The sequence below is a fragment of the Sphingobium limneticum genome (assembly GCF_008710155.1).
In the GTDB taxonomy this organism is placed as follows: Bacteria; Pseudomonadota; Alphaproteobacteria; order Sphingomonadales; family Sphingomonadaceae; genus Sphingobium; species Sphingobium limneticum.
Map to the genome: position 1 here is coordinate 1 of NZ_VYPZ01000011.1, position 56,878 is coordinate 56,878.

The window sequence follows — 56,878 nt, forward strand, 5'->3', positions numbered from 1 at the left end:
ACCTGATGGCAGCGCCCCGTCCGGTGAAAAGCCCTCTAAGTGGACCTGATGATTCGGTCAATAACGTTTTTGCATTTTTATTTCATATGCATCCGAACACGCCCTCTCACCCCATGGGAGCAGATGTTCACCGCACCTCACCAACGCAGCAGTCCGATCAGATCCTGCCGCCAGGGCCACAGCAGAATCGCGTTGAGCAGCAATGTCACAATTCCGAACGCGTATTCGACCAGGCCAGGGTCCAGAACGAAATTCCAGTAGCCGATAACGATATTGAGCGGCACGCAGGCGAGTGCCGCCGGAAGCACTGCCCGGTTCGAGAGAATCAGCAGCGCCGCGATCACCTCCATAACCTTGATCCAGGCGAACAGACCCGAATGGATCAGCGCCAGCGTGAATTCCTGCGCCAGCGGCGTGTTACCCAGTGGCTGGAGATCGAAAGGGGTGAAATATTCCACCCCGGAAAAGAGGAACCAGCCGCCGAAAATGATCCTGGCAACGGTGAACGCCCCGCCGGCGCCACGCCCCTGCGCGTCCAGAGCGATCAACGTCAGAAGCCCGCAGGCGCCGCGTCGAGCAGGATCGTTTTCGTTTCCAGATAGGGATGCAGCCCCTCGACCCCGCCTTCTCGACCGATACCAGACTGCTTGAACCCGCCAAAGGGCAGACCGAATTCCAGTTTCATGCCATTCTGGCCGAAGCCACCCGCGCGGATGCGCCGGCCGATGCGGTAGGCGGCATCGGCATCGTTGGTCAGCACCGATCCGTTAAGGCCAAAGGCGCTGTCATTGGCGATGCGGATCGCGTCTTCCTCATCCTCGGCCGGAATCAGGCAGAGCACCGGGCCGAAAATCTCCTCCTGCGCGATGCGGCTGTTGTTATCGACATTGGCGAACAGGGTCGGCTCGATGAAATAGCCCTTGTTCATATGCGCAGGCCGACTGCCGCCGGTCACGAGGTCGGCACTTTCGCGCCCCAGGCCGATATACTCCTCTACCCGTTCCAGCTGGCGCTTCATCGCTACCGGGCCGAGTTGCGTGTCGGCTGCGTCGCTATGGCCGATGCGGATGCCCTGCATCACCCTGGCGATGGCCTCGGCCAGTTCGTCATGCCGATGACGCGGCACGATCGCGCGGCTCAGCATCGCACAAACCTGCCCGCTCATGATGGTGATGGTGTTGCCCAGGATCGCGGCGGCGACCTCGATCGGGAAATCGTCGCGCACGATCGCCGCAGACTTACCGCCCAGTTCCAGCGTGCAGCGCGCCACGCGACCGGCGCAGACCTCGCCGATCCGCTTGCCGGCCAGCGTCGATCCGGTGAACGTCACTTTGTCGATGCCAGGATTGCGCACCAGATGATCCGACGCATCGCGCCCGGCCGCAACCAGATTGACAACGCCCGCAGGCACGCCCGCCGCCGCCACCGCTTCCGCCATGATATAGGCTTCCAGCGGCGTTTCCGGCGAGGGCTTCATGATGACGGTGCAGCCTGCGACCAGCGCATAAGCGACCTTGGCCGACATGATGCCATACGGCGCGTTCCAGGGCGCGATCGCCGCGACCACGCCGGCAGGCTCCTGCACCACGATCGCGGTATCGACCATGTGCGATGGCCGCCGTTCCACAAAGGGATAGTTGTCGGCATAGCCGGCGATGGCCATAAGCGTCGCGGTCGCTCCCCCGGTCATGACAGGCGCGAAACTGGCGAGGCCGCCGACCTGCGCGGTCCAGGCGGCCGCTAGTTCGGGCGCGCGCTTTTCCAGTTCCGCACCCATCCGCCGGACGATCGCTCCGCGCTCGGCCGGCGCCATGGTCGACCACGGCCCTTCATCGAACGCCTTGCGCGCGGCGGTGACGGCGCGGTCCATGTCCGCTTCCGTCCCGTCGGCGACGCGGGCGACGACCTCTTCGCTATTGGGCGACACGATCTCGATCACGCCGTCGCCGGTCGATGCGACCCAGGCGCCGCCGATGAACAGCTTGTCGGGATGGGCGATGCGAACGGCGTCGGGGGTCATGGTCTATCCTCTTCTGCATGTCGCCGCCGCGCCCTTGCTGGGCATGCGACTGGCTTGAATCACCTCAACACCATAACGAACGTTATTATTATTGCAACGGGTCAATCGACGTGAAAGCCCGACACCATCGCCTCCAGTCCCAACGCGAAACTCTCGTCGAAACCGATCATCTCGGCCAGATGATCGTGCATCGCCTCGCTCTGTTCATACACCGCCCAGCCCAGCACCAGCGCATTGATCGACGCGAGGCAACTGAGCGCATGCGCGCGTGACAGCCCCTGCGCCACCAGTGGCGCGGCCAACAGATCGCCCGCAGCCGCCGCCGTATCGGGCGCTGGCCGCGCCGTCGCGCAGAGCAGCGCCGACCCCTGATGACTAAGCAATGCGCGCCGCAGCGCTAAGCCATAATCAATCAGCCAGCGGCGCCAATCCTTCGCCGCCCCCGCGCCCGCCACCGCCAGCGCGCGCGCATGGAAGCTTTGCGCCATCGCCCGCATCAGCGCGGTCTTGGACGGCACATGCCAGTAGAGCGCCGACGCCTGCACGCCCAGACGCGCCGCGATCGCACGCATATTGAGCGCGCCCAGCCCCTGTTCGTCGACCAGCGTCAGCGCCGCCTCGACAATCTCTTCCTGTCTGATCTTCACCCTACCCTCTTGCCGCAAGCCCGCTCGCTTGACAATTGAACAACGTTCATTGAACATTGTTCAATAAACGAGGGAGAGCCGAAATGACCTATGTGCGCAATGCATGGTATGTCGCCGCCTGGGCGCAGGATCTGGAACCGGACAGGCCCATGGCCATATCCATCCTGAATGAACCCATCGTGCTTTGGTCGGCAGAAGACCGGCTGGTCGCGTTCGAGGATCGCTGCCTCCATCGGCTGGCACCCTTGTCTCTTGGCCGATGCGAAGGGGCAAGGCTGCGCTGCATGTATCATGGCCTGCTGTTCGACGCGGACGGCGCGGTGGTCCAGATACCGGGGCAGGACATGATCCCGCCGCAAGCGCGTCTGCGCAGCTATCCGGTCGAACTGCGCCATAGCTGGGTCTGGATCTGGATGGGCGATCCGGCCCTGGCCGACCCGGCGCTGATTCCGCCAGCGGTCGGCTTCGACAATCCCGACTATATTCTCGGCCGCGGCTTCCTCGACTATGCGGCCGAAGCGCGGCTGATCAACGACAATCTGCTCGACTTCAGCCATCTGAGCTATGTCCATGCAGAGAGTTTCGGTGCCGGTCCCGAATTTGCGGACGAACGCCCGCGCCTCACGCCGCTGGAGCGCGGCGTACGGTTCGAGCGCTGGGTCGTGGGCACCCACGGCCCCGGCCGACGCAAGAGCGACGCCCTGATCGACAGCTGGCAAACCTATGATTTCCTGCTGCCCGGCATACTGCTGATGTGGAGCGGCAGCTTCGTCGCCGGAACGGCCGAACGGTGCGGCTTCGCACAGCCCGACTATGCCGAGGCGATCGGCGCCGTCACCTTCACTAGCCAGGCAGTGACCCCGACCGGCGACCGGACGGCGCGCTATTTCTTCTCCTGGGGGCCGCATCGCGACCATGGCGACGAGGCCATACGCGACATGCTGATGACCCTCGCCGACCGCGCCTTTGCCGAAGACAAGGTCATGATCGAGGCGCAGCAGCGCGTGATCGACCGGACGCCATCACCGCGCATCATGCCCACCGTCCATGATCGCGGCGTCACCCTGTTCAACCGGCTGGTCGAACGCCTTGCCCGCGCCGAAGCAGGCGAAGCGGAAGCGGCATAATGAAAAAGGCTCGCCCGCTTATGGCGGACGAGCCTTCCTCCCCTTCCCTACAGGAAATCAGAAGCTCTTCTTGGCCGTGATCGTCCATTCGCGCGGGCGGCCGACGGTGCCGGTCACGACGCCGAAGGTTCCGACATTTTCCGCCACGCCATTATAGTAGAATTTGTCGAAGACATTGGTGACGCCGGCGCTGAGCGACCAATCCTTGTCCGGCGCCTGATAGGTCAGCCGCGCATTCACCAGGCTGGGCGCGTCGATCAGATTATAGGGGTTGTTGACCGAATTATAATAGAAGTTGGAGCGCCAGGACCAATCGATCCGCGGTGTCAGCGTGCCGTTGCCGCCAAGGTCCGCTTCATATTGCACGCCGGCCGACAGCTGCCATTTGCTGATGAAGGGCGCGATCATGTCCTCCGTCACCAGGGTCGCGGGATTGGTGATCTTTTTATAATCGAAGTCGAGATAGCCGATGGACGCATCGAACGACAGGCCCTCTGTCGGCCGCAATTGCGCTTCCAGTTCCCACCCGAACACCTCGGCATCGCCCGCATTGGACGGCACCGAGCAGGACAGGACGATGCTTTCCGGACATTGGTAGCGGACCAGCTGCATATCATTATATTTGTTGAGGAAGACCGCACCGTTCAGGCGCAGCATCCGGCTGAACAAATCAGCCTTGAAGCCGGCCTCATAGGTGGTCAGCTTTTCCGGGCCGAAGCTCTGCACCTGATCGGGCGCAGACGGGCGCGGGTTGATGCCACCGCCCTTGAAGCCGGTCGACAGCTGCGCATAGGTCATCAGTTCGTCCGACCAGCGATAATTGGCGCCGATGCGGTAATCCAACCGATTGCCGCTGAATGTGCCGGTCAAACCGTCCAGCCCGACCAGCAGGAAATTGGGGGTGAAGAAGGCCCCGCTCGGCAATGTCCCATCCACATTGCGCCGGGAATAGCGATAGGTCTTCTTATCGTCCGTGTAGCGCAGGCCGCCGATGATGTTGAAGGCATCGGTGACATGGAATTCGCCATGGGCGAAGGCCGATATGCTGCGATTCTTGATCACGTCGTCCGACAGAAAATCGAACAAGAGGGTCGGGATCTGGCTGCGCCCTTTGATCGTATCCGTAGCCTTGTAATAGAAGCCACCGACGGTCAGGTCGACCTTGTCATTGAAATTGGCGCTCAGGCGCAGTTCCTGCGTGAACTGCTCATGGCCATAGGTGAATTCCTGCAACAATATGGCAAGCGGCGATCCATCCACGTCGATCGCGCTGGTACCGTTCGCGCTACGATAGCCGGTGATCGACTTCAATTTCAGCGCATCGGACAAATCATAGTCGATCGTGCCCGACACGCCCCAGGCCTTGACTGTGCTGGTCGGGCTGGCGGTAAAGCCGCCCGGTGCGATCTGGGTCGGAATGCCGAACACGGTCGTATAATTGCCGCCCGTGCCATAGGTCGCATAGGAGGTGTAGCTCTTCGATCCCGTCAGGAAACGGCCGTCGAACGGGATGCCCGCCGTCGCGTCACCCGGGACATAGCTGCGCACCAACGGATTATTGGCATAGAGCAATTTGGTCGCGACCACCTCGCTCTTGTCCTTGGACACATCGGCGACGATGTTGATTTCCAGCGGCGATCCGGCCGGGGCGTAGCGCAGGGCGGCGCGCAGCCCCATCACGTCGATCCCGCCTTCGGTGCCGGTCTGGCAATTCTTGTTGCCGCTGCTGGCCGGGATACCCGACGTCGGGTTGACGCAGCCATAATCGAGCAGCTTCATATAGCCGTCGACATTTTTCGACACGCCCGACACGCGCAGGAACAGATCGTTGGTCAGCGGAATATTGGCGCTGCCGCGCAGTTCCAGCCGGTCGAACCGGCCATAGGTCGCTTCGACAAAGCCGCCCGGCGTGGAATCGGGCTTCTTGCTGAACAGCTTCACCGCGCCGCCCACACTATTCTTGCCGGCCAGCGTCCCCTGCGGCCCGCGCAGCACCTCGACCCGCTCCAGATCGGTCAGGTCCATCACCGCGCCAAAGGTCGTGCCATAATAAATATCGTCGATATAGATGCCGACGCCCGGCTCCAACGCGAAGCTGGCGTCCAACTGGCCGACACCGCGGATGAAGGCGGCTACGGCATTGCCCTGAATGCTCGTCGCCGGCGCCAATGCGACGTTGGGCGCGAACTGGCCCAGATCGGTCACGCTGGTCTGGCTGCGCGCCGCTAGCGTATCGGCCGATACGGCGGTGATCGCGATCGGCGTGTCCTGGAGATTTTGTGCGCGGAACTGGGCAGTGACGATGATATCGGCGCTATTGGCCTGATCCGCCGCCTGCTGTTCGGGCGCTGGCCCGGATGCCGGGGCCTCTTGCGCCAGCGCCGGCACGGCCATCATCGCGCCCGTCATCGCACTAACCAGCGCCAGCATCGCCACATGGCCCCGAAATGCGCACTTCCCGTTGGACATGATCTCTTCCTCCCTCTTCTGGTCGGCCGCAGGCATGGGAGGGGCGACACCGAACCCGCTTGGTCGGGTTCCGGTCGGGGGCGGCGCCGATGCGCCTGCCTTGTCCTGTCATCCTCTCGCCGGTGCCGATGGCCGGTTCTGCTTTGCAGTCCTTGTTGGAGAGAACGGACTTTAGGCCCGCCCCTCTCCCGTCAATCAATAACGATCGTTAGTATTTTGTCAAGCGGGCTGACGTGCCTTGCCTCGTGCCAATTGCGCCGCAGATACCCAGGCGCCATGTACCTGCGCCCGCATCGGCAATGGCATCGGCACGCGGGCGACCGGACCGGCACCGATCGCGCCTGCATCCACGACCCACAGTTCCGACTGAAACGATTCCGCAGCCTGCCGGTCCACCACCATCAGCAACCAGCCGTCCTGATCCGCCTGCGCGGAGGGCACATGCACCGGTTCGCTGATCGCCATGCCGAACTCCAACCCCATCATGTCGATACGGCCGTTGCCCGGCTCGATCTGCAACAGGGCGTTGAAAGCGAAGCCCACCGGCCCACCGGGCAGCGGCGGCCCGCCCTGCGGGTTCATCGACAGATACCAGGCCGAACGATAGGGCCGCCCCTGATCGGCATCGCGCAATCGCGGCATATCGCCCGGCGGGCCGACGACCCGTTCCTCATAGCCATCCCCGGGCTTCGCCAGATCGAAGGTCCAGCGGGTGAGGCCGCCTTGGATATCGCGCTGGTCGCGCTGCACGCCACCGGCTTCGCGCATGAAACCAAAGGCATTGGTGTCCGACAGGCAGAGGTCGAGATGGATAAGCCCACCCTCTTCAAAGGCGTTGACCAGATGGAAGGCGGATATACCCGGCCGCCCCTTGAACCAGCGCATCTCCTCCACCTTGCCATAACGCGGCATGATGCCGACCCAGCTCTCCAGATCCTGCTGATGCGCCCAATGCGCGCCGCCCGCTTTCAGCCGGTCGAGATCGGCCGTCGTGGGAAAAATGGGGAAGATGGCGTAGTGTTCCGTGATCGCGAAATCATGGATGGTCGAACAATAGGGCTGATCGAACCATTGTTCGCTGATCAGATGGCCGTCCCGATCGGCGATGGCATAGGCGATCTTCGTCGAGCACACCCCATCCGCTTCATAGCCGAAGAAGAACATTTCCCCGGTTTGCGGATCGACGCGCGGATGCGCGGTAAAGGTCTGCGACGTGAAGGCGCCATGATAATCCCAGCGGCCGATCGTCTCCAGCGTATCGGGATCGACCTCGTAACCCAGGCCATCTTCCTTGGTCATGAACAGCCGCCCGCCATGCCAGACCGGCGTGGTGTTGGCGACGGTACGATCCCGGCCAGCCACGGCAGGGTCATCGGTGAAAGGGTTGCGATACTGGCCGAACAGCGCGCGCCGCGCGCCCTTCTCCAGCGCGTAGCGCTCCGTTTCGACATAGCGGATCGCATAATCGACCGTCCCGTCATGGATGGCGAATTTCGCGACCATGCCGTCGCCCGACAGGATGATATCGTCATCGAACATCGGCGGATGCGCCGGATCGGGCACGGCGCGAAAGAAGGCCCCGTCAATTTCGGCCGGGATCGTGCCGATCACATCCAGATTGCGGGCGGACCATTCGATACCGACGGGCGTGTTCAGCCCGACGAAATGGATGGTCTGGGGATAGGCTGGCATGGCCTTGAAGCTCCTCTCTTATCTCGACTCATAGTAACAATCGTTATGGTTGTTGCAAGAGGAGAGTGGAGGGTGCGCCGCTATTTCAGGCGCATCGGCAAGCCCGCTGCCATGAACACGGCTTCATCCACGCAAGCGGCCACGGCCTGATTGACGATGCCTGCGACATCGCGAAAGCGGCGCGCCAGCGCATTGTCGGGCACGATGCCCAGTCCGACTTCGTTCGCAACCAGGATCACCGGCCCTTGCGCTTCACCCAGCGCCGCGACCAACGCCCCGGTCGCAGTATCGATATCCCGATCCGCGAACATCAGGTTGGACGCCCATAATGTCAGGCAGTCGATCAGCAACACGCGATCCGCCCGCACCTCCGCCCGCACCACTGCCGCCAGATCGACCGGCTCCTCGATTGTGCGCCAGCGCGGACCGCGCTCCTCGCGATGCCGCGCAATTCGGCTGTCCATCTCGTGGTCCAGCGCCTGCGCGGTGGCAACGAACAGCAACTCGCCCGGCAGGGCTTCGGCGCGTTTCAGGGCGTAGCGGCTCTTGCCCGACCGTGCGCCACCCAACACGAACAACAGGCTCATGACAGTCTCCATGCAAATAGTCCGGCGATCAGCCCCAGCAGCAGGCAGGCCCGCAGATAAACGCGCAAAGCCGCGTCGATATCATCCGCGCTCAGGTCGCTCCGTCCCGACCCAATCCACGCTTTGTCCTGCGCCACGCCATCATAGGCGATCGGCCCGGCCAGAGAAAAATGCAGCGCGCCAGCCATCGCCGCCTCCGGCCACCCCGCATTGGGCGAGGCATGACGCCCGGCATCGCGCAGCATAGTGCCCCATCCGCCGCCACCAGCCACACAGAGCAGCAAGCCCGACAACCGCGCGGGAATAAGGTTGAGCAGGTCGTCCAGCCGCGCCGCCGCCCATCCGAAGGCACGCCAGCGCGGCTCGCGATGGCCGATCAGGCTGTCGGCGGTATTGATCGCCTTATAGGCCCAAAGGCCCGGCAACCCGCCCAGCATCAACCAGAACAGCGGCGCCACCACCCCGTCGCAAAAACTTTCGGCGAGACTCTCGATCGCCGCCCGCGCCACACCCGCTTCGTCCAACCGCGCGGTATCGCGCCCCACGATCATGCTGACGGCCGCGCGTGCATCCTCGATCCGCCTGTCGTGCAACGGCACAGCGACAGCGCGGACATGGCGATAAAGGCTGCCCGCTGCCATGCCCGGTACGGCCATCAGAGTGATGCCGATCCAGGCCCAACGTCCCGCGACCAGCCGCAATCCCTGCTCCAGCAAAAGGCCGCCGCCGACCGCCAGAATAAGCAGCAGCAGAACGCAAAGGATGCCGGCAAGCCTGCGCCACCCCTCGGCGCTTTCCGGTCGGTTCCATGTCTTTTCACACCATGCGATGATGGCAGCGAAGGCCCCCACCGGATGCCCGATCCGGCGATGCAGCGCATTGGGCCAGCCAATGACCGCCTCGACCGCCAGGGCCAAAACCGCCACCGGCTCAACCATGGGCCAGCGCCTCGTCCAGTCTCGCAAGGCTGTCTGCGCCTTGTGGCAAGCCGATCCGCAGCCAACGCGCATTCTCATCGAACGGACGGGTCAGGATCGCCTGTCGAGCCAGACGCTCGAACAGCGCCATCGCATTGTCCGTCTCGATCAGCCGGAACAGCGGGCACACGCCTTGCGGTTCTAGATCATGGGCGCGCAGCACGTCATCCAGCGCCGCCGCTTGCGCGATCAACTGTATCCGCATGGTGACGATCCAGTCGCGATCGGCGTAGGCGGCGGCCCCGATCACAAGCGCGGCCGTGGAGAGCGGCCAACTTCCCAGCCTCTCGCGAAAACGCGCGATGATGGACCGCGGGCCGATCACGAAGCCGAGGCGCAACCCGGCCAGACCGAAAAATTTGCCGAAGGAACGAAAGATAATCAGGCGCTGCGCATCCTCGATCCGATGCGCCAGGCTGCTCTCCGGCCGGTAATCGGCATAGGCCTCGTCCAGCACCAGCCAGCCGCAGCTATCCGTCTGCCGGTGCAACAACCCGTCCAGCGCTTCCCGGTCCAAAAGGCGACCATCGGGATTATTGGGATTGGCGAGCAGCAATATCTTGCCGGCCGGGTCATCCCGATCAGGCGCAAAAGCCCGGCTGTCGGGCCGAATGTCGCGATGGGTGCGATAGCAGGCCGCGCCGTGGAGCAGATCCCCCGGCAACAATTCCCCCAACAACCGCAACCCCGCTTCGCTGCCCGGCACAGCACAGAGATGCGAGGGATCCACACCGAAATGCGCCGCCGCATTATGTTCCAGCACCGCCAATTGCGCATCGTCGGGCAACGCCCGCCAGTTGAAAGCCGGCGCTTTCTCCACCGGCCAACTGTCTGGGTTGATCCCGGTCGACAAGTCCATCCACGGCGCCTGCCCATCACCGAAAATCCGCCGCGCCGCGTCTAGCTTGCCACCATGAAAGGTCCAGCCTGTCATACGACGCGCAATAGGATCAGCATGACCAGCAACAGCCCGCTTTCCAACAGTTCGATGCCTGCGCCATGGCTGTCCCCTGATATGCCGCCAATGCGTGTCTTCACCCACCAGCCCCACAGGCCGATGAGCGGCAAAGTCCCCATCAACGCCGGGCACCACCACGCAGCCAGCATCAGCACCGCCGTCCACAGGCCCAAATCGACCGGACGGACGGCAAGGCGAAAGCGGGTACCCAGTCCATCATGCAACGGCGGCAAGCAACGGCTCCACCAGAGCGGTGCGGTTCGCGCCGCGAACGGGATGAAAGCAAGGGCGCCGATCGCTCCGGCTTCGATCAGGCCGTGCAGCAATATCAGCTTGGCGATGAGTTGCAGTGCCACGCCCGTCACGCCCATAGCGCCGACATGCGGATCGGCCAGCACCGCCAAAAGCCGGTCGCGCCCCTTATGGGCGGCGGCGTGCGCATCGGCCAGATCCGCCAGCCCATCCAGATGCAGCGCGCCCGTTACCCAGACCCAGGCCAGTAATCCCAGCAGCGCCCCGGTCCATGGGTCGATCCGTCCGCCGCCCCATGCCGCGCCGGCGACGACCGCCCCGACAACCATCCCTGCCAGCGGAAACCAGCGGATGGAGCATGCAAAATCATCCGCATTGGCCACGATTTGCGGCATTGGCAGGCGAGTCAGGAATTGGAGCGAGAGGATCAAACCCTTCATGTCGTCAGCCCGACAATCTGCGCCCAGCGTCGCTCGCCCGGCCAGAGACGTAGGGTGAGGCAGGCGGCATAGGGCAAGTCGAACGCCCACAGCTGGCGCTGCTCGAAACCGCATAGAAGCGCCAGCGCCGCCCGCATCGCGCCGCCATGAGTCACGACCAGCGCCGGTTCCGCCGGCAGCGCCGCGATTGCCGCATCGACCCGCCCCGTCAGCGCAGACCAGCGTTCGCCACCGGGCGGCGGGCAGGCATCGGGATCGGCGTAGAAATCTGCCAATGTACCGGCATCCAGCGTCGCCGGATGGACCCCATCCCAGGCACCAAAGTCCAGTTCACGCCAGCGGGAATCGATCTGGGGCAGGATGTCACACCGAATGGCGATAGCGTCGGCCCCTTGCCGCGCGCGCAGCAGGTCGGAAGAGATGATCGCCGACACCGCCAACGATTCCGCGCGTGCGACGCAGGCCGCTATGCCCGCATCCGTGGCGGGCCAGTCCTTATGCCCCAGCAACCGCCCGGTGACGACAGGCGCGCCATGCCGCATCAGGTGGAGCAGCCGGCCCGTCATCACCCGGCCGATACGCCGGCATCGACAAAGGTCGCCATCTGGTCATGCGCCGCGAGTGCCGATCGGATGACCGCTGCGGCCACCGCGCCGCCGCTCCCTTCGCCCAATCGCATGTCGAGGTCGAGCAGCGGGCTCAGGCACAGTCGCTCCAGCAATCGTCCGTGCGCCGCTTCGGCTGACAGATGCCCGGCCAATATATGGTCGGTGATGGATGGCATTGCAGCGGCCAGCGGCGCCAGCGCAGCACCGCAGATGAAGCCGTCCAGCACCACCGGCACATGGTGAAGGCGCGCGGCCAGCATCGCCCCGGCGATCGCCACGATTTCTCGCCCGCCGACCCGACGCAACGTCTCGAACGGCGTCGCGGGCGCGTGGGCATGGCAGGCGATGGCCAACTCGACCACCTCTCGCTTGACCTCCAGACCATGACCGCCGACGCCCGTTCCGGCGCCGACCCAGTCCGTCGCGTTACCGCCGAAACTGCGCTGGCACAAAGCCGCCGCCGCCGTCGTGTTGCCGATCCCCATTTCACCGAGCAGCAGCAGGTCCAGTCCCGGTTCGACCGCTTCCGCGCCGATATTGAGCGCAATCAGACATTCGGCTTCGTTCATCGCCGGTTCGACCGTGAAATCGGCCGTCGGCTGGTCCAGCGCGATCGGCACGACGCGCAAGTCCAGCCCGGCCGCGCCCGCCAAGGCATTGATCGCCGCCCCGCCGCGCGCGAAATTGGCAACCATCTGCGCGGTCACTTCGGGCGGAAAGGCGCTGACCCCATAGCGGGTCACGCCGTGATTACCGGCAAAGATCACCGCGCGCCCACGATCGACCCGTGGACGCGCGCGCCGCTGCCAACCCGCCATGAAGATGGCAATCTCTTCCAGCCGGCCGAGCGATCCGGCAGGCTTGGTCAGTTGCGCCTGTCGCGCGCCGGCCGCCGCCCGGCAAGGCGCATCGGCAGCCGGTAGGGACGCCAAGGCGGCATCGAACGCCGCAACGGTTGGGAATAGGCTCATGTCGCGACGAAACCCGGCGGCGGCGTCCGCACGATGAAATGCCCCTTCACCCCCTGCGGCCAGTCGGCATAACGCACCTGCCCATGCTCGCTTTCAGCATGATGGACGGCATAGTCCAGGATCGCGCGCGCCGCGTCCTCATCCGGCGTAAAGCGGCCCAGCACATAGCCGATCTTGCCCGGCGCGCGCAGATGGACGGTGCAATGGTCGGAACAGGCGAAGAGACAGGGCATATCCTGCACCGCTACCGCGTCATAACGATCCGAGCCAGCCTTGACCCTGCGCAACGCTTCCGCCAGCCGGGCGCCGCCGCGCACGCCCTCTCCATCCTCCCGCGCGTCCGCCGAATGACGGCAGCTGCTGCATACTACCACCGCCGGGCCATCCTCGACCGCGCGCAGCATCAGACGGCCACTCCGGCGCGCAGCAAGCCGCCGCGATCGAGCAGATATTGCAACCCCAGCAACCCGCCCAGGATCATGGCGTAGCGGACGAACTGCCGCGCCAATATGTCCGGCGCGAACGCCGCCCAACCGGAATTAAGCAGCACGGCCCCGCCCAGAACGACAAGCTTGAACGCGACGAATGCCACGCCATAGGCGGCCGCCAGCCGGAGCGCAGGATGTGCTCCAGCCGATCGACCGGCCACCCAACCCGCGCACATCACCGCCGCGATCGCGGCCAGCGCCATGGTTACGGCCCAGAAGGCGTTCTCGGCGGTCATCTGATAGCCAAGCAGGCAATATCCCACCCCCTGCGACACCGCCCAGGCGGCGAGCATCAGGATGATGCCTTCCTGTCGCCGAACATACAGCGCAGCGATGGCGGCGAGCGCGGGAAAGGGCGTGGCGCAGGCCAGCACCAGTGTCGTCACGGTGCTGGCCACCGTCATCAGTCCCACCCACAGATGGCGGGCGGTGGCAGGGGACAGGCTATCCATAGTCATGCACTCCCGTTCATAGGATATCAAAACCGTGCCCTCAGGCCGGCATGGATGCTGCGCCCCAACTGACCATAGCGACGCGCCGTCTCATAATAGTCGTCGAACAGATTTTCGACCCGACCAAACAGCGTCAGCTTGTCCAGCACCGGCATTTCGGCGCGCAGGTCGACCAGCGTATAGGCATCGTTCACGAACGGCGCCACGGTCGCGCTCGTCCGCGCCGCATCCAGCGCCTTACCCGACCAACGGACTGCGACCGCCGTGCTCAGGCCGAAGGTCCAGTCATAGCGCAGCGTGCCATTGGCCGCATGACGCGGACGCCGCGCCAACTGGTTGCCATAGTTGAGGCCGGGCGAGCGATCCTCCGCCGATACCCAGCTATAATTGCCGTCCAGCGTCAATCGACCGACATGCGCGACCCCGGCCAGTTCCAGCCCGTGCGCCTCGCTGCGCTGGACATTGGCGTAATAGCCCAAGCGCGGCATGGTCGTGCCGGGCGCATAGCAAAGCGGCGGCCGGTTGGTCGTCGGGCAACCATTATAGGTGATGAGATTATCGGTGCTGCGGTCGAACCAGGTGGCCGACAGGATCAAGCCATGGTCGAACAGATGCTGTTCGATACCCGCATCCCAGCCGTGCGACTTTTCCGGCACCAGCGCCATATTCCCATAGTCGCTATAGAGTTGATAAAGCGTCGGCGCCTTGAACCCCTCACCATAGCTCGCGCGCAGAATCGTGCTGTCCTTGGCCAGCGCCCAGGCCGCGCCTGCGCCGAAGACGGTATTGCCGCCGAAGGTCGAATGATGGTCGTAGCGCACCCCACCATTAAGGGTCAGCCCGGCCAGCGGTTCGACATTGAGTTGCGCATAAAGGCTGTCGATATCGGCCGATCCACGGATGGTCGCGTAGGAGGCCAGGCTGTTGGGGGGCGATGCGGTGCGCATCCGCTGCTCTTCGCGTTCCGCGCCGAAAGTCGCCGTCCATCCCTGCCCGATCGTCAGCACGCCCTGATATTCGTAGCGGTTGGTTTCGCCCTTGGCCGCGAAGCTGAGCGGGCGCTGCTTGCGCGACGGATTGATATTGTCGCGTATCGTTTCGCTACGGCTGAAGGACAGACGGTTGTGCAGTGCCCCGCCGAACAGGTCGGCATTCAGGCCCGCATAGCCGATCCACTCCTCGGTCTGCGAATATTCCGGACTGTCGGGCACGGTCCCGGCGCTGTCGATATCGGTACGGCCCTTGGCATAATAGCCCCGCATATCGACCGACACACCCGGCGCCAGTGCAACGCCCAGCCGGCCATTGAGCGTGCTGTTGCTATAGCCGTCCTTCTCCTTGGCGCCATAGCGCGGGCTGATCGCGGAAATCCCCTGCGTCGTAAAGCGGCTGCCTGCGACCTGCCAATCGAGCGCCCCCTGCCGACCGCCCAGCGCGGCGCGGGCGCTGACGGTGTCGCGCGATCCCGCATCGATATCGAAGCTGCCTTCGATCGGCCGCTGCGCGCGCGCCGTCACGACATTGACGACGCCGCCGATCGCCTGGCTGCCCCACAGAATCGACTGCGGCCCGCGCAAAATCTCGATCCGGTCGATATCGCCGGTCATCAGCGTCGCGAAATTATAGCCGCCGCCGGTCGAGGACGGATCGGCCAGCTTGACGCCATCGATCACCAGCACGGTCTGATCGGCCTCCGCACCGCGGATACGGATCGACGTCGCCGTGCCATAGCCGCCATTGCGGGTGAAGCTGATGCCGGGCGTGCGGATCAGCAGGTCCGATACGGTGAGAGCCTGCGCGGCGTCGATCGCCGCCTTGTCGAGCACGGTGATGCTCGAGGCCACCTGCTCGATCGCCTGCGGCTGGCGCAGCGCCGTGACGATCACCTCGCTCGCATCCTCGGCCATGGCCGGCGTCGAGAAGCCGGGGATGGACAGGCCCGCCAGAATGAAAAGTCCGCTTTTTGAAATCCAGTGCATGATAATCCCCCAGTCTTTGACAGGACCGGGCGGGCGCGGCGCGACAGCGATGCCGAACGCCAATGCGCACGACTTCACCGCCGCGCGAATCCGCACGGTCAGCTTGTCGTTGCGCGAGGATATCCTCGTTCGACCGGCACACCCTGTCCGGACGAAGAACGACCGCGACAGGCAGGTCTCCTGGCTTGCGGGTCCATGCCGTTTCGAAGCGCCTTCTCGGGATCATGATCCCAATGGCCTGTGCCTCGATGGCTCGCCGCTCACAGTTGCAGGGGCAGCCGGGGTCTTGAACCCCGTTCCCTTTTGATCCCCTTGCGGGGAACCTGACGCAAGGGCCGCCGTAATGGAGTTGGATCAGGCGATCAAGTGGAAGAAGCCGCCCGTCACATGGCCCGCCCGATGGCCGGCGGGCGCAAGTGGTTGTCCCTCCGCATCGGCCATGTCGGCCAGCGCTTCGCCTTCGCTGGCGGTGATCGTCGCATAATGAAATTCATGGCCCAGCAATGGCTGTCCGGCAGGAGCGAAGCTGCTATTCTGGCGCAACCGGGCTCGGCGATAGCCCAATGTCCTGCGCCGCTGTGCGAAACTACTGTCCATCGGCAGCAGGCCCGCCATGGCATGCACCGCGCCATCCCCATCTTCCAGCGTGCGGCCCAGCACCATGTAACCGCCGCACTCGCCATGAACCGGTCGATTTTGCGCGAAGGTGCGAAGGCCCGTCAGGAAATGGTGATTGGCCGCGATCCGCCCGGCATGGAGTTCGGGATAGCCGCCCGGCAGCCAGCAGGCATCGCAATCGGCCGGCGGCGCTTCGTCCGCCAGCGGAGAGAAGAAGTGCAGCTCCGCCCCGGCCGATCGCCACCAATGCGCCATATGGGGGTAGAAGAAGCTGAAAGCCGCATCGCGGGCGATGGCGATCCGTTGCCCCGGCGGATGGATGCCCGGATTGAGTGCCGGAAAATCCGCCGTCGCTCCGGCCGCGGCATGGATCGCATCCAGATCGCATTGCGCCGCTACGCGCTGCGCGATCGCCGCGATCCCCGCTTCCAGTTCATCCGTTTCGCCCGCCTGCACCAGACCCAGATGGCGCGACGGCATGGCCAGCCCCTCATCGGTTGAAATCGCGCCCAGCAGGGGCAGGCCGATGCGGGCAAAGCCATCCTCTATCATGCGGCGATGGCGGGGGCTGGCCACCCGGTTGGCGATCACGCCGGCAATGGCGGGCGCGCCCGGAAAGGTCGCGCAGCCATGCGCCACCGCTGCCACCGTCTGCGCTGCGGCGCGGGCATCGACGACCAGCAGCATCGGCCAGTCCAGCAGGTGCGCGACATCGGCGGAGGCGCCTGACCGACCTTCCGCCCGTGCGCCGTCATAAAGGCCCATCGCCCCTTCTGCGACAACGAGTTGGACAGTGGATGCGACATGTGCGGCCAGCCCGCGCAGCATGGCCGGCGCCATGGCGAACCCGTCCAGATTGATCGAGGGCCGCCCGGTCGCGGCCGCGTGAAAGGCCGGATCGATATAGTCCGGCCCGCATTTGGCGCCCTGCACGGCGAGGCCGCGATCGGCAAAGGCCCGTTGCAGGCCGATCGTCACCATCGTCTTGCCGGCGCCCGACGCAGGGGCGCCGATGATCAGCCCTTTTCCAAGCATCACAGATCGTCGCTCGATGCGGCAAAACCCTGGACCAGCGCGATCAGGCTGGCATCCACGGCGGCGTCGATCTCCACCAGTCGAGCGATATCGCCGCCCTGCGGGCCAGTGGCAAAACCGGTCCACCCCGTTACCAGAGCCTGCACCGCCGACTGGATCATCATGCCGCGCGCGGGCGGTAGGCCCACCGCGCCGATCTGTGCGCTCAGACGATCGGCTATCGCCTCCATGGAGCCGATATGGGCCGGCGCAGCGGCGATCAGCAGCGCCGCGTCGCGGGTCACGCGTTGCTTGCGCCAGAGCGATTGACCAAAGCGCACCATCCAGTCCGTCCATGGTCCACCAGAGGCGACGTCATCCAGCGCCCCCATGAACAGGCGGTTCGACATCAGCGCCAGCAGGCTCTGCTTGTCGCCGACATGGCGCGCGAGCGAGGGCGCCTTCGCGTCCAGACGGGCCGCCACATTGCGCAGCGACACCGCCTCCAGCCCCTCTTCCTGCAACAGGGCGATCGCTTCATCGACGATGGCGTCACGACTCAGTTTCATGACCGCCTTGTGGCAAAGCCGCCCGCCTGCCGCCAGCGCCTCAGTTGCGACGCAGCTTTTTCAGCACATGATCCGCGCCCTTGTCCCCGATCATGATCGCGGTCGCGTTGGTGTTGCCCGCCGGCAGGGTCGGCATGACGGACGCGTCCGCCACCCACAAGCCATCCACGCCGATGACGGCGAGATCGGCGTCCACCACCGCCTGCGGATCGTCCGCCCGGCCGATCTTCGCGGTACCGACCGGATGATAGAGCGGGATCGACGCCATGCGGACATATCCGCGCAATTGCTCCGGATCGGTCAGCGCCGCGCCGGGGCGCAACTCGGCCTTTATATGTGTCGCAATCGCTGTCTCATTCAGGATAGCGCGAGCGATGCCGATACCCTCGACGATCTGGTCGATATCATCGTCGCTGCCCAATTGCCGATGCTCGATTTTCGGCGGCGCGAATGGGTCGGCGGACCGCAGGCTGATCCGCCCGCGATGGCTGGGCCGCATGAGCCCAACCAAGGTGGAGACGGACGGCGTCTTGCGCAGCATCAGCCGCCCCTGCTCATCGAAGTCGAAGGCGAAGGCGGCGAAGCTGATCTGGAGATTGGGTGCGGGCAGATCCGGCCTGCTCTTCACGAAGGCCTGGGCATGGCCGATCGCGGTGGTCAGTGCGCCGCGCCGGGCGAGGGCATAGCGCAAGACTTGCCAAGCCCCGCTTAGCCCCTGCGCATCGCTGTTGAGCGTCCGCACATCGACTTCGTTCACCACATGGGTGCCGACATGATCCTGAAGATTGGCCCCCACGCCGGGCAGGTCGCGCACGACGGCGATGCCATGGGCGCGCAGATGATCGGCCGGACCGATGCCCGACAGCATCAGCAGGCGCGGCGTATTCATCGACCCGGCGCTCAACACCACGCCATGGCGTGCGCGCAGCGTCTTTTCGACGCCGTCCTGCCAATAGACGATGCCGACGGCGCGCCCGTCCTCGATCAGAAGCCGCAATAACTGCGCTTCCAACAATATAGCGGGCGCCTTCCCGCCGCGCCGCTCGTGAAGATAGCCACGCGCCGCCGAACAACGCTCGCCGCGTCGCTGCGACACCTGCACATAATCGACGCCCTCGGCATGTTCGCCATTCAGGTCCGTCGAACGCGGGATGCCCGCCGCCTGCGCCGCCGCGATCCACTGGTCGGTGATCGGATAGCGGGCGCGGCCTTCGGAAACGGCGACCGGGCCGCCAGTGCCGCGCCACTGGTCGGCGCCGCGCTCATTATCTTCCATGCGCCGGAAATAGGGCAGGACTGAATCATAGTCCCAGCCCGCCGCACCCTGCCGCGCCCATTCATCATAGTCCCAGCGATGGCCACGGATGAACATCATGCCGTTCAGCGCACTACCGCCACCCAGCATCTTGCCCGCCGGCCAGATATCCGCCCGGCCGCCCAGCGACGGGTCCGGCTCCACCTGATGGCACCAGTCATAGGCAGGGTTCTGGACGATGGCGCTGGTGAGCGCCGGGATGCGCGAGCGCATATGCCGGTCGGTCCCGCCCGCCTCGATCAGGGTGACGGACAGGCCCGCGTCGGCCAACCGCCCGGTCATCGCGGACCCGGCCGAACCGCCACCCACGACGATGATATCGGTGTCTTCCATGGTGGTTCCTAGAAATTGGACATAATGGCGGCGCTGGGCGCGTCGATCGGCTTGCCGGCGGCCTTCAACTTCAGTTCCCGTTCGCGCAGCGGTCCCTGCTCCGCGATCAGCCAGGCGTGGATGGCATCGACATCCTCGACGCTGAGCAGATCGTCCCAGCGCGGCATGCCGCCCGGCAGCAACAGGCCGTCGCGCACGATCTGGTTGAAGACCTCATGCGTGCCCGGCTGCATCCGGCGCAGGTCCGGCGCGGTGGAGCGCAACTGGTTGCTGTGGCAGATGGCGCAATTCTGGAAAAACAGCCCCTGCCCCTTTGCGATGATCGCGGGGGTCACGCCGGGCCTTTGGGCCGGTGGCGCTGTGGCGGGTTCCAGCGGCGGCAGCGGCGTGGGTTGCGGCACCGGGCCGCCGTCCAGCTTGAACACCAGTATGCGGTTGGCGTTGCCGTTGCGATAGGCGGCCGAATAGCGCGGCACATAGCCCCAGCCACCGCCGCCAAAGCCAGCCGCGACCGCGACATATTGCACGCCCTTCACCCGATAGGTCATGGGCGCGGCCATGATCGCACTGCCAGTGTCGATTGCCTTGATCAGCTTGCCGGTATCCGCGTCGCGGACGGTCAGCTTGCCGCCGATGGTGCCGTGAACGATCAGGCCCGACGCGGTGGAGAGCATGCCCATCCGATCCTGCCAGCCTTCGGTCGGCACCGACCATCGCGCCTTTCCGGTGAGAGGATCGATCGCGCGCAATTCGCTGCTATATGGCTTATCCTTCACCCACTGCATTTCGGGCAGCTTTTCCACCTGTTCCCGGATCGCGGGCGGCAGGGTCGGCAACACGGCCTGCAACTGCGGGGTGAAGATGAGCGTCGTCTGGACGTTGAGCGCCTTGGGCCGTCGCGCTTCCGCAGGAGTGCCGGGCGGCACGGTGAACATCAGGTTCCCCATGTCCAGCACGGAGGCATAATAGTTTTTGCGTTCGGCATCATAGGCGGCGGGATACCAGTTGCGCGCGCCTGCCGAGGCCGGGAAGATGAGGCGCGGGCCGTTCCAGAAATCGGTGCGGTCCGGCGTCATCTGCGGCACGCCGTTTTTGTCGAACCCCTTGGTCCAGTTGGTCCGCACCAAAGGATTGACGCGCAGCGGCTTGCCGGTTTCGCGGTCCAGCACGAAGAGATAGCCGTTCTTGGGCGAGTGGAGGATGACCGGGCGGACCTTTCCATCCACCTCCATCTCCGTCAGCACCATCGGCTGGGTGGCGGTGAAGTCCCAGCTGTCGCCGGGCGTTTCCTGATAATGCCACTTCACAGCGCCGCTCTTGGCATCCAGCGCGACGATCGAGGAGAGATAGAGGTTGGTGCCGCCCTTGGGCGAGCGGGTTGCGATCGAATAGGGGCCGCCATTGCCGACCCCGATATACACGGTGCCGAACTTGGGATCATAGTTGATCGCATCCCAGACGGTGCCGCCGCCGCCGATATCCCAACGGCTTTTGGCGTCCCAGGTCTTGAGCGCGACGTCGAGCGCCTTGTCCTCCTGCGGCCCCTTCGCCGGATCATGCGGGACGGTGTAGAAGCGCCACGCCTGCGTGCCGTCGGCGATGCGATAGGCGGTGACGTATCCGCGCGTGTCATATTCCGCGCCGGCATTGCCGAGAATGACGAGGTCGCCGGCCACTTCAGGCGCGCCCGTGCTGGTATAGCCGCGGCTGTGATCGACCACCGTGTCGGCCTTCCAGACGACCTTCCCGCTCTTCGCGTCGAGCGCGTAGAGCATGCCGTCGAGCGCACCGACCATCACCTTGTCCTTGGCGAGCGCGACGCCGCGATTGGCCTGATCACAGCAGGCGGACCGGTTCGCCTGCATGTCCACCTCCGGCTCGAAGGTCCAGAGCGGCTTGCCGGTCGCGGCGTCGAGCGCATAGACGCGGCCGAGATTGCCGCTGGTGTACATCACGCCATCGACCACCACCGGCGTCGCTTCCTGCACGCGGTTGGTGTTGAGGTCGTAGGACCAAGCCAGGCCGAGCCGGGCGGCATTGCCCTTGTCGATATCGGTCAGGCGCGAATGATGGCTGCCCCAGACGTCGCCGCCGGTATAGGGCCAGTTGTCACCAGCGCCGCTGCTGCCGCCCGGTCCGCGACCGGTGCAGGAAGAAAGCGCCAGCAGGCTGGCCAATATAATCAGCGGCTTTTTCATGCGGTCGATCACAGTAATGCTGTTCTTCACAGGGGCCAGCTTTCCTTATGCGCCAGCATCACGTCGCGCAGGCTTTTGGGCTTGCTGCCGGTGATCTTTTCCACCCAGTCCGTCTTCAATGCGAAATAGCCTTCGCGGATGGACTGGCCGAATGTCACCATATCGTCGCTGGACCAGGGAATCGGGCCATCGGGGATGATGTCGGAGGCATGGCGTGGCGCGCCCAGCGCATCGAAATAGGCGAACATCGCCTCGTCATCGACCGCTTCGACCAGGATCGGCTTGCCGGCCAGTTCGCTCGCCAGCGCCATCGCCTGCGGGATGGTGAGAAGGTCGGGGCCGGTCAGCACATAGGCGCGATTCTCATGCCCCGATTGGGTCAGCACCCCCACGGCGGTCGCGACGCAATCGTCGCGGCTGACGAAAGCCACCGGGCCATCGCCGCAATTGTCGGGCTTGCCGCCGTACATCAGCGCGGGAATCGTCATCGGCCCGGCGATCGCTTCGGCATATTGGCTGTCGCGCAAATGGGTCCAGGCCGCGCCGGACGCTTCGATGATCTCCTCGGTCGCGCGATGGTCGTTCTTGACGATGGCGGGATTGCCGGGCGCGTCGGCCGCGATGATCGAGGTATAGACGATATGCTTCACACCCGCCGCAGCCGCCGCCTCGATGGCGTTGCGATGCTGGCCGACGCGGGTGCCGACGCGCGCGGTGCTGATCAGCAGCATCTTTTCGCCGTCGGCCATCGCGGCGGGCAGGCTGGCCGGGTCGTCGAAATCGGCGAAGCGAACGTCGGCGCCCCGTGCCGCCAGATCGGCCAGCTTCGCCGGTGTGCGGGTGAGCAATATCGCGTCCTGCGGCGCGACCTTTTCCAGCAGCAATTCCGCCGCCGCACGGCCGAAGGCGCCCGAAGCGCCTGAAATGATGATCTTCCCCATGCGTCCTCTCGCTTGCATCATCTATCGTCTTGTTGCAGATAATCGTAACGAATGTTATTATTGCGTCAAGTCATAGAAACACAGGCCAAGACCAAAGGAGAGTGACTATCATGCCTTCCCTTCCGATCGAGGACAGGATCGCGCTGCAAGACCTGATCGCCGCCTATAGCTGGGCGCTGGATACCGGCGATGTCGACGGGCTGGTCGCCTGTTTCACGCCGGACGCGCGCATGGTGGAGGAGGTGTTTGATGATCCCGACATCTGGGAAGGGCATGAAGGGATTCGCGGCATCGCCGAACATTATCGCAACGCGCCGGGCTTTCCGGGGCGTCAGCATCATGTGACCCAAACCCAATATACAGCGCAGGAGGACGGTAGCTGCACGATGCGATCCTTCGCCTTCGTGACGGAGTGCGAGGGCGAGCCGCCCTATCTGCTGCGCTTTGCCGGCTGGTATGACGATCATGCGGTGAAGGGCGACGACGGCCAGTGGCGCTTCCATCGCCGCACGGTGCGGCTGTGGGATGGCGAAGTGCTGAAGAATTTCCCCGGTCGCGGCGAATGGGTGCCGCGCAAACGGCCGGAGTCGCTGATTATCCGGCGGTAATTGGGCATCACGCTTTCCATAAGAGCCGCTCGTCCTGACCCTGTCGAAGGACTGTTCTTTCTTCCAAGATTGCGAAGAAGAACGGGGCTTCGACAGGCTCAGCCCGAACGGAGGAAAGAATATGCTATTTTACCATCACCCAACTGAACGCTGGCATCGTCCGGCTGTCCGACGCCGCAGCACACTCACCGGCCTTGTCCAGCGCCAGTTCGGCAAAGGCTTCCGGCCATGCTGCGCCGGAAAGGTACGCCAATCTGGCAACGACAGCGCCGTCAGATGCACAATTTGCAGTCATACGCCCCTTATCGTGGCGCACCAGCGCCATGCGACGATATCCCGCTTCCGCCGCAATTTCACCGACCAATAATTCGTCGCTCCGCCGTGTCACGGCGAAGATCGCAGCCGGTGCAGAAACGAGCAAAGCCTGCATCTGCCGCACCCGATCGCCCGCCAGCGCCACGGGCTGTGCCCCGAGCCATTGCGCACGGGCAGCGAAGCGGCGACCGGCCGCCAGTTCAGGATCGTGTAACAGGAGCGGCACCGTTGCCGCCTCCGCCCGTCCGCTCGCCAGCGCCGCCGATGCGATAGCCGCGCTTGCCAGAAAGCCGCGTCGCGACAGGTCGCTCATGGCTTGGCGCCCTTGGCCAGGTGCTGCGCGATCAGTTGCAGGTCGGCGTCGCTGACCTCCCCGCGAGGGATGGCGGGCATATTGCCGATGCCCATGCGCGCGGCCTGCACGACATAGTCGGCGGTCAGGTCGGTGCGCTTCTCCAACAAGGGTTGCTCCGTTCGGCGCGCCAGCAGTCCCGTCCCCATGCCACCCGGCCCGTGGCACATGGCGCATTTTTCGAGATACAGCTTTTCGCCCGGAGCAGCTTGCGGCCGCGACGACAGAGTTTCAGGAGCGGGCAAGGGCGGCGGCCCTTTGGGCGCTGGCGTCGGCGCCTCGCTCGCCCGGCCGCAGGCGGCGCCCGCCAATATCAGTGCGGCCCCCGACAGCGCGATCATCCCCTGGCGCATCAGCCCTGCCCTCCTGCATGGCTGCTGGGCCAGATGCCGCTCTTGCCCGGCGCGATCACCCCCTTGGGATCGAGCGCGTCCTTCACCTTGCGGTTGAGCTGCCCTAGTGCACCCTTGTTAAAATCATAGGTGCCCGCGACCGCGTCCATATAATCGAGATGAGTGCGATATTCGCCATAGCCCTGCGCCTTCGCGTCCGCGATCAGATGTTTGAGGAAGGGATCGACCCGGCCCATCAGATCGGGATCATCCTTGTTGATCAGCACGGCGTTGACGTTGATGAGGTGGCGCTCGCCAAAGGCGAAGCTGGCCTGATAATCCATGCCATATTCCTTGTAGCGGGCGTATGTGCGCTGAAACTGGGCCTGCGCCGCCGCGCCCGATTGCGGCAGGATCGGCGAGAAACCGATATGCCCGCCGCGCCCGCCATGCCAGTTGGCATTCTGCATCGGCATGGTGAGCGGCGTACCGGTCCAGCCGGTCGCCTCCAGCGGCTCACCCGTCTTCCAGACCGTAGGGCGCAGCGACATGGGTTTGAGCTTGCCCAGTTCCTGCTCCAGGATCGCATAGGCCGCCTTGTTGACCGATTCCCGGCCGTACAGACGCAGGCTCACGCCCCACCAGCCGACGTTGAATTTCTTGCGGATCGCCGCGATCACATCGTCAGGCAGCGCGCCGGGCTTGTCGGTCCACTGGTCGCGGGTCGTGACAACGGCGGCAGCGCGAAGCCAGTTGCCGATGGTCGGCGACTGCTGCAACAGCCCTTCGCGGCGGAGCGGCGCGATCGCGTCGATCAGCGGCCCCAGATCCTCAGGCCTCTCAAACTCCAGATCCATGCCCATCAGCGATTCCGGCGCAGGCATCAGCCACAGGCCCATTTTGGTGACGATGCCGAAATTGGACTGGACGAACATCTGGCCCCAGCCGGGGCCAAAGCCGAAGCGATACAGCTGCCAGGTCGGCGCACCGTCCAGAGCGCCCATGCCGGTGCGCACGACCAGGCCATCCGCCATCACCGCCTCTATGCCGCAGATGCGGGTCGCATGTTCGCCATAGGGGGTATAGCCCATGCCGCGATCCAGCGCATTGCCGACCACCGATCCCCAGCTATTGCCGGGCACCGACAGCCAATGCTTCATGCCCTTGGATTTCAGGAAGTCGTAGAGATCATAGAAACCAACCCCCGGCTCCAGCAGCACCGTGCCGTTCGCCTCATCATAGTCGATCTTCTTCATCCGGCTGAGGTCGAGCACCACCGACCCGGCCAGTAGCGGGGCGGAACCGCCATAGCCCAGATTCTTGCCCCGGCTGATCGGCCAGAGGGCGATGCCGCGGTCCGACGCGATCCGGACGATCGCCTGAATCTCGTCCACCGTGGCAGGCGCGACCGCGCCGGCGGGGTGATGACGGGCGTCGTCGATGGCGAATTTGTCCTGATAGCTCGCCTGATCCTCCTCCGCGAAGAAGACATGATCCTTGCCGACGATCGCTGCAAAGGCCGCGATCGTGGCCGGCGCTATCTGGCCCTTCTCATTCATCCCACCTCACTTCGCCGATCGAGCCGGCGCCTTAATAACGATCGTTATTATCTGAAGCGCGAGCGGACTTGTCAAGCGAAGCTGTAAAAAGCGCTTGCCTGCCTGCCCTGTCAGATTGTATGCCAATGATACATATCGAGGAGCAGGATGATGGAAGAGCAGGACGTCGTTTCGGTACATGTCGAAAACCGTATCGCCTGGGTGAATTTCGCCCGACCGGCCAAGCGCAACGCGATGAGCCCGACGCTCAACCGTCGCATGATGGAGGTTCTGGACGAACTGGAATATCGCGACGATGTCGGCGTGCTGGTGCTGGGCGGCGAAGGCACGTCCTGGTCGGCCGGCATGGATCTGAAGGAATATTTCCGCGAAACCGAAGCGCTGGGTCTGCGCGGCGTGCGCAAGTCGCAGGCGGAAAGCTATGGCTGGTTCCGTCGCCTGCGCTGGTATCACAAGCCCACCATCGCCATGGTCAATGGCTGGTGCTTCGGGGGCGGTTTCGGCCCGCTCTTCGCCTGCGACCTCGCCATTTGCGCGGATGAGGCGCAGTTCGGCCTGTCCGAAATCAACTGGGGCATTTTGCCGGGCGGCGGCGTGACCAAGGTAGTGGTCGACCTGCTCCCCATGCGCGACGCCATGTGGCTGACGCTGACGGGCGACCTGATCGACGGCAAGGCGGCGGCGACCATGCGGCTGGTCAATGAAAGCGTGCCGCTGGACCAGTTGAAGACCCGCACTACGCAAGTGGCCGAAATGCTGCTGAAGAAGAATCCGGTGGCGTTGAAATTCGCCAAGGATGCCGTCCGCCGCGTCGGCACCATGACCTATGACGAAGCCGAGGATTATCTGGTCCGTATGCAGGAAGCCGCCAACTTCCATGACAAGAGCGAAGGCCGCAAGGAAGGCATCCGCCAGTTTATCGATGAAAAAAGCTACAAGCCGGGTCTGGGCAGCTATGATCTAAGCAAGGCGAAGACCTCGGCCTGATGCTGTTTGGGGTCAGGCCGAGGCCTGACCCCATCCACCGCCCAAAGCGCGGAACAGATCGACCTGGGCAAAGGACACCGCGCGGGTCGCCGTCGCCAGATCGGCCTCTGCGCTGGCGAGTGTCCGCTGCGCATCCAGTACGGTCAGGAAATCGATCTGGCCTTCCCGTTGCCGGGCAAGGCTGATCCGGGCGGCGCGGGCTGCTTCATCCCGCGCGGCACTCAAGGTCTGCGCCCGCTCGATCGCATGGGCATAGGCGGACAAAGCCCGCTCGGTTTCCTCCAGCGCCTGCAAAACCGTGCCGTCGAAGGTGGCGAGTGAGGCTTCGCCGTCCGCCTTCGCCGCGCCGATCCGTGCACGGATCGCCTCCTGATTGGGGAAGGCCCAGCTGATGAGCGGTCCCAGCACCCAGTTCAATGGTCCCCCACCGAACAAATTGCCGCCACCCAGCGCCGTGCTGCCGACCGATGCGCCAAGCGAGATGCGGGGATAGAGATCCGCCGTCGCCACGCCAATACGTGCGGTGTCGGCCGCAAGCCGCCGTTCCGCCGCGCGCACGTCGGGCCGCCGTGCCAATAGGGCCTGGCCGTCACCGACAGGGATCGGCTGCGACAATTGCGGGGTCCGGGTCGCGGCGCGGACCGTATCGGGCAATTGCTGCGGCGTGCGGCCGGTGAGGGTCGCAAGGCGGAACAAAGCCGCATCGCGATCGGCCGCCAGCGCGGGGATCGTCGCCTTCTGCTGGTCGCGCAGAGTCGTCACGCGGATGACGTCCAGCCGATCCGACCGGCCAGCCTCGAACCGGGCGCCGGTGATGCGGATCGACTGGTCGAGCAGGCCGACCGTGCGCTGCGCCACCGCCAGCCGTTCCGATGTGGCGGTGACGTCCAGATAGGCACGCACCGTGTCCGCGATCACCGCCACGCGCACGCCGTCAGCGTCCGCCTGCGCCGCGGCATAATCGCCGCGTGCCGCTTCCACGCCGCGTTTCACCCGGCCGAACAGATCGACTTCATAGCTGATGTCGAGGCCGCTATCGAAGACCCAATTTTCCCGGTCGAGGCCGGGCAAGGATTGGGCCGCCGAGGTGCGGTTGTAGGTTTCGGACGCGCCCAGGCTGGTCTGGGCCAGGCGATCCGATTTCGCGCCGCGCAGCGAAGAGCGTGCCCGCTCGATCCGCGCCACCGCCACCCTAATGTCGGTGTTGGCGGCGAGCGCGTCGATGACCAGCGTGTCGAGCAGCGGATCGCCATAGAGCGTCCACCAATGATCCTGCGCGGCTGCGGCGCTGACGGTCGGATTGGCCGCCGGACTCGCCGCTCCGATGAAGGGAGCGGCGGCTGTGGCCGGGGTGGCGGGCGCCTTATAGTCCGGCCCGGCGGCGCAGGCCGTGAGCGCACTGGCGCCGAGCAGCAAAGCGATGAAGTTCCTTGTCATGGCTTTTGTCCTTATTCGGCCGGCTGCAACGCAGGTTCAGCCTGTCCCGGCCGACGACGGGCGAAACGATCGCCCAGCGCGCGGCACACGACATAGAAGGTGGGGGTGAAGAGCAGGCCGAAGGCGGTCACACCGGCCATGCCGAAGAAGACGGCCGTACCCAGCGCCTGCCGCAGTTCCGCACCGGCCCCGGTGGCTATCACCAGCGGTACGGCGCCCAGGATGAAGGCGAAGCTGGTCATCAGGATCGGACGCAGACGGGTCTGCGCAGCCTGAACGGCAGCCTCGATCGGTGAAAGCCCCTGTTCTTCCTCCGCCTGCTTGGCGAATTCAACCACCAGAATGGCATTCTTCGCGGCAAGGGCGATCAAGACGACCAGACCGATCTGCGTGAGGATATTATTGTCCATCCCCCGCAGGTTCACGCCCAGCATGGCCGCGAACAGGCACATCGGCACGATCAGGATGATCGAAAGCGGCAGCGTCAGGCTTTCATATTGCGCCGCCAGCACCAGGAAGACGAAAAAGACCGCCATGCCGAACACCAGACCTGCGGTGTTACCCGCGCTGACCTGCTGATAGGCGACGCCGGTCCATTCGCTGGCGTAACCGGCCGGGGCCGCGTCGGCGAGCTTTTCCATCGTGGCGAGCGACTGGCCCGAGGAATAGCCCGGCGCCGTGTCACCGTCGATTTCCACCGCCGGCAGCAGATTGTAGCGGACCACGCGATAGGGACCGGTCTTGTCCTTGAAGGTGGAGACGGAGCCGATCGGTACCATCTGGCCGCTGTTCGACCGGGTTTTCAGGTTTGCGATATCCGCCACCGTGCCGCGATGCTCTGCATCGGCCTGCGCGGTCACGCGATAGGTGCGACCCAGCAGGTTGAAGTCGTTGACGAAGGACGACCCCAGATAGACCTGCATCGCTTCGAAGATGCGCTCGGGCGGCACGCCCAGCAGGTCGGCCTTGCGCCGATCAACGTCCGCATAGACGCGCGGCGTGCCGACGTCGAATAGGGTGTAGACCATGGCGAGGCTGGGTGTCTGGTTCGCCTTGGCGATCAGATCATTGGCGACCTTGTTGAGTTCGGCATAACCGCGATCCTCGCGATCCTCCAGCATAACGCGATAGCCGCCGGCCGACCCGATGCCCTGGATGAGCGGCGGGGGAACGAGCAGGATGCGCGCCTTGTCATAGCCGGCGACCGCCTTGTTCGCCTGCTCCATGATGCCGGCATAGGTGGCGCCCTCCTCCTTGCGTTCGGCAAAGCTCTTGAAGGGGAAGTAGATCGCCGCGCTGTTGGGGGCCTGCGTCTGCGAGGGACCGTGGAAGCCGGCGAACATCACCGCGCCGCGCAGCCCCTTGATCGGCAGGATCTTCGCCGCGACTTCGCGGGCCACCTTGTCGGTGCGCTCGAGCGAGGCGCCGGAGGGCAGCTGCACCACAGCCAGAAAATAGCCCTGATCCTGCGCCGGGATGAAGCCGCCAGGCGTCACCCAAAAGAGGGCGATCGTGGCCGCGATCAGACCGGCATAGGTCAGCAGCATCTTCTTTGGACGAGCCACGAGAAAACGGGTGAGGCGGCCATAGCCCGCGCTCATCCGGTCAAAGCCGGTGTTGAACGCATCGGCAGCCTTGCCCAGCTTCTGCCGCCAGACCGGATCGCCGCTGCGGTCGCGGGCCCCGTGCTTTTCCTTGAGCAGGAGAGCGGCGGCGGCCGGCGACAAGGTAAGCGAGAGGATCAGCGAGATCACGGTCGCGGTCGAGATGGTGACGGCGAATTGCTGATAGAAGGCGCCGGAAATGCCGGTGATGAACAAAGTCGGCACGAACACCGCGCAAAGCACCAGCACGATCGCGATCAGGGCAGTCGACACTTCATCCATGGAGACGCGCGCGGCCTCCAGCGGCGACATGCCATTCTCGATATTGCGCTCGACATTTTCGACCACGACGATGGCGTCGTCGACGACGATGCCGATGGCGAGGACCAGGCCGAAGAGCGACAGATTGTTGAGGGAATAACCAAGCCCGGCAAGAATCGCCGCCGTGCCGATCAGCGACACCGGAATGGCGATGATCGGGATGATCGCCGCGCGCCAGTTTTGCAGGAAGACGAGGATGACGAGGACGACCAGCAGCACCGCTTCGATCAGCGTGTGATAGACGGCGTCGATCGACTGGCTGATAAATTCGGTCGGGTTGTAGATGATGCTATATTCCAGGCCCTTGGGGAAGCGCTTGGACAATTGCTCCATCTCCGCCTTCACCTTCTCCGCCGCGTCGAGCGCGTTGGAGCCGGGGCGCTGCATCGTCGCGATAACGACGGTGGGCTTGTTCGACAGATAGGTGTTGGTGCCATAATCCTGCGCGCCCAGTTCGACGCGCGCGACATCGCTGACGCGGACCTGATGACCGGTGGCGTCGGTGCGGATGACGATGTTGGAAAATTGTTCGGGCGTGTTGAGGCGTCCCTGCATTTCCACGCCAAGCTGGAAGGCTTCGCCACGGTCATAAGGAGGCTGACCGATGGAGCCGGCCGAAACCTGGACGTTCTGCGCCCGCAGCGCGGACACGACTTCGCCGGCCGTCAGGTCGAGCGCGGCGGCACGGTCGGGATCGATCCAGACGCGCATCGCATAGTCGCGCGCGCCGAACATCTGCACATCGCCCACACCGTCCAGACGGGCGAGCCGGTCACGCACCTGCGTCAGCGCATAGTTGGAGATATAATCGCGGTCGAACGTGCCGTCGGGCGACTGCAAATTCACGACCATCAGGAATTCGGGCGTGGTCTTGCGCGTGACGACGCCCAGACGCTGCACCTCTTCGGGCAGGCGCGGCGTGGCGACGGCGACGCGGTTCTGCACCAGCACCTGCGCGGCGTCGAGGTCGGTACCGATCTTGAAGGTGACGGTGATGACGACCTTGCCATCGCCGGTCGACTGGCTGCTCTGATAGAGCATGTCGTCGACGCCGTTGATCTCCTGTTCGATCGGCGCGGCCACGGTCGATGCGACCGTTTCCGCCGATGCGCCGGGATATTGGGCGGACACCGTGACCGTGGGGGGCACGATATCGGGATATTGGGACACCGGCAGGCCGATAAAGGCGAGCGCGCCGACCACGGTGATGACCACCGCGATGACGGCGGCGAAGATCGGCCGGTCGATGAAGAAACGGGAGAAGCGCATCGGATCGTCCTTTGCGAGCGAAAGGGATGCCGCGCGATCCGGCAGGGGCCGGATCACGGGCAGGGATTCTGTTTGATTGGCCCCTCCCGTGTGAAGGGTGGGGTCAGATTTATCGGGCGAAGGTCGCCTGCGCGGCTATCGGCGCCGCGCTGTCGACCGGCGTGACCGGCGCGGGGGCCGGCCGGATCGTTGCCGGCTTCACCGCTACCTTGGCGCCGGGCATCGCGGCCTGAAGGTTGGCCACGATCACCCGATCCGTGGGCACAAGCCCCGATCGGATGATGCGCAGCCCATCGACGATCGGGCCGAGTTCGACCGGCTTGACCGCGACATTGCTGTCCTTGTCCACCACCAGCACGGTTTTGCGTGCCTGATCGGACTGGATCGCCTCATCCGGGACCAGCAGGGCATTGGCCTTGCCGCCATTGGCCAGACGCATATTGCCGAACAGGCCGGGGGTCAGGAAATTGCCCGGATTGTCGAACACCGCACGGATGCGGATCGTGCCCGACCGCGGATCAAGGCCATTGTCGGTGAAGTCGAGCCGGCCCTGATGATTATAGGCCGCTTCGTCCTGCAACCGTACCTCGACCGCGCCGCCATTATCCTTGTCGCGCTGCGATTTGAGATAGAGCGCTTCGGACGCGTCGAAGTTGAAATAGATGGGATCAAGCTTGTTGACCGTGGTCAACAGGGTCGCGCCACTACCTTCCGCGCCGGCCACCAGATTGCCGATGTCGACACGGCGGTCGGAAACCCGCCCGGAAATGGGCGCACGGACCTGCGTAAATTCGACGTCCAGCGCGCGGCTGCGTTCGCGGGCCTGCGCGCCGGCCAAGGCGGCTTGTGCCGCCTGAAGGCGCGAGCGCAGCGAGTCCACTTCGCTGGCCGACACGGCGTCGTCGCCGCTCAGCCGCTGGACGCGGGCATAGTCATTTTGCGCCAGCAGCAAGGCGCTGCGGGCCGACGCGCTGCTTGCCCGCGCTTCGGCCAGAGCCGCCTGGAAAGGGCGCTGGTCGATGGTGAAGAGCAATTGCCCCTGACGCACGAAATCGCCGTCGCGGAAATGGATGGCGGTGACGGCGCCCGATACGCGCGGGCGGATTTCCACCGTCTGGCTGGGGGCGAAGCGGCCGACATAATCGTCCCACTGGGTCACGCTGCGGGCGAGCGGCGCGGATACGCCGACAGCCGCCAGCGGCGCGGCGGAGGCCTGCGCCTCCGTCTGACCCCAATATTTCCAGCTGGCCCCACCCAGCACGACGATGCCCAAAGCGGCCCAGGCCAAGTGCCGGCCGCGCCAGCGGCGTGCCGTGCCGTCGGAACCGACTTCGCTGGCCTGCGTATCAGTGTCGATCTTTGCGATCATGTTCATGGATATTTCCCTTTGATGGTGCGACGGGCGGCGGTGACGGCGGACAGCAATGTTTCCAGCTGTCCCTCGCTAAACCCCGCCTCGCGGAAGTCTCGGATGGCGGATGGACGGACGGCGAAGCCTTCATGCCAAGCCTCCACGGCCAGGCGGCGCAGCGCCTCCAGCTTGGTGTCCGCCAGTTTGAAATGCGGCTGCGGGCCAAAGAGCAATGTCTTGAAACGCGACCAGCGACCCGGCTCCCGCAGGGAAGCGAGGCCATCGGTCTGCGCCAGACGCACGATCTGCCATTCCATCGACGAAAAGCCGGTGGCGACAGCTTTGATCCGGTCGCGGATCGCAGGCAAGGAGATGCCGTCCCCAACCGCAGGCAGCGGCTGGGCGAAATCGATATAGGCCATGGTTTCAAACCCCTATTTGCGTGCAGACCCGGCCGCGAACACCATCTGCGGGCGCACGCGATACTCTCCCGAACCGGTGGCGGCCGCGGGAATGCACAAGCCATCCGTGCCGGAGCGATGCCCCGACCCCTATGGCCAGACGATGATGATGGTGCAGATGGCGAGACGAAGCGCGCCACCAAGCTTAGAAACTTAGCTTAGGACAATATTTTTCATGTTGCCTCCTTGGAGGCAGATGCCTCGACCGGATTTCATACTTATCGGTATATAATCCGAAGCACCTTTTCGTCAACCGCTTTCTGTACCGCTTGGTAATTTTTTCTGAATTGCGGCTGAATGCGCGGTTTTACGCAGGTTCAGGTCAGGTGGTCGGCCACATCGCCATGGTGGTTTCCACCAGTTGCTCCAGCTGCTGCGGCGATGCGCCACCGCTGGCCTGCACGCCCATGCCCTGAATGACGGCGGTCAGATATGTGGCAAGCGCCGCCGGTTCGATGCCGACGGGCAGGTCGCCCTCCGCCTTGGCGCGCTCCAGCCGCTCGACCAACGCCTTGTCGGACGAGGCGCGACGCGCAATCACGTCGCTCTTGATCGATTCCGCCTGGGTCGTGCAGGCGACCATGCTGATCACGCCAAGGCAGGCACGCGGGTCGTTGCCGCCGGTCTGGATCTGCAAAGTGCCGCGCAACAGCCGCTCTGCCACGCCACGCGCCGTCGGTTCCTGCAACGCGGAGCGCATGTAGCAGAGCTTGTCGCGCTCATAGAGGTCGAGCGCCTTGTGGAACAGCGCTTCCTTGTTGCCGAAACAGGCATAGAGGCTGGGCTTGGTGATGCCCATGGCGTCGGTCAGTTCGGCCAGTGACGCACCTTCATAACCGCGCGTCCAGAAAACCTGGAGCGCAGCCGACAGGGCTTCCTCGGGATCGAATTCCCGGGGGCGTCCTCTCGTTACGGGTTCGGCTGCCATTTTCATACCGAGCGGTATATAGTGAGAGTCGCGGCTTTGTCCAGATAAGGGTGCCCTCCACCGCCATTAAATTCACATTTATGATATATCCATATTTGCGAACATGTGGCAGATATTCTCCCCATCTTAGGGAGAGTGAATACGCCATGTCCATAGCCACCACCCATGTCGGCAGCCTGCCGCGCGGCGATGCGTTGACCCCGTTGCTGCTGGCCCGCGACAAGGGCGAAGCTTATGACGCGGCGCTGTTCGACACGACCGTTCAGCAAGCGGTGTCGGACGCAGTGACGGCGCAGATTGCGGCGGGCGTGTCGATCGTCAGCGACGGCGAATTGGGGAAGGTCGGCTATTCCACCTATATGATCGAGCGGCTGTCGGGCTTTGGCGGTCATATCGATCGCAAGGTCGCGGCCGACCTCGCGCCGCTGCCGGCGTTGCGGCAGAAGCTGGCGGCGATCATGGGTTCGCAAGAATTCACCCGCGCTTCCTGCATCGGGCCGGTGAAGCTGGTGACGCTCGATCCGCTGCATGAGGATATTCGCCGGTTCAAGACGGCGCTGGCCGACCATCCGGGCACGCGCGCCTTCATGAACGCCGCCTCGCCCGGCCTGATCACCGCCTTTCAGGTCAATCGCCATTATCCGAGCCACGACGCCTATCTGGCCGACCTGGTCGATGCCATGCGCGAGGAATATGAGACGATCGTGGCGGCCGGGTTCGACCTGCAACTCGATTGCCCCGACCTCGCCATGTCGCGCCACACCGGTTATCAGGATGCGAGCGACGAGGAATTCATCAGGATCGCGGCGGCGAATGTCGAGGCGCTCAATGCCGCGACCGCCAATATCCCGGCGGACCGGATGCGGATGCATATTTGCTGGGGCAATTATGAAGGGCCGCACGATCATGACATTCCGCTAGAGAAGGTGATCGATATCGTGCTGGCTGCGCGGCCGGCAACCGTGCTGTTCGAGGGTGCCAATCCATGCCACGAGCATGAATGGACGGTCTGGCGCGATGCGGCGCAGCGCGGTGTGCTGCCCGACGACAAAATCCTTGCCCCCGGCCTGATCGATACCTGTTCCAACTATGTCGAGCATCCCGAACTGATCGCTCAGCGGATCGAGCGTTTTGCCGGCATCGTCGGCAAGGACCGGGTGATCGCCAGCACCGATTGCGGCTTCGGCACCTTCGCCGGATATGGCAAGATAGACCCGGCCGTGACGTGGAAGAAGCTGCGGTCGCTGCGCGCCGGTGCGGATCTGGCGGACGCGCGCCTGTGAGCAGCGATGTGACGCAGGAGCAGCGCCGCGCGATCGAGCAGGATTGCGCCCGGCTGGTCGCGCTCTACGCCAATTTGAACGATGCCGGGCGCTGGGCGGACGTCGCGGCGCTCTACGCGCAGGATGGCCGCATGGCGCGCCCGACCGCGCCCGACGCATGGATCGTGGGGCGGGACGCCATCCTGGCCGCCTTCCTCTCCCGCCCGGCGCGGACCACGCGGCATGTCTGTTCCAATGTGGTGATCGACGTGGTGAGCGAAGGCGAAGCGATCGGCGAAAGCGCTATGCTGTTGTTCACGGGCGATGGAGCGCCTAAAGTCGGCAGCTTTCACGACCGTTTCGTGGCGGTAGAGGGGGAATGGCGCTTTGCCGAAAGGCGCGGTAGCCTGACATTTTAGTTGCCGCGATTTCCGAGCCGCCGGACACTCCGGTCCGGCTCGAAATCGCTCCGATAATAAGGGGTATCGCCGACCATGAATGGGACCACGCCGTCCACCGTCAAATCGGCGATGCGCACCATCGACATCATCGAATATGTCGTCGCGCGGCCGGCCGGCGTCGTCGCGCAGGAGATTGCGGCGGGCCTGGCCATTCCGGTCAGCAGCCTGTCCTACCTGCTCGCAACCTTGGTGGAACGTCACTATCTGGCGCGCGAAGGGCGGCGATATTTGCCCGGCCCGGCGCTGGAACGGCTGGCCTCGCCCCGCGTCGCCATGTCGCTGGCCGACAAGGTCCGGCCGCTGGTCAAGTCGCTGCGCTTGCAGATCAACGAGACGGCGTCCTTCTTCGTGCGCGACGGCTGGTTGCTGGAGGCGATCGTCACCGAGACGGCGGAACAGTCGCTGCGCTATTCGATCAGCGTGGGAACGCGCAGCCCGCTCCATTGCCTGGCGGCGGGCAAGGCGCTGCTCGCTCACCTGAGCGACGCGGAGTTGGACGCCTATTTCGCACAGACGCCGCTGGAACGCTTTACCCCCAGCAGCATCGTCGATGTGGCGCAATTGCGCGCCGAACTGGCAGAGATCCGCGCGACCGGCATCGGCCGCACGCGGGAGGAATATACGCCGGGCATTTGCGGCCTGGGCATAGCGGTGGTGATCGACGGCGAAGCGGTCGGCGCCTTCGCGCTGGCCATCCCCGTCCCGCGCTTCACCGCCGAGGTGGAGGGGCGGACCATCGCCAAGCTGGAGCAGGCCGTCAGCCTGTTCGCGGCGGCGGAGATGCCTGCCGTCTGAGAGAGGGTGCGATACTGGCGCCACAACTTGGCGACAGCCGAAATTCACACCGTTGCAGGGGTATATGGGCGTAAAGCGCTCGCGAAGCGTTCCCCAAGCGTCTGCAATGCGCCGGTGTCGCGCCGCGTGGGTGACAACGACGCGACGGATGCGCGACGATCGCGCGCCAGTCACGCGACATAAAGGCGACCGGAATGCGGCAGGACCGCACCCTATAGGGTCCGGATACGCGGGGATGCAGGACGGGTCGGAGCTGTGATCCATTCGTCAGGATAGATCAGCTATTATCCTACATTGGAAGGCTTGTGTGGAACGGGTGCGAATGGCTCGTTTGCATGGATGGCAAACGCCCCCAATTCTATGCCGTCATCCCAGCGAAGGCTGGGATCTCAGGCATGGATGCGCTGCGTGAACGGACAGTGCGAGGCGGCTGGCCTTCCTTTACTGCCGCCTGAGACCCCAGCCTTCGCTGGGGTGACGACTATGAAGCAAACGAAAACGGGGGACGCCTTCCGGCATCCCCCGCTCCAACCCCGCTCGGGTATAGATTAGCCGATCAGGCGGCCTTGGTGCGCCAGCCGTCGGCATAATTGTCGCGCGCGGCTTCCGAATAGGGGACCGAGGAGACGATCGCCTTGATTTCGGTCTGCACATGGCGTTCGACGGTCGGCTTGCTCGTGCCGCCATCGGGTTCGCCCCACAGCAAGGTCACTTCGGTGCCGGGCGCGGCGAACTCGGCATCGACCATCGCCAGCGCCAGGAAGCGGCCGGCGTTGATGGTGTAGCCGATCCAGGTCGACAGGCCGACGGTCTTGCCGTCCTTGAGCACCGCGTCATAGGGGTGCATGCAATAGACGGCGCTGGGGAATTCCAGGAACTTCGCCTTGTCGCCGGTCTGGAGCATGGAGCTCATGACGCGGACGATATCCTCATTGTCGAGGGCCAGCGTCACCTTCTGGCGATGAGGCTGATCCTTGATCTTTTCCAGCGCTTCGCGGCCGACGAATTCATGATCGAACTTGACCATGATGCCATAGCCCAGCTCCCAGGGGTTCAGATAATAATCCTCGATCTTGTCGGAGACGAAGCTGCCGCCGAGCGAGCATTTGCCTTCATAGCTGTTGGCGCCGATCCATTCACGGAAGCCCTTCGAGCCTTCGCCGGTGTAGGTGGCGGGCAGCGGCGAGGGGATCCAGCCCGATTCCAGCGTGTTGGACGAATAGGTACGGCCGCCGCAGAGGGTCAGGCCATAATCCTTGCCCGCTTCGATGAGCGCGTTGCGAACGGTGTCATAATCTTCCCAGGGACCAAACAGCTCGTAACCCGGCTGGCCGGCCATGCCGTGACGCAGCGCGCGCACTTCGACGCCGGCGATGGTGATCGGCGCCATGTGGAAGAATTTCAGGTCCGGCGGGGTCTGGCCCATCGCCTGTTCCAGCACCGGCATGGCGTTCGGGCCCTGCAGCTGGAAGCGATAGTTGCGGCGATAGCCCTGCTGGTCGAGCGGACGGGCGATGGTGCGTTCGTCGCGTTCCACCTTCACGTCCCACTTGCCGGTCGAGGCCCAATATTCGACCCATTCGATCGAGGGGGCGCGGCCGACCAGTTCGAACTTTTCTTCTTCCAGATAGAAGAGGATGACGTCGCCGATCACATAGCCTTCGGGGGTTACGGGGGCGAACTGCTTGGCGCGGTTCGGCACGAAGCCCTTGAAGCTGTTGGGGGCGAGATAGGCCAGCATATCGAACGCGCCAGGGCCGGTGACGAGCAGGTCGACCATGTGGAAGCTCTGGTTGAACAGAACCGAGCTTTCCGCCCAGCTGCGCTGTTCGTCGCGCCAGTTGCTATATTCGCCGGGCACGCCGGGATAGGCGTTGGGGCCGACCTGCTGATTGCGCAGGAATTCGACGATATCACCCTTTTCATCGAGCAGCTGTTGCAGGGTCTTGTCAGTCATTCAAACCTCTCCTTCGACTTGTTTGGAAATTTACGAAATATGAGCATGGGCAGGCATGGCGAGCCATTCCTGTATCCCGGCATGGAAGGCCCGGGGCGCTTCGGCCGGCATCATGTGCCCGGCGCGTTCGACGACACGCAACTGCGCGCCGGGAATCGTGGCTGCGATGGCTTCATGCTGGGCGACCGGCGACCATTGGTCCTGCCGCCCGACGATCGCGACGGTCGGGCAGGCGATGGTGGGGAGCAACGCGTCCACTGACGGGCGGTGCAGCAGCGCCTCGATCTGCGCTTCGAACGTGGCAAGGCCAGCGTCGACCGCCATGGCATAGAGCAAGTCCATCAGCGCTTCGTCGCGCAGGCCGGCAAAGCCCATCATCGGCGGCAGCCATTGGGCGACCAGCGCAGCCATGCCCTGATCGCGGCCAAGGTCGCGCAGCGTGTAGCGCCCTTCCCGCTCGCCGGGCTTGACCGGATGGACGCCGGTATCGACCAGCGCCAGCCGTTCGACCCGGTCGGGTACCTTGCGAATCACTTCCAGTGCGACCCGCGCGCCCATGGAATGGCCGAGCAGGGCGCAGCGACCAGGCATGCGGGCGATGGCATAATCGGCCATCGCCTCGATTCGATCGCAACCGGCATAGAAACCGTCCACAACCGCGCTGCCGGGAAAAGCGGCCAGCGTTTCGCCGAACATGCGGGAATCGCACAGCAATCCCGGCAGGATCAGGAGGGGCGCGCCTAGATCGCGATCTGATGATTTCGCATCCATGAACATTTCATCTACACGAACATATTGCCCCTTGCCAGTCGAAAAATGCGTTGCCGCGTCTTTATGAGGCGAAAGGACGCCGCTCTTGACAGTGGCCGGATTTCCGCCAAACTTACACTGTAAGTCTGATAAAAGTCAGGAGAGGCGCAATCATGTATCCCTTCACCACTGGTTCGTTCGCAGTCCGCAATGGATGGTATGTCGCCGCCTTCACCCATGAAATTGGGGAAGCGCTGCTGGCGCGCACCATCCTCGACCAGCCGGTCGTCCTGTATCGGAAACAGGACGGTCGGGCGGTGGCGGTCGGCGGGCGATGTCCGCACCGCCATTTCCCGCTGGGCAAAAGCTGTCGCAAGGGGGACGGCATCGTGTGCGGCTATCATGGCATCGCCTTCGGGCCGGACGGGCAATGCACCGATATTCCGAGCCAGAGCTTCACCCCGCGATCCTATCATATCCCCAGCTACCCGCTGGTCGAACATGGGCTATGGGCGTGGATATGGATGGGCGAGGCTGACAAGGCCGATCCCGTGCTGTTGCCCGATCTGGAAGCGATCGGCCTGACGCCGGGCATGATCGCGCGGGCGCTGTTCGTGGAGCATGTGAAGGGCCGGGCGCAGTTGCTGAACGACAATCTGCTAGACCTGACCCACCTCGCCTTCCTGCATGGCAGTTCGATCGGCACGCTGGACAATGCAGCGACGCCCGAAGAGGTGGTCAAGCGACCCGGCTTTCTGAGCAGCCGCCGTCATATGCGCGATGCGGAGGCGCCGCCGGTGGTTGCGCATATGGGCCATCACCTGGCCCGGATCGACCGGGTGAGCGGGATGGATTTCCACCTGCCGGGGTTTCATGCCGGGATCGACGAAAGCCGATATCCGCAGGGTCACGCGCGGGCGGGCGAGGCCTTTGCATCGAGCCGGGTCTATCATGCGGTAACGCCGGAAACGCCGCATAGCTGCACCTATTTTTTCGCCATGGCGACGACGGACGCGAGTGCCATCGCCATCATGGAAGACTATCTGCGCCCCGTGATCGCCGAGGACAAATTCGCCACCGAGGAGATCGAGGCGATGCTGGCCGTGGTGGGCGAGAATCCCGAGGAACTGCTGCTGAAGAGCGATCGCAATGCGGTGGAAGGACGGCGCATGTTGCAGGCGATGATGGATGCGGAGCGGGTGGGGTAGATTTCCAACACTCTCCTCCGTTCGTGCTGAGTAGGGTCTGAGCCTGTCGAAGACCCATATCGAAGCACTGTTCCTTCGATACGCCACTTCGACAGGCTCAGTGGCTACTCAGGACGAACGGGTTTGGTTCTGTCCTAAATCGCATCCTCATCCGCCACGCGCAGGTGGGCGGTCAGCAGGACCAGCGCCGCGACGGCGGAGCCGAGCGCCAGGGCGAGCGAGGTAATGCCCCGCCCTGCCCCGACCGCCAGTAACTGGCCCGCAAGGAAGGGGCCGAGCGCGGCGCCGCAACGGCCGAAACCGATCACCGTGCCGGTGCCGGTCGCACGCAAGGTGGTGGGATAGATGTTGGCGATCAGCGCATAGAGCCCGACGACCGATCCGTTGGCAAGGAAGCCGAGCAGGAAGGCCGCGCCCTGCAGCATCACGATGTCGGCCGGCACGGCGCCAAAGGCGGCGACCGCCGCCCCCGCGCCGGCGAGGCCGAACAGCACCAGCGGACGCAGGCCCAGGCGCGGCGACAGGAAACCCAATATCAGCCCCCCGGTCGCGCCGCCCATGTTCATGAATACCGACACGATCGTCGCCTGCGACGGATCGAAGCCAAGCGACACGACCAGCGCCGGGGTCCAACCCAGCGCATAATAGAAGGTCATCATGTGCAGGCCGTACATGAAGATGAGCGCGATCGTCGTCGCACGATAGCGGTCGGTGAAGAGCGCGCCGATGGAGGCCTTCGGCTCCTCCAACGCGACGAGGCGACCCGCGAGCGGCTGGCCCAGACGCTTCAATATGGCGTTGATCCGCGCCAGCGCATCCGGCCCGCCGCGCGTCGCCAGCCAGCCGATCGATTCGGGCAGGAACAACAGTACCAGCGGCACCATCACCGCCGTCGCGCCCGCACCGAACAGGAAGATGGATTCCCAGCCATGATGTTTGAGCAACTGCGCCGCCGCCCAGCCGCCGACGATACCGCCGGCAGGATAGCCCGCCGCCATGATGCTGACCGACAGGTCGCGACGCTTGCGATTGGCGAACTCCGCCGACAGGGCGTTCACCGCCGCCAGCACTGCGCCGAGGCCAAGGCCGGTATAGGCGCGCAGCAGGCAGAGCAGCAGCACGTTGGAGGCGAAGGCGGAAGCGGCCATGCCGCTGACCATGATGGCGAGGCACAGCAGCACCTGCGGCCGTCGCCCGATCCGATCGGCCAACTGGCCCAACGTCAGCGACCCCACCACCATGCCGGCAAGGCCTGAGGATACGACCAGGCCGATCGCGCCGGGGCCGATGTTCCATTGCTTCGCGATGCCGGGCGCGGCGAAGGTGACCGCCAATATGTCGAAGCCATCAAGCGCGTTGAGCAGGAAGCAGATCGCGATGGCGACGCATTGCGGCAGGCGCATCGGCCGGCTGCCCAAGATGCTGCGCGGATCGTCGGCGGGCAAAGCCCTTGTCTCAATCGATGCCATGCGGCGCCCCTCTCCTATTTCTGGTTGTAGGCAGCACTGTATGCCGGCGACACAGTTTGTAAACCGGCGATATGCACGATCCCACCCAGCTTCTCCGCTTGTGCGCCCTTCTGAATAAATATAACGTTCGTTACTAATTAGGGAGAGGGTTACATCATATATGGCACAAGCCGATCGCCGTTCGGGTCCGCAGGAGACGGAACCGACCCTGTTGCTGGGCATCGCCTTCGGCTTCCTGTCCTCGCTCGGCCCCTTTGCCATCGACCTGTATCTGCCGGCCATGCCGGGCATGGCGCAGGCGATGGCGGCGGACAGCGGCGCGGTGCAGCGTACCCTGTCCGCCTTTTTCCTGGGGCTGGCGCTGGCGCAGATTCCGCTCGGCACGCTGGGCGATCGCTATGGCCGGCGTCGGCCCCTGATTGGCGGGCTGTTGCTGTTCGCGATCGCATCCATCGCTTGTGCCATGGCGACCAGCCTAGACATGCTGATCGCGTGCCGCTTTCTCCAGGGCATGGGTGCATGCGCCGGCACGTCGAGCGTGCGGGCGATGATCCGCGACCGGCATAGCGGCCATCGCGCGGCGCAACTGATGGCCTTCACCTTCCTGATCATCGGCATATCGCCGGTATTGGCGCCACTGGCGGGCAGCTATTTGTTGCAGGCGATGAGCTGGCGCGGGCTGTTCCTGCTGCTGGCCGGCGGCGGGGCGGTGGCGTTGATCGCGGTGTCGATCTTCCTGCCCGAATCGCTGCCGCCGCAGCGGCGGTTGCATCGCCAGCCGATGCTGCATGCCTATGGCCGGCTGCTCGGCACGCCTGCCTTTCTGGGCTGGACGCTAGTGGCGGGACTGGCGACGACCGTGCCCTTCGCCTTCGTGACCGCCGCGCCCTTCATCTACACGCAGGGCTTTGGCCTGAGCGCACACCATTATAGCCTGTTGCTGGCGCTCAATGCCGTGACGTCGATCATCGCCACCCAGTTCGCGCCATCGCTGATGCGGCGGCTGGGCGCGCGGCCGCTGGTCACGGGTGTGGCGCTGGTCGCGATGGGCGCGACCGCGCTGATCGCGATGGCGGGCCTGACGATGCCTGTGCCGATCGCCCTGTTCCAGCCATGGTCGATGCTGCTCTTCGCCCTGTCCGGCTTCATCCTGACGCCGGCCGCCATATCAGCGCTGGATGCCGCAGCGGGCGGCGCGGGCGCGGCGGCCGGGCTGCTCGGCACATTGCAGCTGGCGATCACGGCGGCGGCCAGTGCGGCGGTATCGCTGCTGCCGTCGGTGTCGATCCTGCCGCTGACCGGGGTGCTGGGCGTCAGTTTCCTGACGATGCTGCTGGTGATGCTGGCGCTTGGCGGACGGGCTTCGCCCGCCAGCGCCTGAACCGCCCCCGTTCGCTCAGGCGGCGGGTTCGTCGTCTCCATCGGGGCGGGTGAATTCCAGGAAGCGGCTGTTGCCCGCCTCGTCATTCGCCTCCAGCGTATCGACCAACGTGTCGAGATACTGGTTCAGCGTATCGACTTCCTTGGCTTTCAGGTCGGAGACGAGATAGGTGGCGACCTTGTCGGTCTGCGGCCGCATCAACCGATAGAGCCGCCGCCCCTCATCCGTCAGGACCAATATCTTGCGCCGCTTGTTGGCGGGGTCGCGTTCCACCGTGATGCGGCCGTGCTTCTGGAGCGCGGCAACCGCGCGCGAGACGCTCATCGGATTGACCCCGGTCATCTCCGCCAGTTCATGGCTGGCCGAATTGGGAAAGCGGCCGAGCAGCATCAGCAGGCGGAACTCGTTAAGGCTGATCTTGTAGCGATGCTCCAGATAGGTGGAAAAAGGCGCCATCAGCTTGTTCGCCAGCCGCAGGACGCGGTGGAGCGTATCGGCGGGACTGGCTTCGGCCGACGCCGACGGCTTTTGGGACGGGCTGCTGTTCGACATGGTCTTCCGATAGGGCATCTGCCGGCGCTCAAGTCAAGCCGACGATGGCACAGCCCACGCTGGTGAACCGGCCATCGACGACGTGATAATGGATATATTGGCGCATTTGCTGCACTTCGCCCTTCGCGATCGGCATGAACTGGTCGAGGCCGTTAGCGGCAAGGGTGGCGGCGTCGAGATCCTGTGTTGCTTCCACCCGGATGATCCCTTCCAGCGCGACCAGCTCGTCGCTGGCGGCGAAGCGCTCGATCGTCAGCGTCTCGATCACATGGGCGTGGAGGAAGCTGTAGAAGCGCTTGAACGCGTCGCGCGTGCCAAGGTCGACGCCAAAGAAACGGATGCTGGCGCCGGGCGCGTAGAAATCGAAGACCGTGTCATAGTCGCGATCGTTGAAGGCGTGCGCATAGCGGTCATAATCGGCGCGGTTCATGGCGCTTTCCTCTTCCTTGGCTCTTGTTCTTTTAATAACGATCGTTATCGTAACCGCAAAGCAAGGCGATGCGCCAGCGGAAAATAGAGGAGAGGATGATGGCTTATACGCCGCAGGAGCAGCACAATCTGGATCTGGTCCAGGCGATGTTCGACCATGTGCTGATACCGATGGATGCCGACGCGGCGGATCGGTTCATCGCGCCCGACTATATCCAGCATAATCAGTGGGTGGATACGGGGCTGGAGCCGCTGAAGGCCTTTCTGCGCAAGGTGCGGGGCGAAAATCCGCACGCGGTGCATGACATCAAACGGCGCTTTGCCGATGGCGACCATGTGATCGTCCATTATCATGTGCGGCGATTTGCGGGCGATCCGGGCTTTGCGGTGATAGATATTTTTCGGGTCGAGGGCGACATGATCGTCGAGCATTGGGACACGGTGCAGGATGTGCCGACCGACAGTCCCAATCCCCATTCGCCCTTCTGAACCGGGAGAGACATCATGCGGTTCAAGGACAAGATCATATTGGTGGTCGGCGGCAATAGCGGCATCGGCCTGGGCAGCGCGCAGGCCTTTGCGGCGGAGGGTGGGATCGTGCGGCTGACCGGGCGGGATCCGGCGACGATCGACGCGGCGGTGGCGGCGATAGACGGCGCGCGGGGTTATCGCGCGGACATGGCCGATCTGAACGCGATGGAGGCGGTGATCGCCGATATCGCGGCACAGGACGGGCGGATCGACACGCTGTTCGTCAATGCGGGCGTGGGCGGCTTCGCGCCGTTTCGCGACCTGACGCCGGCCGACTGGGACCATGTCCATGGCGTCAATCTGCGCGGCTGCGTCTTTGCTATCCAGAAGGCGCTGCGGCTGATGGGCCGGGGTGGGTCGATCGTGGCGACGGGGTCGATCGGCGGCCATGCCTTCCTGCCCGGCAACACCGCTTATGCCGCGACCAAGGGCGGGCTTTATGCCGCGCTGAAGGTGATTGCGGGCGAACTGGTGAGCGAGGGCATCCGCGTCAATCTGGTCAGTCCCGGCCCGATCGAGACGCCGCTGCTGCACCGCAATCCGGGCATGAGCGATGCCGATGTGGACAATCTGCGCGCGGCGATGATCGCGGCGGTGCCGATGAAGCGCATGGGCCGGGCGGAGGAAGTGGCGCGCGCCGTGCTGTTCCTGGCGTCGGATGAGGCCAGTTTTATCACTGCCGCCAATCTCTTTGTCGATGGCGGCACGTTGGAATTAGGGTGATACGGGAGCTGGGATGATGAGTGACTTGTTTTCGACGCTGGACAATCCGCGACTGGAGTTCGCGATGGAGGTGCGGCTGCAATTTCCGCGCGTCCAGACTATCGTCAACACGCCGATGGGCGGCAATCGCAGTGCGGTCTATGTCGATGGCGGGACGTTCGAGGGGCCAAGGATCAAGGGCAAGGCGGTGCCGGGATCAGGCGGCGACTATGCCTATTTCCGGCCGGACGATGTTGCCGTGTTCGATGCGCGCTATATGTTGGAGGAGGAGGATGGGACGCTGATCCTGCTCAACAATCGCGGTTTCCTGTGGGGGCGAAAGCCCGACACGATGGCGCGCTTGCGCGACTGGGCCTTTGCCGACGGCGCGCCGGTGGAGCAACAGGATTATTATCTGCGCGGCAATCCCAGCTTCGAATGTCCGGTCGGCAAGCATGACTGGCTGACCAAACATGTGTTCATCGGCGTGGGCGAGCGGCGAGCGGACGGAAATGTGCTGCGCTATTATGCGCTGACTTGAGTCAGACCCACCATCCGTTCGTTTCGAGCCCTTCGACTGCCTGCCAAGGCAGGCGCTCAGGATAAACTGAGTCGAGAGACGGTAAGCGCAATGCTATCCACTTTTCGACTTCGCTCGAAACGAACGGAAGTTGCTGGTTCAAAGAGAAATCAGCGCGTCCAGCGCGATCGCGCCCTGCCCCTGCGGGTAGACGATCACGGGGTTGAGATCGACTTCGCTGATTGCCGGAGTGGCCGCGACCATCTGGCCCATGCGCTGGACGATGTCGGCGACGGCGCCGATATCCATGGCCGGTGCGCCACGGAAACCGTCGAGCAGCGGCGCCATGCGAAGGGTGCGGATCTGCGCGATGATCGCGTCGCGGGTCAGGTCGGGCGGGAGCAGGCAGACGTCGTGCAGCAGTTCCGCCGCCACGCCGCCGAAGCCGACGAGGATGGTCGGCCCCCAATGCGGATCGTTGCGGGCGCCCACGATCAGTTCGACGCCCTTGGCCGCCATCCCCTCCACCAGCACGCCGTCCAGCACCAGGTCGGGGCGCGAAGCGGCGAGATTGGCCATCAGCCTGTCCCAGCCGGCCGCGACGGCATCGGCATCGGCCAGATTGATGATGACGCCGCCGGCGTCGCTCTTGTGCGGCAGTTCGGGGGACTGGGCCTTCAGGACCACCGGATAGCCGAGCCGATCGGCAGCGGCGACCGCGTCCGCCGCGCTTTGCGCCAGTGCGAAGGCGGGGAAGGCGATGCCCTGCGCGCCCATGATCGCCTTGGAAAGATGTTCGGGGATGGTGCTGCCGACCTGCGACAGGCCATCGACCGGCTGAGCATCGAGCGGCGCGACTGCCGCGTCGCGCTGGCGATAGGCGGCGATGCGGGCGAGCGCGCGCAGCAACCGTTCGGCGGTCGGCAGATAGGTGACGCCGGCTTTACGCAGCGCGGCGAGATCGTCGGCGAAGACGGCACCGCCTTCATCGACGCCGCCGACAATGACCGGCTTGGTGTCGCCGATGGCGTCCAGCGCATCCAGCACTGCCTTGAACTTCACATGCGAGGTGCCGGTGTCAGTCTGGATGAGCGTCAGCAAGATGGTGCCGATCCGGTCGTCCTGCGCCAGCGCGGCCAGCGTGCGGCCGTAAAGGCCAGGATCGACCAGCCCCTGCGCGGTGATGTCCATCGGGTTGGTGACGGGGACGAAATCGGGCAGTGCCGCGCGCAGTGCCGGGCTGTCCGCATCGGTGAGTTTGGGCAGGTCGAGATCGACCGCTTCGGCCAGATCCAGCATCATCGCCTTGAACGCGCCGGATTCCGCGACGATGCCCGTGCCGCCCATGCCTGCGTCAGGGGAGCGGGCAAGGATTTCGACGATGTCGCCCAGCTCCTCCAGCGATTCCGCCAGGATGACACCGGCGCGCTCGACATGGACGGCCATGACCGCATGGTCGCCGGCCATCGCGCCGGTATGGGTGGCGGCGCTGGCCGCACCCGCTGCGCTGCGGCCGGGATGGAGCAGCACGACGGCCTTGCCGGCCGCGCGCGCCGCACGGGCGGCGGCAAGGAAGCGGGCGGGGTCGCGCACATGCTCGGCGATCAGGGCGATGACGGCGGTGTCGGGCTGATCGACCAGATGGGCGAGATAATCCTCGATCCCGCTCGCCGCCTCATTGCCTGTTGAGATGTAGCAGCTCAAGGGCACGTCGCGGTGGATCATGGTCGTCGCCAGCACGGCGGCCATGGCACCTGATTGCGAGACGATGCCGACGCGGCGATCGCCCTGCGCCTTCGCCTCCGGCATTTCGATGAAGGTCAGCGAGACATTGTCGCGGAAGTTGACGAGGCCCAGGCAATTCGGCCCCTCGACCACCATGCCGCTTTCGCGCGCGATGCGGGCGATTTCCTGCTGATCGGCCAGACCCTGCGGGCCATCCTCGGCAAAGCCGGCGGAAAAGATGACGGCGGCCCCCACGCCCTTGCGCGCAAGCCCACGGATCGCGTCCAGTACGCCGACGCGCGGGATGGCGAGAACAGCGACATGGACACCCGATGGCAGGTCATCGACCGACGCGACGCAGGGCCGGCCGCCAATCTCCGTCCGCTTGGGATTGACCAGATGGATGTCGCCATCGAACCCCTGCCGCACCAGATTGGCGAGAACCGAAGCGCCCAGCGCGCCGGGCTTGTCCGACGCGCCGATGATCGCGACCGAACGGGGCCGAAGCAGGCAATCGAGCGAGGCGGACGGGAGGCTCCGGTCCGATGTTGCCGGTCCATCCATCAAAGCAGCTTCCGTCACGCGCGCCTGTCTCCTGTTCGTGCGGTTGCTTGCATCGAATCAACCGCTTGTTTCGCGCCAATTGTGCGCCAAGGATACAGTTTGCGCAAGCGGCCTTGTCATCAATCCTCGTCATCCTCCAGCGTCGGGGACAGACCAAGGCGCGCCAGCAGGGCAAGGAGAGTCTTTAGCTCCTCCGCGCCGAGCCGCTGGGTCATGCGCGCGTCGGACTGGCGCACAGCCGCCAGCATCGCGTCCAGCTGGCGCGCGCCTTCGGGCAACAGCATCAGCGCGTTGGTGCGCAGGTCGCGCCCCGGTCGCCGCTCCACCAGCCCCTTGTCGGCCAGGATGTTGACCAGCTTCATCGCACTGGACCGGTTGATGCTGAGCGCCCGGCCCAGTGCGGTCTGGTCGCAACCGGGATTGTCGCGGATCAGGATCAGTGCCGTCATCTTGGCCGGCGACAGATCATGATCGGCCAGCGCCGCGCGCGCGTCCGTTTCCATCAGCAGATTGGCCCGCTGTACGCGATAGCCCACGAGCGACTGGAGATCGGCCCCCTGTTTCATCCCTTCACTATACCCCTTGTCAATATTGTATCCCTAGCGCACAAATATATGCTACAGCCAGCCGGGCCGAATTGCGATAGGCAATGCCATCCGGACGGTGCCGAATAATTGGAGAGCGACTCATGGATCATGAATTTCGGATGCTGATCGACGGCGAACTTGTGCCGGGCGTCAGCCAATTCGACGTGGTGAACCCTGCAACGGCGCAGGCTTTCGCCCAATGCCCCAAGGCGGACGAGGCCCTGGCCGAGCGCGCGATCGCCGCGGCGAAGAAGGCGCAGCCCGGCTGGGCGTCCCTGCCGGTCGAAGAGCGCGCGGCGCTGACCAACAAACTGGCCGACGCGCTGGAAGCGCGGGTCGGCGAGTTCGCCAGCCTGCTGACCAGCGAACAGGGCAAGCCGCTGGACCAGGCCGGTTATGAGATCATGGGTAGCGTCTTCACCCTGCGCGCCTTCTCCGCGATGCGGGTGGAGCCCAAAGTGCTGCGGGACGAGGGCGGCAACAAGGTGGTCGAACATCGTACCCCGCTGGGCGTCGTGGCGTCGATCACGCCGTGGAATTTCCCGCTGATCCTGCTGATGAACAAGCTGGGGCCGGCATTGGTGACGGGCAACACGATGGTGTCGAAGCCTGCGCCCACGACGCCGCTGACCACCCTGTTGTTCGGCGAACTGGCCAAGGATATCCTGCCGGCCGGCGTGCTGAACATCGTTTGCGATCAGAATGAACTCGGCCCGCTGCTGACCGGGCACAAGGATATCGCCAAGGTCGCCTTCACCGGATCGACCGCGACCGGCAAGAAGGTGATGGCGTCGTCCGCAGGCACGGTGAAGCGGGTGACGCTGGAGCTGGGCGGCAATGACGCGGCGATCGTGCTGGACGATGTCGATGCGCGGCAGGTGGCCAAGAAGGTCTATCAGGGCGCGATGACCAATGCCGGGCAGATTTGCGTCGCGGTGAAGCGCGCCTATGTGCCCAGCGCGATGTATGACGATTTCTGCGACGAGCTGGCGAAGCTGGCGAACGAGGCGATCGTCGATGATGGCGCCAAGCAGGGCACGACCATCGGGCCGGTGCAGAACAAGATGCAGTTCGACAAGGTCAGCGCCCTGATCGCCGACGCCAAGACGCGCGGCACAGTGCTGGCCGGTGGCGAACCCATGGATCGGCCGGGCTATTTCATCGCGCCGACCATCGTGCGCGACCTGCCCGAAGATGCGCCTTTGGTGCAGGAAGAACAGTTCGGGCCGGTTCTGCCGGTGCTGAAATATGACGATATCGAAGACGTCATCGCCCGCGCCAACGACAGCGACTATGGCCTGGCCGGCACGGTGTGGGGCAAGGATGTGGAACGGGCCACGGCCGTCGCGATGCAGATCGACACCGGGACGGTGTGGGTCAACCAGCATCTGGCGATCGACGCCAACATCCCGTTCCGCGGCGTGAAGCAATCGGGGCTGGGCGGCGAACTGGGCGAGGCAGGGCTGCTGGAATATACCCAGGCGCATATCGTCAATATCGTGGCGCTCGAAGACGCCTGACGATTGACCCCCTGCATGATGCAAAAGGGGCCGGCGAAGCATAGCGCTTCGCCGGCCTTTCTTTTTTGACATTTTCCACTTCGCCATTTCCCATATTCGGAACATTCGGTCGTGCGCGCGCCATAGCTTCGTAAGCTGATGACGGCCGTATCGAGACAGAGCCGGTCGTCGACAACGATAAGGCGCAATGCCCCTTGCCATAAATGATATGTTGTATCATACGCGGCCGGACGGCATTTCGGGGACAGGAATCGGGGTTATGAACAGTATAGCGGGCCAGGCGCCCATCATGGGCTTTGGCGCCACGGCATCACCGATCAGCGCGGCGAAGGCGCGCACCCGGCTGATCGCCATCGACGCGCTGCGCGGCCTGGTCATGCTGTTCATGCTGGTCGACCATGTGCGCGAAACATGGTTCCTGCATTTGCAGGTGAGCGATCCGGTAGACGCCAACACGACCGATCCGGGCCTGTTTTTCACCCGCCTCCTGTCCACCTTCTGCGCGCCGACCTTCGTGGCGCTGACGGGTCTGTCGGCCTGGCTCTACGGCCAGTCACACAGCAAGGGGCAGGTATCGGAATTCCTGCTGAAGCGCGGGCTGTTCCTGATCTTTCTGGAATTCACCATCGTCGGCTATGCTTGGCCGACGCAGGCGCCCGCTTTTCCGCCGACGGCGATCTGGTTGCAGGTGATCTGGGCGATCGGCATCAGCATGGTGGCGCTGGCCGCGCTGCTGCACCTGCCGCGCCCGGCGCAGTTCGCGGTCGGCCTCAGCATCGTGTGCCTGCACAATCTGCTCGATCCGATCCGGCTGACGGCGGAGTCGCCCTGGTTCGTTCCCTGGGCGATCCTGCATCAGCGCGAGAAGCTGGAACTGGCCGGCACCATGGTCAAGACGACCTATCCGATCCTGCCGTGGATCGGCGTCATCCTGCTCGGCTATGCCTGCGGGCCATGGTTCGCGCGCGGCAGCGATCCGGCCCCGCGCATACGCCGGCTGACCCTGCTCGGCTTTGGCCTGATCCTGGGCTTCGTCGCCATCCGCTATCTCAACATCTATGGCGACAAGCCCTGGTTCGTGGCGGACACGCCGCTGCGCACGGTGATGAGCTTTCTGGCGCTGACCAAATATCCGCCCTCCCTGCTGTTCCTGATGCCGACCATCGGCACGGGCTGCCTGTTGCTGGCGCTGTTCGAACGGTTCGAGGGTAGCAAGGCGATGCCGACGCTGGCCATGCTGGGTGGCGCGCCGATGTTCTATTATGTGCTGCACCTCTATGTGCTCAAGCTGATCTATAATGTCGCGCTGCTGATGTACGGCCCGACCAAGGGGACGGTGTTCGGCGTCGATCATCTGCGTTGGGTGTGGATCTGGGTCTTCATCCTGATCCCGGTGCTGTATTTCCCGACCCGCTGGTTCGCGCAGCTGAAACAGCGGCGCAAGGACATATGGTGGCTCAAATATCTCTGACGGTCCTGCGTCGGATCGACTGGCCGCCTTCCTTACCCGGAAGGCGGCCATTTTTCCCGCTTTTGCGAGGGTTCGACCGCCATATCGGGCGCGGCATTTTCCTGCCGTAGAGACACAGGATTCACAATTTTGCGCCGTCCTATAAGCCAAGTTTGATGTAATATTTCCGTCACTCAACTTAGCCTCGTTGCTTAGAAGAGGTGGAAAATCACCCAAGGATCGGCCCCGACGACAGGACAAAGTCCGCGCGGAAATAACAGAATAAACCGGTCCCCTTGCCGTTCGCAGGACATAAGGGAACAGTGATTTTATAAGGGGTTACAGCATTATGCGCACGTTATCCGCCCTCCGTCTGGCCTGTGTGGCCAGCACCGCCGCCATCGCCTTTTCCTCGATCGCCCAGGCCCAGGCGCCGGCCGCAGCAGAAAAAGCCGACGGCGAAATCGTCGTCACCGGTCTGAAGCGCCAATATTTCGGCGACACGCCGGTCAAGGAAATTCCCCAGGCCGTGCAGTTCCTGGAAGGCAAGCTGCTCAAGGATCTCAACATCACCAAGCTGGACACCGCGCTGGAACTGGCGAGCGGCGTGTCGAAGCAGAATAATTTCGGTGGCCTTTGGGACAGTTTCGCCATTCGCGGCTTTGCCGGCGACGAGAATTTCCCGAGCGGCTTCCTGGTCAACGGCTTTAACGGCGGTCGCGGCTATGGCGGCCCGCGGGACGCATCCAATGTCGAGCGGATCGAAGTGCTCAAGGGGCCGAACAGCGCGCTCTTCGGCCGCGGCGAGCCGGGCGGCACGATCAACATCGTGACCAAGAAGCCGACCTTCGATCAAGGCGGTAGCTTCTCGATCGCAGGTGGCAGCTGGGAGACCTATCGCGTCGAAGGCGACTATAATCTGCCGCTGAGCGATAGGATCGCGGTCCGCATCAACGGCTCCGTCGAAAAGGCCGAAAGCTTCCGCGACACGGTCGAGACGCAGAAATATACGCTGACCCCATCCTTGCTGGCAAAGCTGTCCGATCGGGACATCTTCACCTACGAACTGGAATATGTGAAGCAGGAGGTGCCGTTTGATCGCGGCGTGGTGGCGATCCCGACCGTTAACGCCAATGGTACGATCAGCTATAATCTGGGCGCCATCCCCAATTCGCGTTTCCTGAGCAATCCCAATGACGGTCCGATCAAGATCGGCGTTCTGGGTCACCAAGCGCAATATCAGCATGACTTCAACGACGATTGGACGTTGATGCTGGGCGCGGGGTATAAGGACACGACATTCGAGGGCTATTCCAGCGACCCTGAACTGGCGTTGGGCCGTCAGCGCCTGGACAATGACGGGCGGACCCTGTCGCGCCAGCGCCGGTACCGGGATTATAGCACCACCCATGTGGTGTTCCGTGGCGAAATCAGCGGCAAGCTGGAAACCGGCTCCATCGTCCACAACATCCGCATCGGCGGCGACTGGGATCGTTTCAAGATCAAGACGTTCCAGCTTCGCTATCGCCCGACCGCTGCCGATCAGTCCTACTCGATCGACATTTTCAATCCCAATTATTCCATCCCCGCGCCAACGCCGACGTCGGTGATCCAGAATTCGACCGAAGTCCAGAAGGCATGGGGTGTCTACGCCCAGGACCAGATCGAAATCACGGAGCAACTCAAGATACGGTTTGGCGGCCGTTACGACGATTTCAGCCAGAATATCGACAACCGTCTGGGCACCACCAATCCGGCGGCTTATACCAAGTTCAGCCCGATGGCCGGCCTGGTGTTCGAACCGACCAGCAGCCTGTCCTTCTATGCCAGCTATGGCAAGGGGTTCCGGCCGAACAGCGGCGTGGACGTCAACAACAATCCCTTCGCCCCGGAAGTCAGCAAAAGCTATGAAGTCGGCGCGAAATTCGTGACGCCGGATGGCAAGCTGACCAGCACCTTGTCGCTCTACAAGATGAAGAAGAGCAACGTCCTGACCGCCGACCTGCTGACCGGCCTGTCGATCGCGGTAGGCGAGGCAAAGAGCCAGGGCGTGGAATTCGACGTCAATGCCAAGCTGCCCGCCGGCTTCGAGCTGTTTGCGACCTACGCCTATACCGATGCAGGCTGGGCCGACGACTATGCCGCCGCTGGCGTGGGCAAGAATGACCCGCTGATCAACATTCCCAAGCATCAGGGCAACGTCCTGCTGTTCAAGAATTTCGCGATCGGCGATCATGAAGCGATGCTGGGCGCGGGTGTGACCCATGTCAGCCGGCGCCTGGGCCAGACGGCAGCGGATTTCTATCTGCCCAGCTACACCATCGCCAAGGTCTTGGGATCGTTCAACATCAGTGAGCAGATCAAGCTGTCGGCGGACGTGACCAACCTGTTCGACAAGAAATATTATGCCAGCTCCTATTCGGCGCTGTGGATCCAGCCGGGTACGCCCCGCCAGTTCACGGTCCGGGCGAGCTTCAACTTCTGACGCCGCAACGTCGGGGTTAGAGCCTTTTGTTTTTCGCATTTTGCGAGCCGTCAGCTGTGCCAGCCGACGTCAAAATGCTCTGCCCCGACCCGCCGCCGCTGTCCCGCCCTTCTAGGCGCAGGGACAGCGGCGGTTTCTTTTTGCCTGACGATGCCGGAAGGTCGCACCCATGGCTCTGCTCTACACATCCGATCCGACACGCGGCCGCATCTGGCGCGCGATTTTCGCTGCCGAGGCGCCCGACGTCGCTTTTTTCGATCCGTCCCAGAATTATGATCCCGCCGCGATCCGCTATCTCGCCGCCTGGGCGCCGTCCGCCGATCTGATCGCCAGCCTGCCCAATCTGGAGATCCTGTTCTCCATCGGCGCGGGCATCGACCAGTTCGACATGGGCGTCTTGCCGCCTCATATCCGGGTCGTGCGCATGATCGAGCCGGGGATCGCGGCCGGGATGGTCGAATATGCGACGATGGCGGTCCTGGCGCTGCACCGGAACCTGATCGACTATCGCGCGGCGCAGAAAGACGCGCGCTGGGCACCCATCAAGTTGGCACCCGCCGGCGAGCGGCGCGTGGGCGTGATGGGCCTGGGCAATCTGGGGCAGGCGGTGTTGCAGGGGTTGAAGCCCTTCGGCTTTCCCCTGTCGGGATGGAGCCGGTCGGGCGGCGTGATAGAGGGCGTGACCTGCCATGCCGGGGAAGCGGCACTGCCCGCTTTCCTTGGCCAGTGCGATATCCTCATCTGCCTGCTGCCGCTGACGTCGGAGACGCGCGGCATCTTGTGCCGGGATAACCTGTCGCAACTGCCCAAAGGCGCCGCCATCATCAATGTCGGCCGGGGGCCGCATCTGGTGGAGCATGATCTGCTGTCGCTGCTCGACGAAGCGCATCTTTCCGGCGCCGTGCTGGACGTGACCGACCCGGAGCCGCTGCCGGCCGATCATCCGTTCTGGGCGCATCCGCGCATCATGTTGACCCCGCATGTCGCCAGCATGACCCGCCCGGACGGCGCAGCGCGCGCGCTGATCGCCAATATCCGACGCTTTGCGGCCGGGCAGCCGATGGACGGCGAAGTCGCCCGCGACCGGGGCTATTGACCCCGCGACATTCCGTGCCGCGCATCTGTGCCGGACAGCGCTTTTGCGCTATGATCCGGCCCCGATCGGACGCACGAAAGCGACACGGCAAATGATGCCGAATGCCATGCCATAAAAGGCCGGAATCTGCCCCTCGACCCGAACCAATCGGGTGCATGTTCCGGCTTCGCCATGTCGTAATGCTGATCGTCAAACGGCTCCCAAGCCAAATGTAGAACCCGCAAAGGACGCTCCGCCGATGCCCAATTTCCGGCCCAAATATATCAGCTTCGACTGCTATGGCACGCTGACCCGTTTCCGCATGACCGAAATGACGACCGCCTTCATGGCCGATCGGATCGCGGCGGAAAATCTGCCCGCCTTCTGCAAGGACTGGAGCGCGTACCGTTTCGACCAGGTCATGGGCGACTGGGAACCCTATCAGGAGATCATCCGCAACTCGCTGCGTCGCACCTGCCAGAAATGGGGCGTCGCCTATAATGAGGCGGATGCCGATGCGGTCTATGCCGCCGTGCCGACCTGGGGCCCGCATGACGATGTGGCCGGCGGCCTGTCCAAGATCGGCGACAAGATCCCGCTCGTCATCCTGTCCAACGCGATGAACGACCAGATCCATCACAATGTCGGCCAGCTGGGCGCGCCCTTCCACGCGGTCTATACCGCGCAGATGGCGCAGGCGTACAAGCCGCGCATGCAGGCGTTCGAATATATGTTCGACCAGCTGGGTGCGAAGCCCGAAGAGATGATGCACGTCTCCTCCAGCTTCCGCTACGACCAGAATACGGCAACAGACCTGCATTTCGGGTGCCGCGTTTTCGTGGGTCGCGGCCATGAGCCGTCCAACCCCTTCTATCGCGACGTCGAAATCCCGCATATCGGCTGCCTGCCCGCGGTCGTCGGCCTGTAAGCGGCATGGACGCCTCCCCCCTCTCCTACTGGCTGGCCAGCGCTCCGCCCTTCACGGGCGGGGCCAAGGGCGGCGTCGAGGGTGTGGCCGATGTCGCCATCATCGGCGGCGGCTTTACCGGTCTGTCGGCAGCCTTGGCGCTGGCCAGGCGGGGCGCCAATGTGGTGCTGCTGGAGAAAGGACGCGTCGTCGGCGAGGCTTCGGGTCGCAACGGGGGTCAGTGCAATAATGGCACGGCCCATGATTATGGCGCGCTGTCCGCCCGGTTCGGCAAGGATATCGCCAGGGCCTATTATCGCGCCCATGTCGATGCTGTCGACACGGTGGAGCGGCTGGCGCGAGAGGAAG

Annotated in this window: 51 protein-coding genes and 1 riboswitch (1 of these 52 cut by a window edge); of the genes, 17 read left to right on the top strand and 34 right to left on the bottom strand. The window is 64.2% G+C overall.

Annotated features, from left to right (window positions below; genetic code table 11):
* Positions 1-137 precede the first annotated feature (137 nt).
* The 3 genes from F4U94_RS14085 to F4U94_RS14095 all read right to left on the bottom strand — a co-directional run bounded on the left by F4U94_RS14085 (position 138) and on the right by F4U94_RS14095 (position 2,667).
* Complete coding sequence (locus F4U94_RS14085; protein ID WP_232016404.1) at positions 138-548, bottom strand: hypothetical protein; 411 nt, start codon at positions 546-548, stop codon at positions 138-140.
* A 2-nt stretch (positions 549-550) separates the two neighbouring features.
* Positions 551-2,020 (bottom strand): aldehyde dehydrogenase, encoded by a 1,470-nt coding sequence (locus tag F4U94_RS14090; protein ID WP_120252380.1) that lies wholly within the window; start codon positions 2,018-2,020, stop codon positions 551-553.
* A gap of 101 nt (positions 2,021-2,121) precedes the next feature.
* The gene (locus F4U94_RS14095) at positions 2,122-2,667 is read right to left on the bottom strand and encodes a TetR family transcriptional regulator (protein ID WP_170271941.1); all 546 of its coding nucleotides are present in this window, start codon (positions 2,665-2,667) and stop codon (positions 2,122-2,124) included.
* An 83-nt stretch (positions 2,668-2,750) separates the two neighbouring features.
* On the opposite strand from F4U94_RS14095, the gene F4U94_RS14100 reads away from it, so the two are divergent.
* On the top strand, positions 2,751-3,794 hold the full coding sequence (locus F4U94_RS14100) for an aromatic ring-hydroxylating dioxygenase subunit alpha (RefSeq protein ID WP_120252378.1): 1,044 nt from the start codon (positions 2,751-2,753) through the stop codon (positions 3,792-3,794).
* Positions 3,795-3,851: 57 nt separating this feature from the next.
* On the opposite strand, the gene F4U94_RS14105 is transcribed toward F4U94_RS14100, so the two are convergent.
* From F4U94_RS14105 to F4U94_RS14180, 16 genes are all read right to left on the bottom strand, one after another.
* Positions 3,852-6,263, bottom strand: a complete 2,412-nt coding sequence (locus F4U94_RS14105) for a TonB-dependent receptor (RefSeq protein ID WP_120253440.1) — start codon at positions 6,261-6,263, stop codon at positions 3,852-3,854.
* Between the two features lie 219 nt (positions 6,264-6,482).
* Positions 6,483-7,955, bottom strand: coding sequence for a lignostilbene-alpha,beta-dioxygenase NOV2 (gene nov2, locus F4U94_RS14110; RefSeq protein ID WP_120252377.1), 1,473 nt, complete (start codon positions 7,953-7,955; stop codon positions 6,483-6,485).
* Between the two features lie 80 nt (positions 7,956-8,035).
* Positions 8,036-8,542 carry a bifunctional adenosylcobinamide kinase/adenosylcobinamide-phosphate guanylyltransferase gene (gene cobU / locus F4U94_RS14115; protein ID WP_120252376.1) on the bottom strand — a complete coding sequence of 169 codons (507 nt, stop codon included), beginning with the start codon at positions 8,540-8,542 and terminating at the stop codon, positions 8,036-8,038.
* Positions 8,539-9,480, bottom strand: a complete 942-nt coding sequence (gene cbiB / locus F4U94_RS14120) for an adenosylcobinamide-phosphate synthase CbiB (RefSeq protein WP_120252375.1) — start codon at positions 9,478-9,480, stop codon at positions 8,539-8,541. The genes cobU and cbiB overlap by 4 nt, the downstream gene beginning before the upstream one ends.
* Entirely contained in the window at positions 9,473-10,453 is a 981-nt protein-coding gene (locus tag F4U94_RS14125) for a threonine-phosphate decarboxylase (protein WP_120252374.1), read from the bottom strand. Before F4U94_RS14125 ends, cbiB begins: the two co-directional genes overlap by 8 nt.
* Positions 10,450-11,169 (bottom strand): adenosylcobinamide-GDP ribazoletransferase, encoded by a 720-nt coding sequence (locus tag F4U94_RS14130; protein WP_120252373.1) that lies wholly within the window; start codon positions 11,167-11,169, stop codon positions 10,450-10,452. The genes F4U94_RS14125 and F4U94_RS14130 overlap by 4 nt, the downstream gene beginning before the upstream one ends.
* The gene (locus F4U94_RS14135; RefSeq protein WP_120252372.1) at positions 11,166-11,735 is read right to left on the bottom strand and encodes a histidine phosphatase family protein; all 570 of its coding nucleotides are present in this window, start codon (positions 11,733-11,735) and stop codon (positions 11,166-11,168) included. Before F4U94_RS14135 ends, F4U94_RS14130 begins: the two co-directional genes overlap by 4 nt.
* A complete protein-coding gene (gene cobT / locus F4U94_RS14140) occupies positions 11,735-12,748 on the bottom strand; it encodes a nicotinate-nucleotide--dimethylbenzimidazole phosphoribosyltransferase (RefSeq protein ID WP_120252371.1) in 1,014 nt (337 codons plus the stop codon). The genes F4U94_RS14135 and cobT overlap by 1 nt, the downstream gene beginning before the upstream one ends.
* Complete coding sequence (locus F4U94_RS14145; protein WP_120252370.1) at positions 12,745-13,152, bottom strand: DUF1636 domain-containing protein; 408 nt, start codon at positions 13,150-13,152, stop codon at positions 12,745-12,747. The genes cobT and F4U94_RS14145 overlap by 4 nt, the downstream gene beginning before the upstream one ends.
* Positions 13,152-13,688, bottom strand: a complete 537-nt coding sequence (locus F4U94_RS14150) for a hypothetical protein (RefSeq protein ID WP_120252369.1) — start codon at positions 13,686-13,688, stop codon at positions 13,152-13,154. The genes F4U94_RS14145 and F4U94_RS14150 overlap by 1 nt, the downstream gene beginning before the upstream one ends.
* Before the next feature lie 26 nt (positions 13,689-13,714).
* The gene (locus F4U94_RS14155) at positions 13,715-15,667 is read right to left on the bottom strand and encodes a TonB-dependent receptor plug domain-containing protein (protein ID WP_120253439.1); all 1,953 of its coding nucleotides are present in this window, start codon (positions 15,665-15,667) and stop codon (positions 13,715-13,717) included.
* 153 nt (positions 15,668-15,820) lie between these two features.
* Positions 15,821-16,009: riboswitch (cobalamin riboswitch) on the bottom strand.
* Positions 16,010-16,021: 12 nt separating this feature from the next.
* A complete protein-coding gene (locus tag F4U94_RS14160) occupies positions 16,022-17,320 on the bottom strand; it encodes a cobyrinic acid a,c-diamide synthase CobB (protein WP_120252368.1) in 1,299 nt (432 codons plus the stop codon).
* On the bottom strand, positions 17,320-17,868 hold the full coding sequence (locus tag F4U94_RS14165; RefSeq protein ID WP_120252367.1) for a TetR/AcrR family transcriptional regulator: 549 nt from the start codon (positions 17,866-17,868) through the stop codon (positions 17,320-17,322). The genes F4U94_RS14160 and F4U94_RS14165 overlap by 1 nt, the downstream gene beginning before the upstream one ends.
* 40 nt (positions 17,869-17,908) lie before the next feature.
* On the bottom strand, positions 17,909-19,516 hold the full coding sequence (locus tag F4U94_RS14170; RefSeq protein WP_120252366.1) for a GMC family oxidoreductase: 1,608 nt from the start codon (positions 19,514-19,516) through the stop codon (positions 17,909-17,911).
* An 8-nt stretch (positions 19,517-19,524) separates the two neighbouring features.
* Positions 19,525-21,744, bottom strand: coding sequence for a PQQ-dependent dehydrogenase, methanol/ethanol family (locus F4U94_RS14175; protein WP_232016402.1), 2,220 nt, complete (start codon positions 21,742-21,744; stop codon positions 19,525-19,527).
* The gene (locus F4U94_RS14180) at positions 21,741-22,655 is read right to left on the bottom strand and encodes an NAD(P)H-binding protein (protein ID WP_120252365.1); all 915 of its coding nucleotides are present in this window, start codon (positions 22,653-22,655) and stop codon (positions 21,741-21,743) included. The genes F4U94_RS14175 and F4U94_RS14180 overlap by 4 nt, the downstream gene beginning before the upstream one ends.
* A gap of 110 nt (positions 22,656-22,765) precedes the next feature.
* Here F4U94_RS14180 and F4U94_RS14185 point away from each other — a divergent pair, with 110 nt between their 5' ends.
* Entirely contained in the window at positions 22,766-23,263 is a 498-nt protein-coding gene (locus F4U94_RS14185; protein WP_120252364.1) for a nuclear transport factor 2 family protein, read from the top strand.
* A 124-nt stretch (positions 23,264-23,387) separates the two neighbouring features.
* On the opposite strand, the gene F4U94_RS14190 is transcribed toward F4U94_RS14185, so the two are convergent.
* Genes F4U94_RS14190 through F4U94_RS14200 form a run of 3 tightly spaced genes read right to left on the bottom strand, consistent with a single transcriptional unit; the run spans position 23,388 to position 25,821 of the window.
* The gene (locus F4U94_RS14190; protein ID WP_120252363.1) at positions 23,388-23,891 is read right to left on the bottom strand and encodes a hypothetical protein; all 504 of its coding nucleotides are present in this window, start codon (positions 23,889-23,891) and stop codon (positions 23,388-23,390) included.
* Positions 23,888-24,283 carry a c-type cytochrome gene (locus F4U94_RS14195; RefSeq protein ID WP_232016400.1) on the bottom strand — a complete coding sequence of 132 codons (396 nt, stop codon included), beginning with the start codon at positions 24,281-24,283 and terminating at the stop codon, positions 23,888-23,890. The genes F4U94_RS14190 and F4U94_RS14195 overlap by 4 nt, the downstream gene beginning before the upstream one ends.
* Positions 24,283-25,821: an FAD-binding oxidoreductase gene (locus F4U94_RS14200; protein ID WP_150411938.1), complete on the bottom strand. Its 1,539-nt coding sequence runs from the start codon at positions 25,819-25,821 to the stop codon at positions 24,283-24,285. The genes F4U94_RS14195 and F4U94_RS14200 overlap by 1 nt, the downstream gene beginning before the upstream one ends.
* Before the next feature lie 147 nt (positions 25,822-25,968).
* Here F4U94_RS14200 and F4U94_RS14205 point away from each other — a divergent pair, with 147 nt between their 5' ends.
* Positions 25,969-26,808: a p-hydroxycinnamoyl CoA hydratase/lyase gene (locus F4U94_RS14205; RefSeq protein WP_197716473.1), complete on the top strand. Its 840-nt coding sequence runs from the start codon at positions 25,969-25,971 to the stop codon at positions 26,806-26,808.
* Positions 26,809-26,820: 12 nt separating this feature from the next.
* Here the strand turns inward: F4U94_RS14205 and F4U94_RS14210 are convergent, their stop codons facing one another.
* The 5 genes from F4U94_RS14210 to F4U94_RS14230 all read right to left on the bottom strand — a co-directional run bounded on the left by F4U94_RS14210 (position 26,821) and on the right by F4U94_RS14230 (position 34,185).
* Positions 26,821-28,245 (bottom strand): efflux transporter outer membrane subunit, encoded by a 1,425-nt coding sequence (locus F4U94_RS14210; RefSeq protein WP_120252360.1) that lies wholly within the window; start codon positions 28,243-28,245, stop codon positions 26,821-26,823.
* Positions 28,246-28,256: 11 nt separating this feature from the next.
* A complete protein-coding gene (locus F4U94_RS14215; RefSeq protein ID WP_120253436.1) occupies positions 28,257-31,439 on the bottom strand; it encodes an efflux RND transporter permease subunit in 3,183 nt (1,060 codons plus the stop codon).
* A gap of 109 nt (positions 31,440-31,548) precedes the next feature.
* Positions 31,549-32,814 carry an efflux RND transporter periplasmic adaptor subunit gene (locus tag F4U94_RS14220; protein ID WP_120252359.1) on the bottom strand — a complete coding sequence of 422 codons (1,266 nt, stop codon included), beginning with the start codon at positions 32,812-32,814 and terminating at the stop codon, positions 31,549-31,551.
* The gene (locus F4U94_RS14225) at positions 32,811-33,212 is read right to left on the bottom strand and encodes a hypothetical protein (RefSeq protein ID WP_120252358.1); all 402 of its coding nucleotides are present in this window, start codon (positions 33,210-33,212) and stop codon (positions 32,811-32,813) included. The genes F4U94_RS14220 and F4U94_RS14225 overlap by 4 nt, the downstream gene beginning before the upstream one ends.
* A gap of 361 nt (positions 33,213-33,573) precedes the next feature.
* Entirely contained in the window at positions 33,574-34,185 is a 612-nt protein-coding gene (locus F4U94_RS14230; RefSeq protein ID WP_120252357.1) for a TetR/AcrR family transcriptional regulator, read from the bottom strand.
* A 140-nt stretch (positions 34,186-34,325) separates the two neighbouring features.
* Here F4U94_RS14230 and F4U94_RS25000 point away from each other — a divergent pair, with 140 nt between their 5' ends.
* From F4U94_RS25000 to F4U94_RS14245, 3 genes are all read left to right on the top strand, one after another.
* Positions 34,326-35,462 (top strand): cobalamin-independent methionine synthase II family protein, encoded by a 1,137-nt coding sequence (locus F4U94_RS25000; RefSeq protein ID WP_120252356.1) that lies wholly within the window; start codon positions 34,326-34,328, stop codon positions 35,460-35,462.
* Positions 35,459-35,860, top strand: a complete 402-nt coding sequence (locus F4U94_RS25005; protein WP_232016398.1) for a nuclear transport factor 2 family protein — start codon at positions 35,459-35,461, stop codon at positions 35,858-35,860. Before F4U94_RS25000 ends, F4U94_RS25005 begins: the two co-directional genes overlap by 4 nt.
* Positions 35,861-35,935: 75 nt before the next feature.
* Positions 35,936-36,697, top strand: coding sequence for an IclR family transcriptional regulator (locus tag F4U94_RS14245; RefSeq protein ID WP_120252354.1), 762 nt, complete (start codon positions 35,936-35,938; stop codon positions 36,695-36,697).
* 556 nt (positions 36,698-37,253) lie between these two features.
* Here the strand turns inward: F4U94_RS14245 and desA are convergent.
* A complete protein-coding gene (desA, locus tag F4U94_RS14250) occupies positions 37,254-38,654 on the bottom strand; it encodes a syringate O-demethylase (RefSeq protein WP_120252353.1) in 1,401 nt (466 codons plus the stop codon).
* A gap of 30 nt (positions 38,655-38,684) precedes the next feature.
* Complete coding sequence (locus F4U94_RS14255) at positions 38,685-39,425, bottom strand: alpha/beta fold hydrolase (protein ID WP_120253435.1); 741 nt, start codon at positions 39,423-39,425, stop codon at positions 38,685-38,687.
* 152 nt (positions 39,426-39,577) lie between these two features.
* Here F4U94_RS14255 and F4U94_RS14260 point away from each other — a divergent pair, with 152 nt between their 5' ends.
* Positions 39,578-40,612 (top strand): aromatic ring-hydroxylating oxygenase subunit alpha, encoded by a 1,035-nt coding sequence (locus tag F4U94_RS14260; protein ID WP_120252352.1) that lies wholly within the window; start codon positions 39,578-39,580, stop codon positions 40,610-40,612.
* A 134-nt stretch (positions 40,613-40,746) separates the two neighbouring features.
* Here F4U94_RS14260 and F4U94_RS14265 read toward each other — a convergent pair whose 3' ends face one another.
* Positions 40,747-42,081 carry an MFS transporter gene (locus tag F4U94_RS14265; protein ID WP_120252351.1) on the bottom strand — a complete coding sequence of 445 codons (1,335 nt, stop codon included), beginning with the start codon at positions 42,079-42,081 and terminating at the stop codon, positions 40,747-40,749.
* A gap of 160 nt (positions 42,082-42,241) precedes the next feature.
* Here F4U94_RS14265 and F4U94_RS14270 point away from each other — a divergent pair, with 160 nt between their 5' ends.
* Entirely contained in the window at positions 42,242-43,462 is a 1,221-nt protein-coding gene (locus F4U94_RS14270) for a multidrug effflux MFS transporter (RefSeq protein ID WP_120252350.1), read from the top strand.
* Between the two features lie 15 nt (positions 43,463-43,477).
* Here F4U94_RS14270 and F4U94_RS14275 read toward each other — a convergent pair whose 3' ends face one another.
* Together F4U94_RS14275 and F4U94_RS14280 are read right to left on the bottom strand one after the other, a co-directional pair.
* Complete coding sequence (locus F4U94_RS14275; RefSeq protein WP_120252349.1) at positions 43,478-44,032, bottom strand: MarR family winged helix-turn-helix transcriptional regulator; 555 nt, start codon at positions 44,030-44,032, stop codon at positions 43,478-43,480.
* 10 nt (positions 44,033-44,042) lie between these two features.
* Positions 44,043-44,444 (bottom strand): nuclear transport factor 2 family protein, encoded by a 402-nt coding sequence (locus F4U94_RS14280; protein ID WP_120252348.1) that lies wholly within the window; start codon positions 44,442-44,444, stop codon positions 44,043-44,045.
* Positions 44,445-44,539: 95 nt separating this feature from the next.
* Here F4U94_RS14280 and F4U94_RS14285 point away from each other — a divergent pair, with 95 nt between their 5' ends.
* The 3 genes from F4U94_RS14285 to F4U94_RS14295 are packed head-to-tail and all read left to right on the top strand — an operon-like array spanning position 44,540 to position 46,217.
* Positions 44,540-44,932 (top strand): nuclear transport factor 2 family protein, encoded by a 393-nt coding sequence (locus tag F4U94_RS14285; RefSeq protein WP_425505079.1) that lies wholly within the window; start codon positions 44,540-44,542, stop codon positions 44,930-44,932.
* Between the two features lie 15 nt (positions 44,933-44,947).
* Complete coding sequence (locus F4U94_RS14290; RefSeq protein WP_150411939.1) at positions 44,948-45,697, top strand: SDR family oxidoreductase; 750 nt, start codon at positions 44,948-44,950, stop codon at positions 45,695-45,697.
* 16 nt (positions 45,698-45,713) lie between these two features.
* On the top strand, positions 45,714-46,217 hold the full coding sequence (locus F4U94_RS14295) for a DUF3237 domain-containing protein (protein ID WP_120253433.1): 504 nt from the start codon (positions 45,714-45,716) through the stop codon (positions 46,215-46,217).
* A gap of 138 nt (positions 46,218-46,355) precedes the next feature.
* Here the strand turns inward: F4U94_RS14295 and F4U94_RS14300 are convergent, their stop codons facing one another.
* A complete protein-coding gene (locus F4U94_RS14300; protein ID WP_120252346.1) occupies positions 46,356-48,485 on the bottom strand; it encodes an acetate--CoA ligase family protein in 2,130 nt (709 codons plus the stop codon).
* 119 nt (positions 48,486-48,604) lie between these two features.
* Positions 48,605-49,051: a MarR family winged helix-turn-helix transcriptional regulator gene (locus F4U94_RS14305; protein ID WP_120252345.1), complete on the bottom strand. Its 447-nt coding sequence runs from the start codon at positions 49,049-49,051 to the stop codon at positions 48,605-48,607.
* Positions 49,052-49,173: 122 nt separating this feature from the next.
* Here F4U94_RS14305 and F4U94_RS14310 point away from each other — a divergent pair, with 122 nt between their 5' ends.
* The 6 genes from F4U94_RS14310 to F4U94_RS14335 all read left to right on the top strand — a co-directional run.
* Positions 49,174-50,592 carry an aldehyde dehydrogenase family protein gene (locus F4U94_RS14310; RefSeq protein WP_120252344.1) on the top strand — a complete coding sequence of 473 codons (1,419 nt, stop codon included), beginning with the start codon at positions 49,174-49,176 and terminating at the stop codon, positions 50,590-50,592.
* A gap of 259 nt (positions 50,593-50,851) precedes the next feature.
* A complete protein-coding gene (locus F4U94_RS14315) occupies positions 50,852-52,063 on the top strand; it encodes an acetyltransferase domain-containing protein (RefSeq protein WP_120252343.1) in 1,212 nt (403 codons plus the stop codon).
* A 328-nt stretch (positions 52,064-52,391) separates the two neighbouring features.
* Positions 52,392-54,527, top strand: coding sequence for a TonB-dependent siderophore receptor (locus F4U94_RS14320; protein ID WP_120252342.1), 2,136 nt, complete (start codon positions 52,392-52,394; stop codon positions 54,525-54,527).
* Between the two features lie 169 nt (positions 54,528-54,696).
* Positions 54,697-55,623 carry a 2-hydroxyacid dehydrogenase gene (locus F4U94_RS14325; RefSeq protein ID WP_120252341.1) on the top strand — a complete coding sequence of 309 codons (927 nt, stop codon included), beginning with the start codon at positions 54,697-54,699 and terminating at the stop codon, positions 55,621-55,623.
* A gap of 238 nt (positions 55,624-55,861) precedes the next feature.
* Positions 55,862-56,530 carry a haloacid dehalogenase type II gene (locus F4U94_RS14330; RefSeq protein WP_120252340.1) on the top strand — a complete coding sequence of 223 codons (669 nt, stop codon included), beginning with the start codon at positions 55,862-55,864 and terminating at the stop codon, positions 56,528-56,530.
* Between the two features lie 5 nt (positions 56,531-56,535).
* Positions 56,536-56,878: the 5' portion of an NAD(P)/FAD-dependent oxidoreductase gene (locus F4U94_RS14335; protein ID WP_150411940.1), read on the top strand. The gene runs 941 nt beyond the window's last position; only the first 343 of its 1,284 coding nucleotides appear in the window; its start codon is at positions 56,536-56,538; its stop codon lies beyond the right edge, outside the window.

Excerpts from the sequence above, each read along its gene's own strand:
- F4U94_RS14090 (WP_120252380.1), bottom strand. The coding sequence starts at position 2,020 with ATGACCCCCGACGCCGTTCGCATCGCCCATCCCGACAAGCTGTTCATC.
- F4U94_RS14100 (WP_120252378.1), top strand. The coding sequence starts at position 2,751 with ATGACCTATGTGCGCAATGCATGGTATGTCGCCGCCTGGGCGCAGGAT.
- F4U94_RS14105 (WP_120253440.1), bottom strand. The coding sequence starts at position 6,263 with ATGTCCAACGGGAAGTGCGCATTTCGGGGCCATGTGGCGATGCTGGCG.
- nov2 (WP_120252377.1), bottom strand. The coding sequence starts at position 7,955 with ATGCCAGCCTATCCCCAGACCATCCATTTCGTCGGGCTGAACACGCCC.
- cobU (WP_120252376.1), bottom strand. The coding sequence starts at position 8,542 with ATGAGCCTGTTGTTCGTGTTGGGTGGCGCACGGTCGGGCAAGAGCCGC.
- cbiB (WP_120252375.1), bottom strand. The coding sequence starts at position 9,480 with ATGGTTGAGCCGGTGGCGGTTTTGGCCCTGGCGGTCGAGGCGGTCATT.
- F4U94_RS14125 (WP_120252374.1), bottom strand. The coding sequence starts at position 10,453 with ATGACAGGCTGGACCTTTCATGGTGGCAAGCTAGACGCGGCGCGGCGG.
- F4U94_RS14130 (WP_120252373.1), bottom strand. The coding sequence starts at position 11,169 with ATGAAGGGTTTGATCCTCTCGCTCCAATTCCTGACTCGCCTGCCAATG.
- F4U94_RS14135 (WP_120252372.1), bottom strand. The coding sequence starts at position 11,735 with ATGACGGGCCGGCTGCTCCACCTGATGCGGCATGGCGCGCCTGTCGTC.
- cobT (WP_120252371.1), bottom strand. The coding sequence starts at position 12,748 with ATGAGCCTATTCCCAACCGTTGCGGCGTTCGATGCCGCCTTGGCGTCC.
- F4U94_RS14145 (WP_120252370.1), bottom strand. The coding sequence starts at position 13,152 with ATGCTGCGCGCGGTCGAGGATGGCCCGGCGGTGGTAGTATGCAGCAGC.
- F4U94_RS14150 (WP_120252369.1), bottom strand. The coding sequence starts at position 13,688 with ATGGATAGCCTGTCCCCTGCCACCGCCCGCCATCTGTGGGTGGGACTG.
- F4U94_RS14155 (WP_120253439.1), bottom strand. The coding sequence starts at position 15,667 with ATGCACTGGATTTCAAAAAGCGGACTTTTCATTCTGGCGGGCCTGTCC.
- F4U94_RS14160 (WP_120252368.1), bottom strand. The coding sequence starts at position 17,320 with ATGCTTGGAAAAGGGCTGATCATCGGCGCCCCTGCGTCGGGCGCCGGC.
- F4U94_RS14165 (WP_120252367.1), bottom strand. The coding sequence starts at position 17,868 with ATGAAACTGAGTCGTGACGCCATCGTCGATGAAGCGATCGCCCTGTTG.
- F4U94_RS14170 (WP_120252366.1), bottom strand. The coding sequence starts at position 19,516 with ATGGAAGACACCGATATCATCGTCGTGGGTGGCGGTTCGGCCGGGTCC.
- F4U94_RS14180 (WP_120252365.1), bottom strand. The coding sequence starts at position 22,655 with ATGGGGAAGATCATCATTTCAGGCGCTTCGGGCGCCTTCGGCCGTGCG.
- F4U94_RS14185 (WP_120252364.1), top strand. The coding sequence starts at position 22,766 with ATGCCTTCCCTTCCGATCGAGGACAGGATCGCGCTGCAAGACCTGATC.
- F4U94_RS14190 (WP_120252363.1), bottom strand. The coding sequence starts at position 23,891 with ATGAGCGACCTGTCGCGACGCGGCTTTCTGGCAAGCGCGGCTATCGCA.
- F4U94_RS14195 (WP_232016400.1), bottom strand. The coding sequence starts at position 24,283 with ATGCGCCAGGGGATGATCGCGCTGTCGGGGGCCGCACTGATATTGGCG.
- F4U94_RS14200 (WP_150411938.1), bottom strand. The coding sequence starts at position 25,821 with ATGAATGAGAAGGGCCAGATAGCGCCGGCCACGATCGCGGCCTTTGCA.
- F4U94_RS14205 (WP_197716473.1), top strand. The coding sequence starts at position 25,969 with ATGATGGAAGAGCAGGACGTCGTTTCGGTACATGTCGAAAACCGTATC.
- F4U94_RS14210 (WP_120252360.1), bottom strand. The coding sequence starts at position 28,245 with ATGACAAGGAACTTCATCGCTTTGCTGCTCGGCGCCAGTGCGCTCACG.
- F4U94_RS14215 (WP_120253436.1), bottom strand. The coding sequence starts at position 31,439 with ATGCGCTTCTCCCGTTTCTTCATCGACCGGCCGATCTTCGCCGCCGTC.
- F4U94_RS14220 (WP_120252359.1), bottom strand. The coding sequence starts at position 32,814 with ATGAACATGATCGCAAAGATCGACACTGATACGCAGGCCAGCGAAGTC.
- F4U94_RS14225 (WP_120252358.1), bottom strand. The coding sequence starts at position 33,212 with ATGGCCTATATCGATTTCGCCCAGCCGCTGCCTGCGGTTGGGGACGGC.
- F4U94_RS14230 (WP_120252357.1), bottom strand. The coding sequence starts at position 34,185 with ATGAAAATGGCAGCCGAACCCGTAACGAGAGGACGCCCCCGGGAATTC.
- F4U94_RS25000 (WP_120252356.1), top strand. The coding sequence starts at position 34,326 with ATGTCCATAGCCACCACCCATGTCGGCAGCCTGCCGCGCGGCGATGCG.
- F4U94_RS14245 (WP_120252354.1), top strand. The coding sequence starts at position 35,936 with ATGAATGGGACCACGCCGTCCACCGTCAAATCGGCGATGCGCACCATC.
- desA (WP_120252353.1), bottom strand. The coding sequence starts at position 38,654 with ATGACTGACAAGACCCTGCAACAGCTGCTCGATGAAAAGGGTGATATC.
- F4U94_RS14255 (WP_120253435.1), bottom strand. The coding sequence starts at position 39,425 with ATGGATGCGAAATCATCAGATCGCGATCTAGGCGCGCCCCTCCTGATC.
- F4U94_RS14260 (WP_120252352.1), top strand. The coding sequence starts at position 39,578 with ATGTATCCCTTCACCACTGGTTCGTTCGCAGTCCGCAATGGATGGTAT.
- F4U94_RS14265 (WP_120252351.1), bottom strand. The coding sequence starts at position 42,081 with ATGGCATCGATTGAGACAAGGGCTTTGCCCGCCGACGATCCGCGCAGC.
- F4U94_RS14270 (WP_120252350.1), top strand. The coding sequence starts at position 42,242 with ATGGCACAAGCCGATCGCCGTTCGGGTCCGCAGGAGACGGAACCGACC.
- F4U94_RS14275 (WP_120252349.1), bottom strand. The coding sequence starts at position 44,032 with ATGCCCTATCGGAAGACCATGTCGAACAGCAGCCCGTCCCAAAAGCCG.
- F4U94_RS14280 (WP_120252348.1), bottom strand. The coding sequence starts at position 44,444 with ATGAACCGCGCCGATTATGACCGCTATGCGCACGCCTTCAACGATCGC.
- F4U94_RS14285 (WP_425505079.1), top strand. The coding sequence starts at position 44,540 with ATGATGGCTTATACGCCGCAGGAGCAGCACAATCTGGATCTGGTCCAG.
- F4U94_RS14290 (WP_150411939.1), top strand. The coding sequence starts at position 44,948 with ATGCGGTTCAAGGACAAGATCATATTGGTGGTCGGCGGCAATAGCGGC.
- F4U94_RS14295 (WP_120253433.1), top strand. The coding sequence starts at position 45,714 with ATGAGTGACTTGTTTTCGACGCTGGACAATCCGCGACTGGAGTTCGCG.
- F4U94_RS14300 (WP_120252346.1), bottom strand. The coding sequence starts at position 48,485 with ATGGATGGACCGGCAACATCGGACCGGAGCCTCCCGTCCGCCTCGCTC.
- F4U94_RS14305 (WP_120252345.1), bottom strand. The coding sequence starts at position 49,051 with ATGAAACAGGGGGCCGATCTCCAGTCGCTCGTGGGCTATCGCGTACAG.
- F4U94_RS14310 (WP_120252344.1), top strand. The coding sequence starts at position 49,174 with ATGGATCATGAATTTCGGATGCTGATCGACGGCGAACTTGTGCCGGGC.
- F4U94_RS14315 (WP_120252343.1), top strand. The coding sequence starts at position 50,852 with ATGAACAGTATAGCGGGCCAGGCGCCCATCATGGGCTTTGGCGCCACG.
- F4U94_RS14320 (WP_120252342.1), top strand. The coding sequence starts at position 52,392 with ATGCGCACGTTATCCGCCCTCCGTCTGGCCTGTGTGGCCAGCACCGCC.
- F4U94_RS14325 (WP_120252341.1), top strand. The coding sequence starts at position 54,697 with ATGGCTCTGCTCTACACATCCGATCCGACACGCGGCCGCATCTGGCGC.
- F4U94_RS14330 (WP_120252340.1), top strand. The coding sequence starts at position 55,862 with ATGCCCAATTTCCGGCCCAAATATATCAGCTTCGACTGCTATGGCACG.